Genomic DNA, 57671 nt, shown 5'->3' on the forward strand with positions numbered 1-57671 from the left:
CGGCTAATGAGAGTACTTAAAAGGATATACCCGGTAGATGCTAAGATATAGCGCGGCTAACAAAGTTGCACTTGAAAGACAAAGGGGATTAAGCGCTGTCATTAGTCGTGAGGGTGTAGCAATGAAGAGAATATCCATTGTTGCTGATAGTTAAAAGGCAGCAACACTAACGAAGGAATATTATTTTGCTGAATCCGATTGTTCGTAAATTCCAGTATGGTCAGCACACGGTGACCATTGAAACAGGCATGATGGCTCGTCAAGCGACAGCGGCTGTTATGGTAAATATGGATGACACTGCGGTATTTGTTACCGTTGTTGGTCAGAAAAAAGTGAAACCAGGTCAGGATTTTTTCCCACTGACTGTTAACTATCAAGAACGTACATATGCTGCTGGCCGTATTCCTGGCAGTTTTTTCCGTCGTGAAGGCCGTCCGGGTGAAGGTGAAACCCTTGTTGCCCGTCTTATCGACCGTCCATTGCGCCCACTGTTTCCGGAAGGTTTCCTGAACGAAGTTCAAATCATTGCAACCGTTGTTTCCGTAAACCCACAGGTTCACCCGGACATCGTTGCTATGATCGGTTCTTCTGCGGCGTTGGCATTGTCTGGCATTCCATTCAATGGCCCAATTGGTGCAGCGCGCGTTGGTTATATCAATGATCAGTATGTATTGAACCCAACCAGCGATGAGCTGAAAAACAGTCGCTTGGATTTGGTTGTTGCAGGTACTGAAAGCGCTGTACTGATGGTTGAATCCGAAGCGGATCTGCTGACAGAAGAGCAGATGTTGGGTGCGGTGGTGTTCGGCCATGAACAACAGCAGATTGTGATTGATAATATCAATGCACTGGCTGCTGAAGCGGGTAAAGAGAAGTGGGATTGGACACCAGAGACTGTCAACCAATCTCTGCATGATCGCGTTGCTGAGTTGGCAGAAAGCCGTTTGGGTGATGCTTACCGCATTACTGAAAAACAGGAGCGTTACGCTCAGGTTGATACTATCAAAGAAGAAGTTTCTGCTATCATTTTGGCAGAAGCAGCAGAAAAAGGTGTTGAACTGGAAGAGACAGAAGTGCTTGAAGTATTGTCTGTTCTGGAGAAAAACGTCGTTCGTGGCCGTGTCCTGCGTGGCGAGCCTCGCATTGATGGTCGTGAAAAAGATATGGTTCGTGCACTGGACGTTCGTACTGGCGTATTGCCACGTACTCACGGTTCATCTCTGTTTACCCGTGGTGAAACTCAGGCACTGGTTACAGCAACATTGGGTACTGAACGTGATGCTCAGGTGATCGACGAACTGATGGGAGAATACACAGATCGCTTCCTGTTCCATTACAACTTCCCTCCATACTCTGTTGGTGAAACGGGTATGGTTGGTTCGCCAAAACGTCGTGAAATTGGTCACGGTCGTTTGGCGAAACGTGGTGTTCTGGCGGTAATGCCTAGCATCAACGAGTTTCCATATACCGTTCGTGTGGTTTCTGAAATTACTGAATCCAATGGTTCCTCTTCTATGGCTTCCGTCTGTGGTGCTTCATTGGCACTGATGGATGCAGGTGTACCGATTAAGGCCGCAGTTGCAGGTATCGCCATGGGACTGGTGAAAGAAGGCGATAACTTTGTGGTTCTTTCTGACATTCTGGGTGATGAAGATCATCTGGGTGATATGGACTTTAAAGTTGCGGGTAGCCGTGATGGTGTCAGCGCATTGCAGATGGACATCAAAATTGAAGGTATCACCCGTGAAATCATGCAAATTGCTTTGAATCAGGCCAAAGGTGCTCGTTTACATATACTGAACGTAATGGAGCAGGCAATCCAGAGTCCACGTAATGATATCTCTGAATTTGCGCCACGTATTCACACCATCAAGATAAATCCAGATAAGATCAAAGACGTGATTGGTAAAGGTGGTTCCGTGATCCGTGCTCTGACTGAAGAAACAGGCACAACTATTGAAATCGAAGATGACGGTACAGTGAAGATAGCAGCGACTGATGGTGAAAAAGCGCGTCATGCTATCAGCCGTATTGAAGAGATTACTGCTGAAGTTGAAGTTGGCCGTATTTATACTGGTAAAGTTACTCGTATTGTTGACTTTGGCGCATTTGTTGCGATTGGCGGTGGTAAAGAAGGATTAGTACACATTTCTCAGATCGCAGACAAACGTGTAGAGAAAGTCACTGACTATTTGCAGATTGGTCAGGAAGTTCCTGTCAAGGTGCTGGAAATTGACCGTCAGGGTCGTATCCGCCTGAGCATGAAAGAAGCAGTAGCTAATACTATGCTGAATATTATCGATGAAACATCACAATCACCGGAATCATCAGTAGAATAAATTTGACGTAAAGAACGGTGTCCTGTAAAAAGGGCGCCGTTTATCTCCAATAGATTTCGCATTGTCGCCAACAAAGGACAATTTGAAAGATAAAGGAAGGCAGTTAATTTCTGGCGGGATGCCTGAAATATACAATGTGGGTGGAACAACCGTGGGTGGAGTAACAGGGCATTCTGATTAATGTCTGACTTCGGGAGTGGGAAATGAATTCTTTTCTGCGCTGGTATTACGTTGCAGCTATTTTTCTCCTTATAGGATGTGGCAGCACTGAGTGGCGTAAAAATGAAGTTTTTGCTATTCCACTTCAACCAACATTGCAACAAGAGGTTATTTTGGCGCGCATGGAACAAATACTTGCGAGCCGCTCTCTTAAGGAAGATGAGTATGCACAGCTTTTATATGAAAGAGGTGTGCTGTATGATAGCCTCGGGCTGAGGGCATTGGCACAGAATGATTTTTCAGTTGCTTTGTCTATCCGTCCTGATATTCCTGAGATTTTTAATTACTTGGGGATTTATTTTACGCAGGCAGGCAATTTTGATGCTGCCTATGAAGCGTTTGATTCTGTTTTAGAGCTTGATCCAACTTACAACTACGCGCGAATGAATCGCGGAATTGCACTGTATTACGGTGGCCGTTATCGTTTAGCGCAGGATGATCTGCAGGCGTTTTATCAAGACGATCCAAATGATCCCTTCCGTTCGTTGTGGTTGTACCTTGTGGAAGAGAAAATCGATCCGAAGGTTGCAATGACTAATTTGTCGCATCGCTTTGACAAAACGAACCGGGGGCTATGGGGCTGGAATATTGTTGAATTCTATTTAGGTAAGATCAGTGAGAAGACACTGATGAAACGCCTGAAACAAGGTTCGACAGATAACACTTCGCTCGCTGAGCATCTCAGTGAAACTGACTTCTATTTAGGTAAGCATTACCTAAGTCTGGGGGATGAGGATAGCGCGGTTGCGTTATTCAAGCTGACGGTAGCTAATAATGTCCATAACTTTGTTGAGCACCGCTATGCATTGTTGGAATTGGCGCTGCTAGGCCAAAGACAAGATGACCTATCAGAATCGAACCAACAATAGCTGACGAACATTTTCACGACAGATTTTTAAGTCCACATCTATAAGAGGTGGGGATTTGTTTGTTCGTTTTATAACATAATTTGAGCCAGTTCACATTTTAAATGAAAATGACAGAAATTCTTTTCACTGTGTTATGTAGACTGGCCGCCACGATCAATGAGGCACCATTACATGACCACTGAGACTGAAATCTCTTTTGCTGATTTAGGATTATCAGCACCTATTCTTTCTGCACTGCAAGACATGGGCTATGAGAAGCCCTCACCAATTCAACAGCAATGTATTCCTCACCTGTTAAATGGTCGTGACGTGTTGGGTATGGCGCAGACTGGTAGTGGTAAAACTGCGGCTTTCAGCTTGCCTTTACTGCATAATATTGATGCTGAGCTTAGAGCTCCACAGATCCTTGTGTTAGCACCGACCCGTGAACTGGCGGTACAGGTTGCTGAAGCATGTTCAGATTTTTCCAAACATATGCGTAGTGTGAATGTTGTCGCGCTCTATGGTGGACAGCGTTATGACGTTCAATTGCGTGCTTTGCGCCAGGGGCCACAAGTTGTAGTGGGAACACCGGGTCGTCTGCTGGATCACCTGAAGCGTGGTACGTTGGATCTGTCCAACCTGAGAGGTCTGGTGCTGGACGAAGCTGACGAAATGCTGCGTATGGGCTTTATTGAAGATGTTGAAAACATCATGAGTCAGATCCCGGCAGAACATCAGACTGCATTGTTCTCAGCGACTATGCCTGAAGCGATTCGTCGTATCACTCGTCGTTTCATGAACGAGCCACAGGAAGTTCGCATTCAGACCAGTGTAACCAACCGTCCGGATATCAGCCAGAGCTATTGGTCTGTTTACGGTATGCGTAAAAATGAAGCACTGGTACGTTTCCTTGAAGCAGAAGATTTTGATGCGGCGATTATTTTCGTCCGTACCAAGAATGCGACTCTGGAAGTGGCAGAAGCGCTTGAGCGTAACGGTTATAACTCTGCGGCACTGAATGGTGATATGAATCAGGCTCTGCGTGAACAGACTCTGGAGCGTTTAAAAGATGGCCGTTTGGATATTCTGATCGCAACAGATGTTGCTGCCCGTGGTTTGGATGTTGACCGTATCAGTCTGGTTGTTAACTATGATATTCCGATGGATGCTGAGTCATATGTACACCGTATCGGCCGTACCGGTCGTGCTGGTCGTGCCGGTCGTGCGCTGCTGTTTGTTGAAAACCGTGAACGCCGCTTGCTGCGTAACATTGAACGCACTATGAAGTTGACAATCCCGGAAGTAGAGCTGCCGAATGCTGAACTTCTGAGCCAGCGCCGTCTGGAAAAATTTGCTGCTAACGTTCAGCAGCAGTTGGAAAGCAGCGATCTGGATCAATATCGTGCTCTGTTGTCTAAATTGGGCACCAGTGACGAGTTGGATATGGAAACATTAGCTGCGGCATTGCTGAAAATGGCACAAGGTGAACGTTCATTGATCCTGCCACCAGATCCGGTTCGTCGTCCTCGCCGTGAATTCAATGATCGTGATGACCGTCGCCGTAATGGTAATGGCTTTGGTGAGCGTGACAGAGGTGATAAAGGCGACAGGGGTGACCGTCCTCGTCGTGAGCGCCGTGATGTTGGCGATATGGAACTGTACCGCATTGAAGTGGGTCGTGATGATGGTGTTGAAGTACGCCACATTGTGGGTGCTATTGCTAACGAAGGTGATATCAGCAGCCGTTACATCGGTAATATCAAACTGTTCGCAACGCACTCCACAATTGAGTTGCCAAAAGGGATGCCAGGGGAGTTACTGACTCACTTTACCCGTACACGTATCCTGAACAAACCAATGAACATGCAGTTGTTAGGCGATGCACAGCCATTTGAACGTCGTGAGCGTCGTGGTGGTGGTCGCAACAGTAATGGTAATGGTGGCAATGGTCCACGTCGTGATCGTGACGGTTTTGGTAACGGCGGTGGTCGTCGTTTTAACAATGAACGTCGTGGTGGCGGTGAGCGTGGTTCTTTCCGTGGTCGCAATAATGACGATTTCAACGGTGGTGCACAACGTCGTCGTCAGCAACAAAGCAATGGTAACGTTTAATACACCATTGATTATTGTTTCGTGTTAGCAATAACACGCTGAAATATTGAATTGAAATAAGCCCTTTCTCTTTATAAAAGAAAGGGCTTTTTTATGTTTTCAATATTCTCATTTTCGTAGCCAATTTTCTGGCTGTATGAAGTACTTTCTGAACGTGAACCGAAACCACTCGTTATAGACTGCTTTTTATTGCTGTTTTTTAAATCAAAAATCAGATGATTTCTTAACTCACAGCTTGTGTATTAAGTCTCAGTATTTCTTTGATTTCTAAATCTGAAAGCAAGTGCTCACCTTGATGAATAACCATTTTTTTCATTCTGGATCGAGAGCCACTATAGGCCACTTCTAATAGCACACGTTCTTCGACGGAACAAAGACCGCCTTCGGATTGCTCTAATGGATGGATAAGTACCCGATGTTTGCGTCCGAAGAATCTGTCAATGAATCGGATGAGGCCATGTTGCTTAAGCAGCAAATGCAATTGCTGCTCTGCATTATAAAAATCACCAACCAATAAGCGGGAAGTACTGAAATTTCCTGTAATACTCAGTTCTTTTTGATTACTGAGATTTTTCAGGATCATTTGGTTGGTTTTGATCCTTAGATAGAGATCGGCCATACATTTCCTTATTTTATTTTTGGCTTAATGATAGAGAGTACAGAATTATTTCTAAAAAATGATTAAATTAACCCCAGTTCTTCTTTGAGAGGCTTTAAATAACGGCGGCTGACAGGAATACGTTCATCATTGCGCAATACCAATTCCGCCTGGCTGTTTTCCCCAAAAACAATCTCCCGTAAATGGGCCATATTGACAAGATACTGCCGATGGCAGCGAGTCAGAGGCGTACGGGTTTCCAAAGTGCGCAAGGTCAATTCAGTAAAACCTTCCTGTCCGTTGGCACTCATTACATATACACCACTCAAACGTGAGGTGATATACAGCACATCATCCAGTTGCATCAGCCATATCCGGCTGTGTCCTGTGCAGGGAATATATTTCAGTTGCTCATTTTCGGAGTGTAAATCTGCCAGACTCTGTTTTTGATAACCCGACCGAAGTCGTTGTAATGTCTTGCTCAGTCGCTCTTTTTCCAGCGGCTTTAGCAGATAATCAAACGCATGTTCTTCAAATGCCTGTATGGCATATTCATCAAAAGCGGTAAGAAAAACGATATAAGGGCGATGCTCAGGGTCAAGCATACCCACCATTTCAAGCCCAGTGATGCGAGGCATTTGAATATCAAGGAAAATCACATCCGGTTTCAGACGATGAATGGTGCCAATGGCTTCTACTGCATTGGCACATTCACCGATGATCTGAATATCTGTTTCCTCTTCTAACAGGCAACGTAAATTTTCACGGGCCAGTGGTTCATCATCAATAATTAATACATTCATACCTACGCTGCCTTATCAGCCTCTTTTTCCAGTGGTAAGCATAAGATGACACGAGTAAATTCTTCTGGTTGGTAATCAACACGCACACCATAATGTTCACCATAGCGAAGCCGCAGGCGCTTATCTACCAGGCTCATTCCAAGTCCATCCCCCATTTTTTTCGGGCAATAAAGCCCCGCATTATCTTCAATTTCTACCAATAGCAGATTCGTTTGTTGATGGGCTCTAATCGTAATTCTTCCGGTATCCAGTAACTGTGATGTGCCATGTTTAATTGCATTTTCGACCATGGGTTGCAGGGAAAATGCAGGTAATTGGGCATAACGCAGAGACTCCGGTATATCTATCGTTATCTGGAGACGTTCGCAGAATCGCGCTTTTTCAATTTGTAAGTAAGCATTCACATGCTCTATTTCATTTTGTAGTGTGGCGATTTCTTCTGGTCGCTTCAGATTCTTGCGAAAGAATGTTGAAAGGTACTGCACAAGCTGACCCGCTTGCTGGCTATCGCGTCGGATCACCGCCTGTAATGTATTCAGGGCATTAAATAAAAAGTGAGGATTCACTTGCGCGTGAAGTAGTTTTACTTCTGATTGTAACAGAGACTGCTTATTTCGTTCATATTGTCCCGCAAGGATTTGGGCAGAAAGCAAGCTGGCAATTCCTTCACCTAATGTTCGATTGATCGAACTAAATAAACGGTTTTTGGCTTCATACAATTTTATCGTACCGATCACTTGCTGATTTTCTCCCCGTAGAGGAATAACCAGTGCTGAACCCAACTTGCAAATAGGACTAAGGGAGCAGCAATAGGGAGTTTCATTACCATCAGCGTAGACCACCTCATTATTTGCTATCGCACGATGTGATTGCTCGGAAGCAATAGGCGTTCCCGGTAAATGATGGTCGGAACCAATGCCGATAAATGCCAATAATTTTTCCCGATCAGTAATTGCGACAGCCCCAATTTCCAATTCCTGATAGATAACTTTTGCGACACGCATGCTGTTAGCTTCATTAAATCCCTTAAGTAATATCCCTTCGGTGCATACCGCGATTTTCAGGGCTTGGGCAGAAAAAGCACTGGTATATTTTTCGAATATGGCGCGTCTGTCCAGTAAGATACGGATAAACATAGCTGCCCCGATACTATTAGCGATGATCATAGGAGCGGCGATATTTTTCACTAAATTAAATGCTTCACTGAAAGGGTTAGTAAACAGCAGAATAATCCCCATCTGAGCACATTCGGCAAGGAATGTCACAATCGCCGCAGTCCATAGGTTAAGTAACTTATTGATCTTGCCTTGCTTCATTAAATAACTGTGTACAAGACCGCCAATAACGCCTTCTATAATGGTGGATACCATACAACTGAATGCGGTCATTCCGCCAAGGGAATAGCGATGCAATCCTCCCGTGAATCCTACCATCGCTCCGACTGTTGGCCCGCCAAGGAAACCACCTAATACAGCACCAATAGCACGGGTATTAGCAATAGAATCATTAACATGCAGACCAAAATATGTTCCCATGATGCAGAAGATGGAGAAAATGACATAACACATGAGCTTATGAGGTAAGCGAACACTCACTTGCAGTAAAGGAATGAACAGAGGCGTTTTACTCAGTAGCCAGGCAATCACCAGATAGATACACATCTGCTGGAGCAGTAGTAACACGAGGTTAAATTCATACATATTTTTTCACGGCGTGTTTGATAACAATAAATAAATTTATGCGGTCATTATCAAAGCTTGAATTTAACGCCGTCAATGGGTATATCCGCCCTCTTCGGCAAGGACGGATTTTCTTAAAGATTTTTTGACGAAATAAACAGGAATAGGATTATTCAGTGCAGATAACGTAATCGGTGACTATCTCATTAATAACATGAACTGTACCATCATCTATATTCACGGCGAAATGAGCATTTTTCCCGTGTTCATCTATTCCGGGTGTTGAAGAACGGTAAGAACGGAATTGTGGCCAGCCATACAGCTCATGCATCGCATTTTGTTGATGTGCTTGGTACAGGCTGGCTAAGTCTTCTGCTGTCGGTAATTTTTTATGTATTTTTTTACAATACCATACAGCGCCTTTATAGACTCGACGTGGCCAAATCTCACCATTTTCAGTATAAGTAGTCATTCCTTTCATACCCATTGCTAACTCGGCTTGTAGCAGAGGTCGGTCAAAAATGACTCCGTTTGTATTTGTCACCGTTTCAGCCATATGTCCCCAAAAATTTGCGTACTTAGAATCAGGGCTGGTCACGACAGTAAAAATGACATCTTCAGTTTTCGGGTTTGAGACACCATAGGCTTTTATTTGCAAGGTCGTTTTTACGCCCAGTCCATTTGGGTCGGTGATGGGGAGCGATAAACTACCCTCATCTCCCGTTGCTCCTTGGTAGTGACCTGATTCATTGTCTATCAGCGCAGTAACTGTCTGAGGGACTTCCTGACGGTTTAGTGCTTTGGTTGCTTTCATTTCTATGGGGACATTTTTTACAGGCTGTCCGTGATTGAATGCTTTAATATTCAAGGTAATTGTTTCGCCTTTTTTAACTTTCCCTGTATTGAGGGTGACTACCAGATGATCAGCAATCCCTTTGACTTTTCCGCCTTCAGTACCATCATAGGTATGGTTACCGTGCTCTTGATCCATACGGGTATCAATCGCTTTGGTATTCCCGGTAATGTGGAGCCCATTTTGTGCCTGAACAACAAGTGCTTTTACTTTACCTGCATCTGACAGTGTCAATGTATAACCGGGGATCTTACCCGATTCGACGATAGTACTGCTTTTGGTAATATCAACATTCCCTTTATCCCCCCACACATAGCGTGATTTGTCCACATTTTCGCCGTTATTAGCATGGAAGGTATAGGTTGCATTGAGGATATGTCCTATTTCTAATCTGCCTGACATACTGAGATCTTTAATAATTGGTTTGTCAGGGTGAAAAAAGGTGATCTCTATTGGCTTTATATCAAGGCTTTTCACTTCAGGTGTAATAGTCAGCACACCTATTTTTTCACCAGCGGTAAGTAACGCTTCATAGATCCCTGGTTGAGTTTCTTTTATTTGCCCAATCTGAGGATCTTTACCGGCCCCGCCTAATTTACTACCCATGAGTTTGATATCCTCGCCAGCACCAGGAATTGGATTGCCGTTCCCATCTTTTAGTGTCAATTTAAGGATGGTGGTGGAGTGACCATCTGCTGACAGTTCGCTGTCTTTTGCGGTGAACGTAGATTTATCGGCACTTGCCTGTGCTTGTAGTACCTGAATCTGAGTTTCTGCTCGTTTGGAAGCATTGCCATGCTCATCGTAGGCAATAGCACCTATGGTATAAGTGTTATTGCCTTGACGATGATATTTCGGCAGGGTCAGCAGATAGGTATTACTGTTTTGTTGTTTGATCTTGCCTCCATTGGCAAGCAGGCTTCCAACCTCCCATTGGATCGTTTTCAGGCCATATTTGCTGTTTACTCTAAGATGAATAGGTTTGATTTCACCTGCATGGCCGGAAATCAGTCTGTCTAATGTCAGACTAATGACTTCACGTTTACGAAATTGCAAAACAATTTGATTGTTACGATCAACGAGATCAAAACGACCGCTTTGTAGCGTATGTTTGAATATCACGGCATCGGGATCAATCTGTGTTGACCATGGTGTACCGATGTCATAGTTCAGTTCTATATTGAATTGAGTGTCTTTATTGCCAGACATCTCTTGTTTGCGGTCAATACCGAAAGTCAGCAATGGGATAGGCGTATAGTTAATGCCGGCAGTAAAGGCCGCGGGGTTCTTTTGGCGGTGATCTTTATTGATTAACCCAACTTCATCGCCAAAATATTGTTCATATACCAACTTACCGCCAAGTTGTGACAAAGCGGGAAGATAGCCTTGTACTCTCAGATCGAATCCATTGGCAGGACGTTCATCGTAATCTTTCAGAAAATGCGATTTTTTCCAGTTACTTAAGCGAAAATAGCCGTTCATGCCTAGCCTCAGATAATCGCGAGCATACTCTGTGCCGAGGCCAAGCCGGGTATTATCTCCGGTAAAATCGTGATCCAGAAAAGCGTTGTATCCTAGCATCCAGCTATCAAAAAACTGACGATGTCCGATACCGATATTGATGGTGTTGCGTTTATCAATGCGGCGTAGGCCAAATTGAGTGAAGTCCATTTTACTTTTGCTGTCATACAGAGGTAACAACATATCAAGTTGACTGCCATCCAGACGACCTCGTTTATCAATATGAGTTTGTACACGCGCTGTACCGTAAAATCCTAGCCAGCTCTGGAGTTGTTGATTGGCTTCTGACACCGCTAAGTTGCTTATCTGATTTATTGCGCTGTCGCTTGCTTTATTGCTGTTCAGTATCTCACCGACGCGGATAGCCGCATGAGCCAGCTTGCGTTCTGTATCATCGGTTTTGGAAAATGGCTCTGATGAAAAGTCATTGAATGGTAAATATTTATTAGGGCGAGATTTGGGGACATCAATTTCATCACCAACCCCAAGTACTGGAAACGGTTTGCTGAAAGTACGGAATTTATTTATTTCCTTAAGTTGATTAATGGTGAAACCGTAACGTTTAGCTATTGTATGGATAGTTTCTCCCGGTTTCAGAATATAAGGCTCAGTTGGTATTGCCAGAGGGGAATGTTGAGAAATCGTATGCGTTTCGGCCGTGGCAATAATAGGAGTAAATGTGCCAGCGAGTGGGAACGCGAATTGGGCGATAATATTCACCCAGGCTACTCGTTTCAGCCAGTGTTGCTGATTTTGTGCCTGAGGCTTATCAAATTTTTTGTGCATAAAAATAAACCTGTAGTAGTAACAGCGTCAGGTGATGATGAAATAAAAGAGGGGCAAAATGGTATTGCCTTATTTGAGACATCATAAATTGGTTAACAAAAAAATTGTTAACGTGTTAACGCAAGGATTATTGATCTGACATATCTTGTATATGTATTTTTTATTCCAGCATAAAACTATTTAGTGGTCAACATGACTTTCTATATCAGGTATTGAAAATAAAAAACAAGACTGAGAATAAAAAAATAACAGGTGATTTATACGTATTTTCTCATTAGGTTAAAACATGGTTTTTTAGATTTATGTAAATTAAAACATAATGTTGCAATTTATATGTCTTATGTGAACAGGGATTGTCTGAGGAAGGGAAAAAATAACTTTAAATATAATAGGATTTTTCATAGTTAAATATTCTATGCTAATTATTATTGGTTTTTATTTGTATTTTCATTTTATTAATCTTTGATTTTTTATTGGCGAATATTCTACAATGTGGTTTCAGAAAGCACTTTCTTTCTAATTCATAATTAAATATTAATTGATGAATTGATTTTAAGAAATAAAAATAATCAGATAACAAGTTGAATTGAGGGAAAGGGAATGTGTTAATTTCCCGTCTTACTGCTACTTGAAATTGATTGGGTATATAATGTGATAGGTAGTTACATAAAGCATTTCATTTTTGTCAATGATCAGGCGCACGAATTTCTAAAAAGAATTTATGAAGATAGTGTCACACTAGATCGGTACAGCTACACTAATTTGGTCATCGCTGACGAATTTTGATCTGGTAGTATGCTTGGAGCTTACAAAACATAATGAAGAAAAGAACACTTTTCACGATATTGCTGATTATCTTTCTGACCGCAATGGCCGTGCTTTTTCGCTCACATCATCAGGACTTATTGTTGCAGGGAGAGGTTGAAGCACCTGAAGTCATCATTGCATCTAAAGCCTCTGGAAGAGTGATTGCGCTTCACGTTAGGAGAGGAGACGACGTAAAAGCCGACCAACTATTAGTAAGCCTTGATGGCCCTGAGCTGACTGCAAAAGTTGCCGCAGCTCAAGCCGCCCGTGATCAGGCTAAAGCAAAACTCAATTTATCTTTGCATGGAACACGAGAAGAAAATATTCGCAGTTTGGAAGCGGCATACTTACAGGCTGAATTTGGATATAAAAACGCTCAACGTGAATTTGAGCGACTCAGTAATATTTCAGGCAAAGGTTATTCATCTGCCAGTGAATTGGATAACGCACGAAACGCGCGTGATATTGCTTACCAGAAAATGCTGTCAGCAAAAGCGGAGCTGGATGCAGGGAAAAATGGAGATCGTATAGAATTACGGCAACAATATCAGGCAGCACTGAATGAAGCTGAAGAGAAATTACGGGAATTAAAAATTCAGAGTAATGATCTACAGGTAAAAGCTCCCGTTGATGGTGAAATTGGGCCACTTCCGGCGGAGGTCGGGCAACTTTTCAATGCCAATAGCCCATTGGCAACACTAATACGTATCCCTGAAGCTTATTTTGTTTATAATTTGCGCGAAGATATTCTGGCTAAAGTCCGTAAAGGTGACAAAGTGACATTGTGTGTACCGGCTTTGGATAATAAAAATATTGAGGCAGAAGTCCGTTATATCGCGCCAATGGGAGATTACGCAACAAAACGGGCCACTCGTGCAACAGGGGACTTTGATCTGAGAACATTTGAAGTCCGTTTATATCCACTACAACCTGTTGATGGGCTGCGTCCGGGAATGAGTGCATTATGGCACTGGGATAAGTAAGGCGGCAGCTTGATGAACAGAAAAGCTGTGTGGCGTGGTCTTAAATGGCATAGTCTTGAATGGCATAGTTTTAAGCATGCGTTTATCCGCGAGCTGGTGGTTGCAGTCCGTAGCCCGATTTTTCACTGGCTAAGTTGGCTGTTTCCTCTGTTGCTGTTTATCTTAATTAGTGCCAATTTTTCGGAAGGAACGCTGCTAAACCTGCCTGTTTCAGTCGTGGATAATGATCACAGTACCTTATCACGCACATTAATCCGTAACTTAAATGCGGCACCTCACGCTGATATCAAAACCTATGATAATGGTCTGACAGAATCATTAGAGAGATTGGGCAGTGCAAAGGATTACTCTTTACTCTATATCCCTCCCGATCTAGAAAAAGATGCGTTGAGTGGTAAACAGCCGACAGTGAGCATCTATTATAATGCCTTGTTTTATGGTGCAGGGCGTTATTCCGTTCAGGACTTCGGCGGATTGATGGCAGAAACAAATGCCAAATATCGTAAGATCATTGCGTCTGAAATGGGTCGTCAGCTTCCACCACTAGCTAAAGCGACGATGTCTTATGACAGCTTGTTCAATGCCAGTGGCAGTTATATCTATTTCCAGCAATTTGCTGCAACCATCCATTTATTACAGCTTTTCGTCGTGACTTGCACTATTTATACAATGGCAAGGGGAAAACAGCTCTTAAGCGCAAAATCTTTTATATCGGCTTTATTAGGAAAACTTGCGCCTTATACCCTGATTTTTACGTTGTTGTTGATGATAGAAATTGCAGCATTGGTTGCATTTTCTGATGCCAAAGTTGCAGGTAATCCCATATATATGCCAGTTGTTGGATTCTTTTATGTGATTGCGGCTCAAAGTATCGGTTTACTACTATTTACTTTCACCGGTAATGCATTGACGGCTTATTCACTAATCGGAATGCTGGTCAGTATTGCGATGTCATTTTCTGGCATGGTGGTGCCTGAATTATCAATGGTATGGCCGGCAAGAGTTATTTCGAATCTGGAGCCATTAACCCATGCTTTAAATGCCATGTTCGATATCTTTCTGCGGGAAGTATCATTAAAAATCATCCTGCATGTTTGCATGCTATTGGTGATTTATCCTTTAGTTTGTGCCTTGTTGATCCGCAATCGTTTGTGGAAACGGCTTAACCAGTCAGGAGAAGCCATATAATGCAGGGGAAGCAGGTAAATGAATAATTGGAAAATGTATTGGCAAACTTTCCGCAATGTATTGTTGGGAATGCTGGAAAAACCTTTGTGGTTAATGCTGATTGTTTCTCTGTGTGTGATGAGTCTGGTTTATGTCCGCCCTACATTATGGGATCTGCCCGTTGCGATTATTGATCAGGACAACAGTCATATGAGTCGTGCGCTGATCCGCCATATTGATGCGACGGCGAAAATTGAAACCAAAAGTTACGCTAGTCTTGCTAACGCCCGTAATGACATATTACGACGGAAAATCTTCGCCATTATCATTGTGCCACCGGATTTTGAAAAACGTCTTTTAAGTGGGAGAAATGTGACAGTGCCAGTTTATGGTGACGCGACGAACCGCCTTGCCAATGGGCAGATTCAGCAGGATTTGGCGTTGGCGTATCAACAGTTATTATCTGAATATAATACACAGTTACTACTGAAATCAGGTTTCAGTACGGAACAGGTGAACGTGTTGCTACAACCGATTAAAGGAGAAACCATTGGATTATTCAATCCGGGGATCAGTTATGCTGCCATTGTTTTTCCCGGATTACTGGTGATGCTTTTGCAGCACTCCTTTTTGATTGCTTGTGTACGTGTGAGTATCACCATACGTAGTACCCCTAAAGGTAAGCCACCACTTCCTGTCTATCTGGGAGCTTTGTCTGCGTTGTTGCCTATTTGGCTGTTTTTGTCTGTGATCTTTTTTGTTCTGTGGCCATGGGTATTGGGATACCGGCAGGACGCACCAATTTATCAATTATTGCTGATGACTTTCCCATTCCTGCTGGCAGTATTGGGGTTAGGTAAACTGGTAACAGAGTGTTTGCGCAGTGTGGAAATGATTTATCTGACATTGGCGTTTATCACTACGCCTGTTTTCTACATTTCGGGGACTATCTGGCCGGTTCAGGCGATGCCTGATTGGGTAAGAGCGATTTCATCGGCTTTGCCATCCACATGGGCAACCAAAATTATCGCAGGAATAAACCAAATGAATATGCCCTTGCAAAATATGTTAGGGGATATTGCAATGATCCTGTTCCTTGGTGTTGTATACATGATCCTGGGAATTTTTGTTGGGATATTGCGTAATGGTGAACTGCGGGAATTGAAGATTTTTATGAAACGGCAGCGAAAGCATTAACAGCAATCAAGAATTATCGCCAGACCGATAGTGAAAATATATTGATTTGGGACGGGTTCCGTGCAAATGTCACGGATACTGATTTACCTGGATCTCAGTGATAGAATTTTATTATCAATTCTTGAGGTAGTATCAGGAAATATCACAGTATTTTGGCAAAATAACATGTTCCTTTTCACGAAAAGGGATCTGACTTGTGTTAGGTTAAATCCACTTTCCGTTTTGGTTTATTATCGTTAACTCAATTTATCAAAGCGGAACAAAAAGAGGGCGCAGATCAGAACGATCGCGCGTTATCGTCATGTTAATCAGGGTCGAAATTCCGGTTGATGCCATGGGTATTGATCGCTTGCTGCGAGAATCCTTTGAGACATCGACAGAAGCTGAGTTAGTTCATAGATTAAGAGAAAATGGCTTGTTGACGCTAGGGATTGTTGCGACTGACGATGAAGGTCACGTTATTGGCTATGTTGGTTTCACACCTGTTGACATCAATGGTCAGGATCATAATTGGGTTGGATTAGCACCATTGGTAGTGTCTGAACCGTATCGTCGTCAGGGCATTGGTGAAAAGTTAGTGTATGAAGGATTGGATAGCCTGAATGAGTTTGGTTATGGTGCAGTAGTCGTGCTTGGTAAACCTGAATATTATCATCGTTTTGGTTTCAGGCTTGCTAAAGAGTACCAATTACATTGCCAATGGCCTGATAGTGAGGAGTTCTTTCAGGTTTACACACTGGCTGATGTCTCGCTGGATGATTGTCATGGTTTAGTCACATATCCCAGTCATTTTGACTATGTGTAACTATGAAATGTAATTACAAGATGTAAATACAAAAAGTAGTAAATACACGTTGAAGTCATGCTGGAAATACGCTGGCAACAATGTCTATTCTCATGAAGTCTCTGACAAATAGGTTGCTATACAGAGAGGTTGGGTTGTAACCAGCCTCTCTTTTTGTTGCTTGTTTAGTTGCTTTATTCGGTATTCCAGCTTTAATGCTGTGCTCTTGTCCCGTACTAAACGGTGATAGACCAGAGTTAATGAGCCTTTTCCCCTCAAAGCCTTCGCTCCTTTTCCTGTACTGTGTTGTATCAGACGACGGGAAATATCTGTAGTAATTCCGGTATATAAAGAACCATTCTCGGTTTTTATCAAGTAAAGATACCAATCAGATTTTTTAATATTCATAATTTATATTAAATAGTTACAAATGTATAAATACCGCATGAGATTAAATCATAATGAGACCATAGACTGCATTGTGGTTTTTGTAACAATGTAACATGATGAATGATATTAAATGACATGTTTATTAACAGTCAGTGACAATATTTTTATTCAAAATAACTGAAAAATTATAGCAAGAATTGCTAATTATCATTTTTTGAAGAAGCGTATAACTTGATCCAAATCACAGAGAGATACCCTTTATATTGAAAAGTAGACAAAGGATCTAAAAATGAGAAATGCAAAATTTATTGCTGCTGTTTTAACACTATGTACTGTTTCGTTTGGTTCTTTTGCCGCTATTGAAGTAAGAAATGCTACAGGGGAGAAAATTGGTGTTGTTTCTGTGACGGGAGCAGAAACACTGGATAACCTGACAGAAGAATTGTCCAAAAAAGCTGACAAAGCTGGAGCAGCTTATTTCCGCATTATTTCTGCTACTGGTCACGATAAACTGCATGGTGTTGCAGAAATCTATAAATAACGTATAGTTAGATCAGGTTAAATATCATACTGCTGTATAAATATCAGAACACATCGCTGGATCAATATCCACATGTGTTCTGATTGAGATAAGTAAATATAACAATATGGAATTAGATGGAATTGAATAAAGATATCTTAACAATCTGCCAGTATCTTGCCGAGCAACATGTCTTCACAATTTGTACTTCTTCAAATCAGGATCTATGGTGCGCAAATTGTTTCTATGCTTTTGATATCGATAAAATGACACTCTGGTTTATGACTGAACCTGATACCCGCCACGGTAAAATGATGCAGGAAAACGCCGTAGTTGCAGGTACTATTGCCGGGCAAACCCATAATATTTCCCAGATCAGAGGCATTCAGTTTCGTGGGGAAGTTGCCCTATTGACAGGTAAGGATGAAACAGTTGCCAGAGCAAGCTACTGCCACCGCTTTCCTGTTGCGATAACAGCAAAATCGCCTATTTGGCAATTGAACCTGAATGAAATAAAAATGGTGGATAACACACTTGGCTTTGGTAAGAAATTACATTGGCGGCGTTAATATCAGAGCTGCAAATTTTATACCCTAAAATTATCGGAATTCATTATCGTAAATAGTGAATAACCTGATTACTACTGCCTCGCCAGATTAGCGCTGGATCGTGCAAAGTCTGTTCGAATTTTCCGTCAACTAACACATTAATATAACTGACAATTTCTTGTTGGAGACCGCTTAACTCGTGGAGGACATAACCTGTCCATAGCCAAATATCTTTATCCGGGCACTCTCTCTTTATCCGTTTGATCAATTTGAGAATATCAGGCGTATTGGAGGGATGAAGAGGGTCGCCGCCAGATAATGATATCCCTTGCCGTTTAATGCGGAGATCTTTCAAATCAGTAATGATCTGATCTTCAACAGCTTGCGTGAAGGGGCGACCTGAGTCAGTCCGCCATGTACTTTGGTTATAACAACCACGACATTGATGGGAACAGCCAGCCACAAACAGGGTACAGCGGGTTCCGGGGCCATTAACCACATCAACCGGATAATATTGATGGTAATTCATGATATTAGCCAATTGACCCATTGTTGAGATGCTTGATGCGACGTTTTACCTCTTCCTGTTTACCTGCATTAAATGGACGGGCATCAGGGCTGCCAAGATATCCACAAACCCGTCGGATCACAGAAACATGCGCTGAATCATGATTACCACAACGGGGACAAGTGAACCCTTTGCTGGTACAGGAAAATTCTCCGGTAAAACCGCATTGATAACATTCATCAATTGGAGTATTGGTTCCATAGTAAGGGACACGGGAATAACTGTAGTCCCATACATCTTCCAATGCCTTCAAATTATGTTGCAGATTGGGATATTCGCCGTAGCAGATAAAACCACCATTCGCTAATGGGGGATAAGGTGCTTCAAAATCCAGCTTATCGTAGGGATTAACTTTTTTCTCTACATCCAGATGAAAGCTGTTGGTGTAATAACCCTTATCCGTGACTCCTTGGATCACGCCAAATTCAGCGGCATCGAGGCGACAGAAACGGTCACATAAACTTTCACTTGGCGTACTGTATAAACTGAATCCATAGCCGGTTTCCTGTTTCCAGGTATCAACTGCTTTGCGTAAGCGTTTAACGATAGAGATTGCTTTTTGACGACGTTGTTCATCGTCAAATAGATGAATGTGATCACCGTATAGCGCATTAATCGTTTCATTGATACCAATATACCCTAACGAAATAGAAGCCCGCCCATGTTTGAAGATTTCGCCAATATTGTCATCCTCTTTCAACCTTACTCCGCAAGCGCCTTCCATATAGAGGATAGGGGCAACCCGTGCTTTGGTGTTTTCAAGGCGTTCAATTCGGGTCATTAATGCTTTTTTGGCAACCAACAGGCGTTGTTCCAGTAGCTGCCAAAAACGCATTTCATTGCCTTTGGCTTCAATCGCGATACGGGGAAGATTCAGGCTTATTACCCCCAGATTATTGCGCCCTGCATGAATTTGTTGACCATTCTCTTCGTAAACACTGAGAAAGCTACGGCAGCCCATTGGAGCTTTAAATGATCCGGTGACTTTAACCACTTGATCATAATTAAGAATATCGGGATACATGCGCTTGCTGGCACATTCCAGAGCCAATAATTTGATGTCATAGTTAGGATCGCCAAACTGATGATTTAGCCCGTCACGAATGGCAAAAACCAGTTTTGGGAATACGGCAGTTTTGTGATTCTTGCCTAAGCCAGCAATACGGTTACGTAAAATAGCCGTTTGAATCAAACGGGATTCTTTTGATGTTCCCAGTCCAAAACCGAATGTCACAAACGGTGTTTGTCCGTTGGCGGTGTGCAGTGTGTTCACTTCATATTCCAAAGACTGGAAAGCATCGTAACACTCTTTTTCGGTGCGGGCTTTAGCATAGGCGGTGTGATCCGTAATATGCCACTCTTTTGCGATGGTCAAATGTTTGTTATAGCTGGCTTCAACAAACGGAGCGAGCACTTCATCAATACGGTCGATGGTTGTACCGCCATAAATATGGCTGGCGACCTGTGCAATAATTTGGGCTGTAATGGCAGTTGCTGTGGAGATTGATTTTGGCGGTTCAATCTCGGCATTACCCATCTTAAAACCTTTGGTCAGCATGCCCTGTAAGTCAACTAACATACAGTTAAACATCGGGAAAAATGGGGCATAATCCAGATCATGGTAGTGAATTTCTCCCTTTTCATGTGCCAGAACAACATCACTCGGCAGCATATGTTGTTTGGCATACTGTCTGGCGACGATCCCTGCCAGTAAGTCACGCTGAGTGGGGATCACTTTAGCATCTTTATTGGCATTTTCATTGAGTAAAGGTAGATCGCTTTGTTCGATCAGGCCGCGAATTTCCTGATCCAGTCGATCATGCCATTCATGGAGCGCTTTTTTCTCAACATTAACTGGATGATCACTGCGCTGCATCACAACCGTTTTCACAATAGGGTTCCTCAATATGTTATCCATAAACTAAAACAAAACTACATGATGACCAGTTTTTAATTTGGTGTGGATAATCTTGTGCATAAACACCATATATAGTTATATATTTATATTTAAGCACAATATGTGGGTTTTTGTAGTCAATATACCATGCAATAAGTTGATCTAAGACAAAGAAAAGAGAAGTTATTCTGGGAAGAAGTGGGGAGACAAAAAGAGAGAAGACCAACCCTGATATTGAGCTATCAGGGTTGATAAAACGATGAATTAGCTACGAACAGCGATAGCTTCGATTTCGATTTTTACATCTTTTGGCAAACGAGCAACTTCAACACATGAGCGAGCAGGGAAAGGCGCATTATGTTCAGTAAAGAATGCTTCATAGGCGGCATTCACTGTAGCAAAGTCATTCAGATCTTTAACAAACACTGTAGTTTTTACGATATTCGCTACTTTCAGGCCAGATTGTTCAATAATAGCCTTAACGTTTTCCAGTGACTGGCGGGTTTGTGCCGTAATATCTTCAGAAACGTCACCTGTTTTTGGATCAACAGGGATCTGACCGGAAGTGATAACCATGCTACCCAGATCAACGCCCTGAACATAAGGGCCGATTGCGGCTGGTGCATTGTCGGTGTGAATAGAATGTGACATTAGAAACTCCTGTTTAACGTCAGAATGGAAAATTTTTGCGAGGTCAACATCATAGTGCCCCTCTGGTCAGCATCAACTGCGGGACTTTAATCGTTGCTGATGACAGCCTGACGATCAAACTCTTTTTCGCAGTATTTGCAACAGACGACGACGTCGTTAGCGGCTTCCATAACGCGGAAACAGCTTTCTACGGGTTCATTATGACTGATACAGTTACCGTTCGGGCATACAAGGATACCATCAATCTTCTCTGGCAGGTTGATTGGCATCTTCTTCACGACAACGTAATTTTCAATATTATTCACAGTTGCATGTGGCGCATACATAGCAAGTTGATTTGCCTGCTGTTCTGTCAGGAACGTATTTTCAATTTTGATCAGATCTTTCTTACCCAATTGATTGGAAGGTAAATTCAGACCAATAGTAATGCGTTGGTCGGTTTCTGTGAGTTTGAATAGTGACAATAACTTAAAACCGACATGGGCCGGAATGTGGTCGATAACTGTGCCACATTTAATGGCTTCTACTTGTAGTTGATGATCTTGTAGTGAATGGTCTTGGGTCATGTTGTGCTGTGAATACCGTTTAGGGTATTTCTCCTCCAGATATTAGGGAATCAGGGACATGCTCCTATTTTGTCATATAAGGTTTGGCATTTCATCTTGCGTAATGAACATATCATAGTCGCTTGTGAAATCATTTCTTCTTATGGTATTTCAACCAAATCATTTTGGTTCAATATCTGATGATAAATTTTTGTAATATCATTGAGAAATATATACTGTATCTCCATCAGTGTAATTCCAAATAATGATTTAATTTTCCCGACAGGAAGAAAATAAAATTTGATAGCCTGTATCTTTGTTGCTAGTCTGTAAATGTACTGTTTCTTTTAAAGAAAAAAACTAATGATTCAGTTTTTATTTCTTAAAATAATCAGCAAAATCTATTTAATGTAACATTTTGAAAATCAAGATAAATATAAAGGTGAATATGTTGCACTCTCTGAATGTGGAAAAAATTGTTACGGAAAGAATTTTTGAATGGAGCAACATTAATAAAATACACATCAATGAATGTCATGAATCTTTAGAGATAATTCCTGAGACAGATAAAATAAAATCGCAACCCGTCTATTTTCTTGCAGGTATAAAAGGTTCTGTTGAATATTGTGCAGTAAGAAAAAGTGTGGTTGAAAAATTAGTTGAAGCCTCACAATTGTTACCATCTCATTTAGGGATTTTGGTTTTGGATGGATGGCGTTCACGGGAAACTCAGCAGGCATTACAGGAAAAAACTCAGGCTAAAATAGCTGAGCAATACAGCCAATTATCCATTGAAGAACAAAAAAAATTACTGGAACGATTTGTGGCACCGGCTCCGACGGCACTAAATCCGATTAGCCCTCATCTGACGGGGGGATCAGTGGATGTGACGCTGTTTGACATGACATCTGGAAAGGCATTGTTTATGGGGACTGAGTTTGATGAAGTGGTAGAGCTATCTTATACCGCCGCGTTAGAAAATACACCGGAAAACAACATGCCTGCTACTTTATACCGGAGGATACTGTATCACACCATGATTCAGGTTGGTTTTACTAATTTGCCGACTGAATGGTGGCATTATGATTATGGTAATTCCTCGTGGGCTTTTTATAAAAACAGTAACGCCATTTATGGCGCGGTGGATGCAGATATAAACAAAGCTACAACTTGAAATACGGCGGATGTATTAGCTTTAACTAAACAAAGTTTATTACAGGGGCGAATAATGAAAAGTACCTTAATTAGCGCTGATAATTCATTAATGCTTTGGGCTTTTATTATGATTGCAGTAGCTTGTGCAATTATGTTTGAGCAGAAGTATAAATGGGCGACTAAAATACCGGGTGCGGTTATTGCTCTGGTAATAGCGATATTGGCCTCCAATTTACATATTATTCCGACTGAAGCCCCTGTTTATGATGCTGTCTGGGGATATATTGTCCCTTTAGCTATTCCACTATTATTATTCAAAACCAATTTACAAAACCTTATTAAAGGCAGTTGGCGGTTATTGATATTATTTTTAATTTCTTCTATTGCCACCATGTTTGGAACAATCATCGCTTTCCATCTGCTCAGGAGATATATTCCCGAACTGGATAAAATCAGTGGCATGATTTCCGCATCTTATACGGGAGGAGGTGTCAACTTTGCAGCGATGGCAGCTAAATTAGAACCTTCTCAGAGTATGGTTGCATCCACCATTGTGGCTGATCATGTGATGATGGCAGGTTATTTTATTATCCTGATCGTTATATCGGGCTGGACAGTGGCAAGGAGGTTCTGGGGAAGTCCTTATTCAGATGCGATAGATAATGATCCCAATCTGGATAACGCCCAGACCTTCGCCGCAGCTTATTGGAAACCGAAAAATATCGCCCTGAAAGACATTGCATTATCGCTGGCATGGTCAATCTTTATCGTCGCTTTATCATTCCGCCTCTCATCATGGTTAAAGGCATTGTTTGGGCAACCCGGCACTATTTATCAAGAGCTGGTTTTTAGCCTGATATCTGATAAATATCTGCTCCTTACAACGGTGACATTTATCCTTGTATCGATTTTCAAAAAAACATTCAGCAATCTAAATGGTACGCAGGAGCTTGGTACTTATGCTATTTATATGTTTTTTGTCGTTATCGGTATACCCGCATCAATCCACGCCATTATCAGCAACGCGCCGTTATTGTTTGTCTTTGTTTTCATCATTGCCATGATTAACTTGCTGCTCACCTTCATGGCGGGGAAAGTGTTTAAATTCAGTCTGGAGGAGAACATTCTTGCTTGTAACGCCAATATTGGTGGACCAACCACAGCAGCAGCAATGGCAATCAGCCGGGGTTGGAATACTCTGGTCGGGCCGATTATGGTCATTGGCACAGTGGGTTATGTGATTGGTAATTACGTTGGCACATTTGTTTATTTTGTCGTGGGGAAAATGTCATAGCCGAAGGAGTGCTGTGTTGATAACATTTTCCAAAAAATTATGGGTAATGATAGATGCTGTTACCTTTTACCCGTAAGCATCCGGTGATCTATACCCTGAGTTCGAGGTTGCGTTCCGGCATGGCTTTGTTATTGAGCAGCATTCAATTTAGATTATTAAGTTGCTTCGAAATTGATAGGTAAAATCTTCTTTTTAGTGAATGTAATGAGTGATACTGTATGTATATATAGTATTTGTGCTATTCATTGTATATGAATAATTTTTATGTAGATAGAAACTTATCGTAGGCACATTAACTAAATAGAATATCAATAATAGTGTTTTGTTTGATGTATTACAGAACCTGTATCGGATTGATACAAGCACTACTTGCAAGTAGACTTAGTATAGGAACTGTGCATTTGTTAGTCATTATGTTTAAATCATGTGTGAATAATAAAGAGAGTAAGGAGAGGGAGTTATGTCATTTACAAAACTCATAGATAAGGCATATGTTTCTCCTGATAAGATTATTAGGAAAACAGCTAAATGGTTAAAGACTGAAAGTACTACCACTGAAGATTGTTCACATAGGTTATTGATAAGGAATGATGGTACTGTCATGATTAATAGGAAGAATAGTGAAGTGATAGCGGCTTTTGAGCATAATATAAAAGCACTATCAAAGGATAAATAATTATTATGTGGCCTGTTTTTATTACCTTTGTTTTGATCTGTGGCTACAAATATATTGATAGTGACATACCATCAAAAATTGAGTTACAAAAAGCGCAGGGGTGGAATGCTTACTTTCAAGTGGCTTTAAAAGGCGGGTAATTTTTGATCGCCGGTTTTATCATGGCTGTATTTATTGATGCGCTATTGTATTTAGCAATGTACCTTATGAATGTACCTGCATATTTAGGGGTAAAATATACTCAATTTACATTTGCTACAGATTTGAATGGATTTAGATACGCCACAGCAAGCTTTTTTTCATGGATTGTGGTTATATCTACAGTACTTATGAGCATAGCTCAAGCTTCAATTGCTAAAAATAGATCAGAAAACTATGAATATAGAATTAAGGCTATTAGGAGTAATGCGAAAAAAGATTCTGTAAATGAATTGTTGCTAGAATCCTTAGAGCGTGGTCTTCTCGTTATGGTCACTCTTAAATCTCGAAAGGTATATGTTGGAATGGTTGATGAAGCGAAGTTTTATAATTTTCACACTCATTCAGATGTAATGGTGTCAATTATACCGTTTATAAGTGGGTATCGAGAGAAAGACAGCTTATCTTTCAAAGTCGAGCATAGTTATGTGACTATTTATAACCAGAAAAATATAACGTTAAATTCTGATCCATTATCAGTGTATCAATTTCGACATATATTACCGATAGACCAAATAGAATCATTTTCTCTATTTGATGTAGATACTTATGTATCGTTTGGCGAGAAAGAGTTAACTACCCCGTCTAAAGAAACCAGTAATTAATTATTATAAGGCCGCTGAATGTGGTCTTTTCTATACTCGCCACCGTAATCACTACACCCCCGACCCGTAATCTTCGCTGACCAATATTATTTTGTATGATTATCAGGATAATATTGACTAGGTGTAGCTTATCGGATGGTTACTTTTATGTAGTAAATTTTTCTGTTTGTTGAATACAAGCTCAGAACCACTTTCACCGTGAGAAGATCACTTGTGTATAGAAAAATTACACTTGTACCTTCCGCTCGAAGCATAAAAAACACTCAGTTATGAATTAAAAATAAGCAATACCTTGTTTTGATAACGTCTTATTATTTATTGTGTTTATTTTCACCAATCTGCTTGCTCTATTGGAGGTTGTGATCTCTAACAAATTTCAGTCAGTACTACCAATAGGAAGACAATTCGGTTTTCTCGTTGTATAAGAACGGAATAAATATCACAATAAATCAGTTCGTCGTTTCTGATTCATCTGCCAATCCGTGGCCAATTTTTTGACCACCATGTTAAAAAATCGAGATTGTTATGAAATTCAAAACAAAAATAGAACCTTATCGTGCTGCTGCGGGAGGTTGGGATTCATTGGAGGCAACAACACGCTTTGTTTTTGATAGTAAACAAGCATTAAAAAACATGGTTAACCTGATGCGCATGAACAAACCCAAAGGCTTTGATTGTCCGGGGTGTGCATGGGGAGATGATAACAAAAGCCTTTTCAGCTTCTGTGAAAACGGGGCCAAAGCAGTTACCTGGGAAGCGACCCGTCGCCATGTAGACAACCAATTTTTCGCCAAATACAGCGTTAGTAAACTCTACCAACAAAGTGATTATTTTCTGGAATATCAGGGACGGGTTGTTGAACCGATGCGTTATAACCGTAAAACGGATCACTATGAACCAATTAGTTGGGAGCAGGCCTTTTCTCTTATTGCCAAACACATTAAGGCAATGGATAATCCCAATCAGTTAGAGCTGTATACTTCTGGTCGGGCCAGTAATGAAGCTTCGTGGTTGTATCAGTTATTTGGCCGGGTATTGGGGACCAATAATTTCCCGGATTGTTCGAACATGTGCCATGAAGCAAGCGGTTATGGGTTGCTGGAAAGTTTGGGTGTTGGTAAAGGAACCATTCGCCTGAATGATTTTGATCACGCTGATGCCATCTTTGTATTTGGTCAAAACCCCGGTACAAACCATCCACGAATGTTGCATAGCTTACGTCATGCCGCTGAGCACGGCACCAGAATTGTCACCTTCAATACATTGCGCGAACGCGGCTTAGAACGTTTTGCTGATCCACAAAAACCACTCGAAGTGATCACGCCAATAGCGGGTAATATTAGCCATCGTTACTATCAGCCTAAACTGGGTGGAGATATGGCGGCTGTGCGGGGTATGGTCAAAGCACTTTTAGAAACCCATACCGCACTGACGGATGTCGGAAAAGCAGGTATTTTTGATCAAGATTTTATTGCGGCCTACACCGAAGGTGTGGATGCTTATTTGCAGGAAGTTGCTGCTACTGAGTGGTCGTTTATTGAAGAACAATCAGGCTTAACGCAGGTACAATTACGCGAGGCTGCTGATATTTATCAGAACGCCGAACGGGTTATTTGTACCTGGGCGATGGGGATTACACAGCATAAACATTCTCTGGATACCGTTCGTGAAATTACAAACCTGCAATTGCTGTTTGGTCAATTAGGTAAACCCGGTGCGGGCGTATGTCCGGTTCGTGGTCACAGCAACGTACAGGGAAACCGGACAATGGGGATAAATGAACAACCTTCCCAATATTTCCTTGATAGCCTGGCAAACCATTTTGGTTTTGAACCGCCTCGTGCCCACGGGCATAATGTCGTCGAAGCGCTGGAAGCTATGTTGCGTGATCAAGTGAAAGTGCTGATCGCTTTAGGAGGGAACCTCGCCGCTGCTGCGCCTGATAGTCCACGTACAGAAGAAGCGCTTCGGCATTGCGACTTAACTGTTCATATCAGTACAAAATTAAATCGGAGTCATCTTGTTACCGGTAAAAAAGATGCTCTGATCCTGCCTGCATTGGGGCGTACTGAACAGGATATCCAGCTCAGTGGTGCACAGTTTGTGACGGTAGAAGACTCTTTCAGCATGGTGCATGCTTCCGAGGGAGTGAATAAACCCCTATTTGATACCCAACGTTCTGAAACGGCTATTATTGCAGGTATTGCCGATGCGGTTTTGGGCAATACCCCAACAATTAACTGGCTGGAATTAGCCGGAGATTACAACAAAATCCGTGATCATATTGCGGCAACTATTCCGGGATTTGCTGACTTTAATAAAAAATGTGAACAGCCGGGCGGTTTCTATCTTGGCAATGCCGCGGCAGAACTGCGTTTTCTGACACCGAGTAAAAAAGCCCAGTTTAGCCACGCACCATTACCAAAAACACTGTTTCCACAAATCGACGGAGCTGAAATCCCCTTTGCTTTGCAGACATTACGTTCGCATGATCAATACAACACGACCATTTATGGTTTGGATGATCGTTATCGTGGTGTTTATGGCCAGCGGGAAGTGTTGTTTATGAACCCAGAAGATATTGCTCAATTGGGATATCAGGCAGGGGATCTGGTTGATATCGAGACAATATGGCATGACGGTATTGAGCGTAAAGTGCATGGCTTTAAACTCGTTCCTTATATTATTCCTCGCGGGAACCTTGCGGCTTATTACCCGGAAGCTAACCCGTTAGTGCCGATGGATAGTATTGGTAATGGTACGGGTACACCAACATCTAAATCTGTTCCGGTGAAATTATCCTTGACTGAACTGAATGAATCAGAACCTCAGCGCCTTGTATAGCTTGTTTGTCATTTTATTTATGCAGATCTGCTTAATGAACTGTTATCTCAATAATAGTTCTTTGAGCAGATATCAATTCAGGCCCGGTTTTTGAAATCATATCTGCATTTTCCATTTCATATAGCCTCTTTCCTAATAACCCTAATAGCAGCTTTTCATTTAACTCTATTTTCATTATTAATATCTTATATTTTATTTATTGAATTATTTTTAACATATATTAAACATTGTAAGGTAACAATTAACAAAAATATTTTTATCACAGGAATTAAATTGCATAAAAAGCAAATTGCATTATTAGCAATGTACTCATTATAGATTTTTCGGCACGATGATTATTGATATAGATATCGATTTAAGTATCGATTGAAAATATCAATGTAAGCATGATATGGCCACGAAAATTTCCAGAATGATATTCACTGTCATTTTGTGGCGGTAGCTTTCTCCAAATATATAGTCTTACATCCTATTTCAAAGAAATTAACCCTAACCATTTTTTTAAAAGAGGCTATTATGTCTATAAGCACATCTCAAATTGCAGTTGAATATCCAATTCCCTCTTATCGTTTCATTGTTTCTGTTGGCGATGAGAAAATCCCATTTAACAGTGTCTCAGGGCTGGATATTAATTATGAAACCATTGAATACCGTGATGGCGTGGGGAATTGGTTCAAAATGCCGGGGCAGCGTCAACCTATTCATATTACTCTGCGTAAGGGCGTTTTTCCGGGCAAAACGGAATTATTTGACTGGATTAATTCTATCCAACTTAATCAGGTAGAGAAAAAAGATATTACTATTAGCTTAACCAATGATGCAGGCACTGAGTTATTAATGACCTGGAATGTTGCTAATGCTTTTCCTACCTCGCTGACTTCTCCTTCCTTTGATGCCACCAGCAATGACATCGCTGTTCAAGAAATTACCCTGACAGCCGATCGCGTAACTATGCAGGCTGTTTGAAGCATTGATAGAGTTAATCATTTCGTATAAGGGTATTTCTTATGACAACCAATACCAGTTATCCTGGCGTTTATATTGAAGAATTAAATAGTCTGGCGCTGTCTGTATCTCATAGTGCCACCGCTGTTCCTGTTTTTGCAGTGAATGAAAAAAATAATATTATTGCCGAAAACACCGCATTCCGAATTAGTTCTTGGATGGAATATCTTAATAAGGTATCAAACAATTTTAATGCAGCAGATAAATTGTCAGTTTCTCTGCGGGCGTATTTCACCAATGGCGGAGGTTATTGTTACCTCGTTAAGACCAGTAGCTTAGAAAAAGTGATTCCAACCTTAGATGATGTCACCTTACTGGTTGCAGCGGGTGAAGATATTAAAACAGCAGCGGCAACTTTATGTCAGCCGGGAAAAGGATTATTCACCATTTTTGATGGTCCTGAAGAAGCGTTGACTATCGCGAATGCGGAGACAGTTAAGAACAAATATGACGCCACAGCGTTTGCCGCAGTGTACTACCCGTGGCTGAAAGCTGATTGGGCCAAGACTGACATTCCACCAAGTGCGGCTATAGCCGGAGTTTATGCTTCCGTCGATCTCTCTCGTGGAGTCTGGAAAGCGCCTGCCAATATCGCATTGAAAGGGGGTCTGGAGCCTGCATTTCTGATCACGGATGAAGTTCAGGGTGCATATAACTCCGGTCGTGCCATCAATATGATTCGACATTTCAGCAATACCGGCGCTACCGTCTGGGGAGCAAGAACACTGCAAGACGATGACAACTGGCGCTATGTCCCTGTACGTCGCCTGTTTAATACCGTTGAGCGAGATGTTAAGCGTGCCATGAGCTTCGCCATGTTTGAACCTAACAACCAGCCGACTTGGGAACGTGTCAGAGCGGCAATCAGCAACTATCTTCATGGCTTATGGCAACAAGGGGGATTGGCTGGCAGTAAGGAAGAAGAAGCTTACTTCGTGCAGATTGGCAAGGGGATCACGATGACACCAGAACAGATTCAGCAAGGACAAATGATTGTAAAAATCGGCCTGGCGGCTGTTCGGCCTGCGGAATTTATCATCCTCCAGTTTACGCAAGATGTAGAACAGCATTAATCATACTGATTGATAAGGAATTATTATGCCAGCTAATTTAAAAGGGCCCGGTGTTTATATTGAAGAGGATGCATCCCTTGCATTGTCTGTTAGCAACAGCCCAACTGCCGTGCCTGTTTTTATCGGCAAATTTACCCCAAAAACGGCGGCGCCAACCCAAGCCTGTATGCGTATCAACAATTGGCTTGAATTTACTTCCTCTTTTTCTTTGACGCCAGTGACAGAAATTGTCATCCGCTCTAGTCTTGAAGCCTCTTCTTCTTCTGATGGCGTAAAAAAAGGCGCAACAGAAAAAGAACAGGATAAGAAAGAAAAAATCGAAAATAAAGAGACTGAAACCCAGGAGACTCCCAACGTTCAGACTCTCTCGGCAGAGGAAGAAGAACCCCAAAAATGGATTCACAATATTGAGGACGTCAATCTATCTCAAGCCGTAGAAGCCTTGAGGCTCTATTTTCAAAATGGGGGTGGGGCTTGTTATATCTACCCACTAAACAATGTCAGTGACGATTTGGCTCTGGCCTCCATTCCTAATGTGATAGAACAAAAAGGGGATATCACGCTGTTGGTTTGTCTAGAAGCAGATTGGAATTATAAAAATAAAGTCTATGGTGCAGTCAGCCCACTGTTAGATGATGATAAAGTAGGCTATTTTCTGATTGCAGATAGCCACAATGGTGAACCGACACCTGGTGTAGGCAATGGTGCTAAGGTTGCCACTTATTATCCTCTGTTGGAAACAAACCTGAAATTATCTGCTTTGCCTGACGATAAGGACGTTATTATCAGTGGGTATCAGGATGAATCAGGCAAAGATAAACTGAAAAATCTGGATGAACTCAGGAAAAAAGATAAGACGCTGGCGCAGAACATTAATGACAAATTGCAGCAGAAACAGCAATGTGAACTCATTTTTCCTCCAAGTTCCGCCATTGCAGGAATTTATTGCAAAACAGATAACCAGCGTGGTGTCTGGAAAGCGCCAGCCAACGTTGCACTTACCGGCATCAAAAGATTGACGGATATAGTCGATGACGAACGACAAGGCAGCATGAATAACAAAGGCATTAATGTCATTCGTTCATTTACTGATCGAGGCATAATGGTTTGGGGAGCCCGTACTTGTACCGACACTAACGATACCCATTGGCGCTATATTCCTGTCCGCCGTCTGTTCAATTCTGTTGAACGCGATATCCGTCAGGCACTGCGAGCTGTATTATTTGAAACCAATAACCAACCGACCTGGATGCGTGCCAAAGCTGCCGTTGATCAATACCTTTATACCCTCTGGCAAAAAAATGCCTTGATGGGGGATAAACCGGAAGAGGCTTATTTTGTCCATATTGGTCAGGGTATCACCATGTCTGATACCGATATTAAAAACGGCAAAATGATCATGAAAGTTGGTCTGGCCGCCGTGCGACCGGCTGAATTTATCGTTCTGCAATTTACGCAGGATGTTGCTCAGTAATCTCCGAGATTAAAACCAGGCACTGAATTAGCAGTGCCTATCTCACCCAATGAAAGGAGATGATGATGGAAAGAATTCAACCGGGCGTAACTTTAACAGAAAGTATCATTGCTACAGGTCAGCAAGAAATACCTAGCGCAGTGCCGGTATTTATCGGCTATACAGCCCACAATTCACAACAAGCAAAAACCGCAGTTCGTATCGACAATCTGGCGGAATATAGTCGGCTCTTTGGTGACAATCATCTGATGGCATGGGCGGTCAGACACTATTTCGATAATGGAGGGAAACAGGCTTTTGTTTTGCCGCTGCAAGGCAATATGCCCTCAGCAAACATGACCCAGGCAGAAGCCGAAGCACTGATAACAGCATTAAGGTCTGATGCGGTGTCAGAAGTCATCGGTGGGGAATCACAGATTACCCTGATTTTGGCACCGGATATTGCCCGACTGAATGACAGTGACATTGATGATCAACACACTTTGATCAAGTTGTGGTCTGAAAGCTGGATGGCACTACTGAAATTGAGCCAGATCCGCGCCAATCTCTTTGTGCTGCTGGATGCGCCGGATGAGGTTGAACAGGCCCGGCAATGTCTGGAAGGTCTCTCATCAGAGCTTCGCCAATGGGGAGCCGCTTATTGGCCTCGTCTGGAAACCACTTATCAGGATATATCCAGCCTGCAAAATATCGTGCTCTCTCCCACCGCCGCGATTGCGGCAGTTATCCAGCACACAGATAGTGCAATTGGCGTGTGGAAAGCACCAGCCAATATAGCCCTCTCTCAGGTTATTCGGCCGGGTAAGTCTTATCTGCAAGGGAGTGTGCTGTTTAACGCCAATGGCGCTTCACTCAATGTGATCCGCACTTTCCCCGGCAAAGGCATACGTGTGTGGGGGTGCCGGACACTGGAAAACAGAGATAGCTCGCCGTGGCGTTACCTGCAAACACGACGTCTGGTTTCTTATGTCACTGTTCATTTGGCGCAATTAGCCCGTATGTACCTCTTTGAGCCTAATAACGAGCTGACGTGGATGAAATGTAAGGGGCAAAGTTACAACTGGTTACGGCAACTGTGGTTACAGGGCGGCTTGTATGGCTCGCGGGAAGATGAGGCATTTACTGTGTTGTTAGGCGTAAATGAAACGATGACTGAAGAGGATATCTGTGCCGGGAAAATGATCATGAAAGTTGCTTTGGCCGTCTTGTCTCCTGCTGAATTTATCGAAATCAGTTTGGTATTTGATACCCAAACGGGAGCGCTTTTGTCTTAAGAAGGAAAGAGCACAATGAACGATTATTACACCCCTGTGGTATCCCACCGCTTTATGGCGAGTTTTATTTTTAATGGTATTCCTGATCCGCTGGATATCCGTTTTCAACGTATTTCTGGTCTGAGTCGTGAACTTCAAGTCACTCAACACAGTCAAGGCGGCGAGAACGCCCGCAATAACTATCTGGCCGAGAAGATCCAACACGGCACATTAACGCTGGAGCGTGGTGTGATGACGGTTTCTCCTTTGACCTGGATGTTTGATCGGGTATTGCGCGGTGAAAAAATCGCCTATGCAGATGTGGTGATTATGCTGTTAAACGAAAATTCACTGCCTTTGTCCAGTTGGACGTTAAGTAACGCTTTACCGGTACGCTGGCAAACCAGTGACTTTGATGCGAACAGTAACGCCATCTTGGTGAATACCCTTGAACTGCGCTATCAGGATATGTGCTGGTTGGGAGTCAAAGTATGACAGTAGAAATCAGAGAATTAATTATTCAGGCAAAAGTGGTTTCATCCGCACCAACACTACCAACACAAACGAATGAATCCGCTCAACAAGGCCATTCTTTGATTCAGGAAAGTCTGGATGAAGCCATTTGGGTTGAAAAAATTAAACGCGAAGTGTTAGCGGCATTACGCGATGAGGAAGGGTGGCGTCCATGAGTTTAATAGAACGTGGTTTAGCGAAGCTGACCATTAACGCTTATAAAGACCGGGAAGGAAAAATACGGGCAGGCACCCTTCAGGCCCTATATAACCCCGATTCCTTGCAACTGGATTATCAAACGGATTATCAACAATCCCAGGCGATTAATAGCGAAAAACAGAGCAGCATTTACGTACAGGCCAAGCCCGCAGGGTTATCCCTTGAACTGATCTTTGACGCCACGATGCCGGGCAACAAAACTCCTGTTGAAGCTCAGCTAATGCAGCTTAAGCAATTGTGCAGCGTGGATGCCACCAGTAATGAAACGCGATTCCTGCAAATTAAATGGGGAAAAATGCGTTGGGAAAACCGCGGCTATTTTGCCGGCAGAGCGAAAGGCTTATCGGTCAATTACACCTTGTTTGATCGTGATGCTACCCCTTTGCGGGCGCGGGTCATCCTGACATTGGTGGCGGATGAAAGTCTGGTCTTACAGGAGACAGAACAAAACCTGAAATCACCGGCGAAAATCGCCTTACGGGTACAGGATGGTGTTTCGCTGTCTCTGATGGCGGCCAGCACAGCCTCAACGCTGTCTGGCGGTGTCGATTACCTGACGCTGGCCTGGCAAAACGGTCTGGATAATCTTAACGGATTTGTACCGGGGGAAATATTGCAGGCCACCAGAGGAGACGCCTGATGAGCCATCAACTGAAAATCATTGCAGATGGCAAGGTGCTGTCACTGTTGGCTGCCGTTGATGCAGATACCTACTACCGCGTTAACAGCATCCCTTGTGCAACGCTGAAACTCAGCTTACCGGACAGACCGCTTTCCGCTTTCAGTCAGGCAGATGTACAAGCAGAACTGGCGCATTGTCAGGTGGGGAAAACTCTGCGGCTGGAAATGATTGAGGGTGGCAGGAAATCGGTACTGTTCAATGGCCTGATTACCCGTAACACGTTGAAGATAAAAAATAAACAATTATTGCTTACTTTGGTCGTCAGACATCGGTTGCAACTGATGGTTGATACTCAGCACTCACAACTGTTTAAGGCCAGTAACGAAAAAACCATTCTGAACACCTTATTGAATCAGGCAGGTATCAAAGCGCATTTTGGACGGATTGCTGCATTAGATCAAAAACATGAGCAAATGGTGCAATTTCGTTGTTCAGACTGGCGTTTTCTGTTGTGTCGTCTATCGGCAACCGGTGTGTGGTTGTTGCCAACGACAGAAGGCGTTCAGCTTGTCGAACCTGACTCCCTGAAATCCAACCCAATCCATACTCTGAAAAGCCGCGGGGATGAGAAAAAAGATATCATCGTCAAAGATGCCAGTTGGCAGTTTGATAACCATCTTAATCCTGCTTCGCTGGAAGTCAGTGGTTGGGATATCAGCAAACAACAGGAATTATCGGGTGGTCGCCACGGCAGTGTTGCCGTGGGTAAAGCCGCCCTTTCCCCTGACAGGCTGGCCTCTTTAAATAAAACAAGTTGGGACATTCGTTACAGCAGCCCGTTAACCACTCAGGAAAGTGGCTATTTGGCACAGGGGCTATTGTTGAATCAGCGTATCTCTGGTGTTACAGGTGAATTCTTGCTCAAAGGTCATGGACGTTATCAGTTAGGGGACAACATTCAATTAACCGGATTCGGTGCACAATTGGATGGAACGGCAAGCATTACTGCGGTTCGCCATCGTTTTAACCGACGAATTGATTGGGAAACGACGTTGAGCATTGGCTTACAACAGGAACACCTGCCGATGTTGCCCGATGCCACTGAACTCCATATTGCGACAGTCGCAAAGTATCAGCAAGACAAAGCCGCCCTGAACCGCATTCCGATTATTCTGCCGGTATTGAATCGTCCGAATGACTTCTTATGGGCCCGATTGGGGAAACCTTACGCCAGCCACGAAAGCGGTTTTTGTTTCTACCCGGAACCAGGGGATGAAGTGATTGTCGGCTTTTTTGAAAATGATCCACGTTATCCGGTCATTCTGGGGGCAATGCACAACCCGAAAAATAAAGCACCTTTAGAGCCTACCCAAGATAATCAAGAAAAAATGCTGGTGGTGAAAAAAGGAGAAATTCAACAACAAATCAGGATTAATAGCAAAAAGAAAATAATCCAAATGAATGCGGGAGAAAATCAAATAGCCCTCCAGCAGGATAAAGATATTTCTCTGTCAACGAAAAAAGAATTAACACTGAAAGCACAAACCATGAATGCCCAAATGGATGAATCGCTCAATCTGTCTGGCAAAAACAGTGTTGAGATCAAGGGTGGCAAAATTAATCTTACCCAGTGAAAGGTGAACAATGGAAAACCAAATACTGACACAACTCTATGGTCGTGGTTGGGCTTTTCCTCCCGCTTTTTCCCTTGAAAAGGGGGTGGAAATGGCGGAAGGAGCAGCAGATGTGCGCCAAAGTTTGCACATTCTGTTCAAAACTGATCCGGGGGAACGTCTGATGCGTGAAAATTATGGCTGCGGATTAAATGATTTTGCATTTGAAAATATCCGTAACGAACTGTTTGCTGAAATTGAGTCCCATATTCATGACAGCGTATTACGTTATGAATCACGGGCAAATATTACCGATATTCAGGTTCGCCAGTCACCAAAGAATAAGAATACCTTGCAAATTCAGGTCATGTATCGCCTGCGGGGCAGCGATATCAATCAGCAAATTCAAGGGACACTGGCGTTGAGTGAAGGCCGGGGAATGGAGGTGGTATGAGTGAAGCTATTGTAACAGATGGTGACATACTCCAGTTTGAACCCAACTTTGGGAATCGACAGGTAAAAATTCCCAACCCAGGCAGAATCAGTGGAACAGGTCATGCACAGGTAAACAGCAAAAAAGTTTGCATTTTGGGAGACGAGAAACGGGTTACTGTTTCTGCAACTTATACCACAACAACCCATATGACACCGGGAACTGGCACCATTACTATCACGGCGTTAGACAGCAGTCAGCAAGCTCTTCACTGTACCAGTGGGGCCGCCTTAATTATCAAAGGACAAAAATTTACGGCCATATTTACGCCTCAATCACCCGCCATAAATAATAATGTAAATCCACCTCAACCGGATGTTACCACGCCCTCATCAGGCAAAGGCAGTTTTATCACGCAACAAAACTTTGCCACCGTCAATTAAGGCATTAGCTGAATTAAATAGAAATTAAATGGTGTGAATAAGCATTTATTCACAGAGAAATCGCTGTGCCATACAGGTGATATTATGGAATTAACTGAGTTAAATAAAAAATTGTCAGACTGGGTGCCGATGAGCGATTTTAAATTAGATAATCGAACCAGTCTGCAATTACTCGAATATATTGAAAAGTACACGAAAAAAATTCCCTTCAATCAGGGCAATAACCATTGGAATGACTTTTTCTTTATGGCAAATAATACGCCGGAGAAACTTGCCGAATTATATCAGGGGAAAATCGAAGCCAATGGGGAGTTATTACCTCATCAAGCGTTTCTGTTAGCGGTATTACGATTACTGGAAACGCCAATATCCTTATTGAATACCTTACCGGCGGCGCATCGCAATCTCTATTACCGGGAACTTTTAGGGTTATCTCCTCGTCCGGCCCAACCGGATCAAGTTGCCTTATCTGTAGAGTTGAATACCACAGTCACAGAACAATCGCTCACAAAAGGCACTTTATTTGAAGCAGGACAGGATGAACAAGGCAATGCCCTGCAATATGCGCTGGATGCCAGTTTGCTGGCAAACCGTGGCTATATCAGTGACCTGTACTGGTTACGCAATAAAGATAAACAGCATTGGGTGACTGCGACACCCTGGGATTCACAAGCACAGTTATCATTGCCATCTGATGGAATTCGGTTATTCAGTGAAACGGATACGGATAAATCTGTGTTGGGTGGCGTATTAGTGACTTCTGCACAACTGGTGATGGAAGAAGGAACGAGAAAGATAGCGGTTACTTTTGATAAAGATATTAATAGCCAAAATCTGGTGGCTCAAATCAGTAGTGGAAACCAGTGGCTAATCTTGACTGCTGAGGGAAAGGGAAAAGAGGTTACACTAACGCTTTCAGATAAAGAGCCAGCAATCAGTGCGCCAGAGGATCTGGATGATTTTGTTTTCAGTGAGCCAGTGCTCAGGCTACAGGGAAAAAATAGCCAACCACTGCCTACAGTAACCGCACTAAAGGTGCAAGAAACAACTATAGATAAAGCGTCATTCAAGACATTTCACTTAACTCCCTTTGGTTATAGCCCTGAAATTGAACCATTGGAAGAGAACCCCACGTTATACCTTGGTATCACTGACGTCAAACCGGGACAAACCTTATCGCTGTATTGGAAATTAAAATCGCCACAGCAACCCGAAAACATTTCCTGGTATTACCTGAATAGTAAGAATCAATGGGTTGCATTAGATGCGTGGGTTAAAGATGAAACCAAGTCCCTGTATCAAGATGGCATCTGGCAAGTTGTATTGCCTGTGGATGCTTCTGCTAAAGAAATTACCCAGATGCCAACCGGACGCTACTGGTTAAAGGCCGTCATGGTTATCCCCACACACAAAGGTTCATGGGGAAAGACGCCCTGGTTATGCGGCCTGATCTATAACGCCATGACGGCGACATTGACGAATGCCGATAGCATCAGCAACAGCCATTTCTTAACACCATTACCGGCAGGTACTATTCAGCGTCCCGTTGAACCCATCATGGTGGTGGCGTCGATTAACCAGCCCTGGGCATCATGGAACGGACGTGTGCCAGAATCCAACAGTGCCTTTTTTGCACGGGGAGCCCAACACCTGTCCCACCGTAACCGGGCCTTAACCTGGGGCAATATGGCGACACTGTTAAAAGAGCGTTATGTCAGCATTTTTGATGTTAAGTATCCCGGCCATGATGAACTCACGCGAGTTCCTGCTCTGGAAAAACAGCAACTGACGATTATTCCGGCTAACCGATACAACGACAGTGATGACCCTTTGCGTCCGGTGCTAAACCCGGCACGCCTGCAAGGAATGGCAGAGTGGTTACAGCAAAAAGGCTCTCCCTGGGCTGAGATTGAGATCAGCAATCCTCAATACATTGATGTGAACATCAATTATCAGGTGATTTTTAAGCCAGACGTTAACGAAGATTTTGGTTATCGCCAGCTACGACAGCAACTCCGTGAGATATATATGCCCTGGAGCGTCGATGAGCAACGTCCTGTTATGTTGAATAACAGCATTAATTATTACCAGTTACTGGCGACCATTCAGCAACAACCGCTGGTTGAGCGAGTTACTTGTCTGACGCTGTGTCGGTCAGAGGCGGCCAAAGACAGTGATATCGCCGCATCCGTGGAAGCCAAAGACAATGAAGTGCTGATTTTAGTCTGGGAAGCCGAAGACAAGCGGCAATGCCGAGGAAATTAACTATGAGTGATAAAGATGTACTGTTTCACAAAGTGAAAGACGCTATTCACTTTGATACCTTGCTGGAACAGGCTCATCAGGTGGTTGAGCAACAGGCCGGAAAACTGTGGAGTGACACAGAAGAACACGATCCCGGCATCACTTTTTTGGAAGGACTCAGCTACGGTGTGTCAGATTTGTCTTACCGTCATACTCTTCCTTTAACAGACTTATTGACCCCGCTCCTCAATGAGCAGAAACAGCAAGACGGGATTTTTCCCGCTGAATTTGGCCCGCACAATACACTGACTTGCGGACCCATCACCACTGATGATTACCGCAAGGCATTGCTGGATCTGCATAGCCGTGACTGGACAAAATCAGAACAGAAGCAGGATTTTCTGTTCCGTAACGTGCACTTAGTCCGTGAACCGACAACGCAACGTTATACCTATTGGTATGATGCCAGCAAAAGGGAATATAGCTTTGTCGAGCGTAAAGAGGCGAAAAAATTTACGTTGCGGGGAAATTACTGGCTCTATCTGGAACCGACTCGCTATAGTCAGGAGAATTTGGCGACTGCCACCCAACAATTAACCGATTTTTTGACCAAGAACCGCAATATTGGTGAATGGGTTAGTCAGATTATCTGGACAAATCCGGTTGATTTTCCGCTATTACTGGAGATTGAACTGGATGACGATGTGCAGAATGTCGCGGGTATTTTTGCTGCCGTCTATACTACAGCAGAACAGTATCTGATGCCTGAGGCGCAGCGTTTCCGTACCGAAACACGACAAGATAAGGGAATATGTAATGATGAAATCTTTGAAGGGCCACGATTAGAACACGGCTGGATACCTGAATTGCCGGCAGCCCGTGATTATACCAAGCGGCTCACGCTCAATCTTAGCCGGCTGGTGAATAATCTGCTTAAGATTAAGGGGATTCAGAATGTAATTCGCCTTCGGCTGGATGACAGTTTCAATAAAACCCTGATTGAACCGATTAAAGGGGATAGCTGGTCATGGTCAATAAAAGAAGGCTACTACCCTCGTTTGTGGGGTGAAGATCCGATTCGTCAATTGGCGCAACATAATGGCCCACTGAGGGTGATTGCCAAAGGTGGGATCAGCGTCACGGTGAATGAACAACAAATTCGGGGCAGTTTACCCAAGCTCCCCTTGATTCAGAATAAACCCGTGGTATTACCTTATGGGCAGCATCGCGATGTGGGGCGCTATTATCCTGTCAGCGATACGTTGCCCGCTTGCTACGAATTACAGCAGCCTTTATCTGAAAGTGAACATGCGCAACGCTTGTTGTCACTTCATCAATTTATGCTGCCATTTGAACAATTGCTGGCTTGTGGCTGTCAACAAATTGCCATGTTGCCAAAATTATTAGCTTTTAAGCGTGAAGGATACGAAGTTTGGGGCGATCAATGGCCGTTTAAGCCAGGCTCTGTCAATGATGATGCCCACCAAAATTACGCTCACGAATTAAAGGAAGTACTAAAAGAGCTTGCACACAATAACGATCACGAATTGGATATTGTCAATTATCTGCTCGGATACTTTGGCACTCAGCGGGCACCACGTACCTTTACCACCAACATCAATGAATTTCGCGCCGTGCAACAAGGTTATCTGGCTCAACAACCGACATTAACTTATCACCGAGCCAATATTCGGATTGATCAAGTTTCGTCACTACAAAAGCGCATTGCTGCCCGTATGGGGTTAGGGGGTGAATTATTTAAACCAAAGCCTGACCTGAGCAAACTGCCTTTTTATCTGATAGAACATCGGGCATTGCTGCCAGTCAAACCCAACAGCCAGTTTGATGAAGAGCAGCAGCCAGATTCGGTGACAGAAGAAAGGGACAATCAAACTGATCAATATTACTTGGTGATTAAACAAGCCGGTATTGATGGAAAACTGATACAGGGTCAGGTGATTGATTTAATTCTCTATGAAGGCGCACAGAACGAAAACCGATTTACCGTGCGTGGTCAAATGATCACTAAAATCGCAGGGGATCAGTTTTGGCTGGACGTGAGCAACAGTACTCAACTGGAATACAATCTGGAACGAGTCATGACCGCCGCCAAAGGGAAAAAACTCGTCTGGCAAAATAGCCCGGTATGGATGGAAGATATGAACTACCGGCTGGCCTATGATCGTGATCAATCCTCATTGCCTGAAAACCAGCGGCGCCTGACCCGCACAGCACAAACCCCTTTCCCGGCCCTGATTGCTGTAGGTAATGAAATTACCCTGAGCAAACAGTTGGGGGGAGTGGGTTTGGAGCAAGAATCTTCTGACGAATCAGAAAAATTGTATGCAAAAGTTATCAGCTTTGATCGTATCAAGGGAACTTTGGTTATTGAGCGTCAGAAACATTCTACATTGGCATTCCCTGCCGCAGAAGAAGCCTGGCGGTACAGTTGGCATTTTTCGGGTAAAGAATATGAAAGTACGGATCGTTTCTCATTTGTGATTAGTGTTGTGGTAAATAGTGATTTAATTAAATCACGTGAGCTCAAAGTTGATCCATATCAATTGGAAGAGTGGGTTAAGGAAACCATTCTCACCGAATTCCCTGCTCATATTTCCATGATTATTCACTGGATGGATCGGGAGCCATTTTTAAACTTCGGCAATACGTATCAACGTTGGCAAAATAATGGCGCACCATTAGGGGATGCCGCTTATTCGATTCTGGAAAGTTTGACACTGGGTAAATTACCTTCCCCTTTCAAAGGAATAGGATCAATGCGCATTGCCACACCACATCAGAGAGAGGAAGTTGTTGGTAAGAGTGGTGAACAATGGAATACCAATAGAATAAAACAAAACGAATTATTCTATATTCCGAAAGAGAAAGAACAAAAAAACAATTAGCGATTAATCAAAATTTTAAATTAAAAATATTTTATGGAGTTAACCATGAAAGAAATTCGTTATTCTGCAAAAATACAAGAACAACAAACATTGTCTGACGCAAAAGGTGTTGGACCTGATATTGATAAATTAAAAGATAAGTTTAAAGAAGGCAGTATTCCCTTACAAACCGATTTCAATCAATTAATTGATATTGCTGATATTGGGCGTAAAGCGACTGGACAGGCTCCCAATCAAAAGGGCCCGGCAAAAGGAATGCGTTTGGGCGAAGATGGGCTTTTACAGTTAAAATTAAGTGAGAATGATGAAAGTTATGTCGATGGACGTCATAGCCCTTTAATATTGCATGAAGATGTATTGGTTGTAGGTGTAGGCAAGGGTTTAATGACTTATCAAGGGGCACATGAAATAGGTGTTGTTCCAGGAGATGGTCTTAAGATAGATGGTGATAAGGTTGCAGTGAAACTGGCTGATAATAAAGGTTTGGTTGTTGATAGCAATGGTATTGCCATAAAACCTGGTAATGGGATGAAGTTTAGTTCAGATGGTGCATTATCAGTGGGTTCGGCTGATTCGACTATTAAAGTTGATGGTTCAGGAATAAAAGTTTCTACTGGTTGGGGAGTTAAAGTTGGTGGTGAAGGTTTGGATGTAAACATCCGTACGGATGGAGGTATTGGTAATGGTTCGTCAGGAATTTATGTTAAACCTGGTAACGGTATTAAGATAGATGCTGATCGCGTTGCTATCGATCCTAACACGGTATTGCCAAAAGGCATGATTATGATGTTTTCTGGAAAAGATATTCCAGTAGGGTGGGCATTGTGTGATGGTTCTAAGGGAACACCTGATCTTATCAATAGATTTATTATGGGAGGTACAATACAAAATATACATGGTAAATCTTCGAATACATTTTCCGGCGATAAGAACAGTAAAAGATTTACGTTCACATCGGAAAGCCAAAGCGTTCGTATATCAGGAAGAACAGATGGGCATAGATTAACCGCTGAGCAAAATGGTAGTCATTACCATGTGCAAGGAGAAACTTACATACATTCTGAATTTTGTCATGATGGAAGCCTTAAAAAAGGTGAAACCGTTTATGTCTCTGGTGGAAATACTGGTACTTCATCTATTACTTATGCTCCATATACATATAATTCTGGGAAAGGCGATCCACATTCTCATGGTATCGACTTGACCAGCGGTGAACATAGTCATAATAACAGTGTCACTGTACCATATTATATTCTGGCTTTTATTATGAAGCTCTAATGATTTTTTAATTTATATTAGTAGCAATGGGTTTTAGTAAATACTCATTGCTAATTTATATAGCTTATTATATTTGTGGAGTGGAGTTAAGTTAGCTGATGTCTTTATTAGAAAAAGAAAAGAATAGCATTATCCACAAAACTATCATCTCCATTGAGTCAGCAGATTATTATGGTGAAAAGGTAATGGATAAATGCTCGTCATTATTTAATGATAATCTATCCTTCATTATAAAAGAAAATATCAAAGCATTAGAATTAAACAGAAATAAGAAATTATCTTTAGAAAAGATATCCGTGGATTTAGGTAATATTGATATTAATGCATTTGAAACAGAAATCCCCATAAGGTTAAATTCTGAGTTAAGAAAAATTCTGCAAAAATATTATCATTCTTATGAGTATACTCCGTGGAAGGAGAAAGGGGCTTACCCGTTATCAATGTATAAACTCGTGGATAAATATATAGATAGATCAGTAAATGATATTTCCTACCCAATGTCTACTGACATTCTATTGATAGAAAAAGTAGACCATTACTTACGTAAGGGAAACTGGTTATCTGATAACGACAATCATCACGTCACAAATATTGTGAATATTGATAATAAATTATGGCAACAAGTTAACCACCAGCCACAACAATGGCTACCTATGTTAGCCAAACACTGCTTACAACCTGCGGGGCTAAGTCGCTTAATGCAACTGTGCCAGCCAGATATTCTTGCTATGCTTTGTCAGTTATTTACTGAAACAGCAACCTCTGAATTTATTCATTCGCAAGCGCAGGTAATTACAGATAAAAAAGTGACACCAGAAAAATTGAGTTTAGCGGCGGAATATTATCTGCAACATCAAGTGAAATATACACATGCCACACAAAAAACACTTGTACAACAAACTCAAAATAAGCAAATACCCACGGTCAATATGACTCAGAATGAGAGCAATCTATTAAAACAAACTCACAATAAAGCCGATATACAGGCAGATGCAATCTCCCCACTTGCACTCCAGCACAGGCAAACACACCATCAGCCAGCAGCCACACAACAGCATTATGGTCTGATAAAGGCGACAGTAAAACAAAGTCATCTAACCTTACAAAATAGAGAGCGACACAGGGAATCACTAAAATCGGTTTTATCAGCGCAAATACCTTCCACGCAACCGAGTAATAGAATTCAAACGTCATCGGCACAATCCGTTTTACCTATCAGCAACGCCGGTTGCATAATTTTGTGGCCGTTATTGCCCGCATTTTTCCGTGCCTTTGGTTTACTGGAAAAGAATCAATTTATCAGCCTTGAAGCACAAAGAGAGGCCGTTTGTTTACTTGACTGGCTGATTTGGGCGGAAGAGGAAATACCCACATGGCGGCTGACGCTCAATAAGGTGCTTTGTGGATTACCCATTCGTGATAACGCGCTATGGCATACCCCAAAACCAGAACAACAAATTGCCATCAACCAATGGCTGGAAAAAACCATCGTGCAACTTCCGGCCTGGAAAAAAATGGGTGCAAATGATGTGCGGCACTTATTTCTGCAACGTTGTGGGGAATTAAGTGAATTAAACGGTATGACGAATATCCATATTAAACCCGAAGTGTATGATGCGCTGATAAGCGAATGGCCGTGGCCAATGAATATAGCGAACTTTAGCTGGTTGCAGCACCCTGTCACTATAACGTGGTTATCACCATCAAATACCGTCAATTAGTCTGAGCAAAAATTTATGAATACAGCGCCTGTTTTCCCTGATTTATTTCAACAACATAATGACCCTCATTTAGCATTCTTATATAGCCAATTGGAACGTATCGATCTCATTCTTCAATACCATTTTCATTGCATATCAGGCCAGAAAGGTGACCTCCTTGATGAGTTTTTGTTAAGCGAAGAAGATGTGATAAACAGGCTGGATAACCCACTGGGTAAACCGCATTGGCTCACCGATGATTGCCTGACAATACCGCACACCATCACTCCTGTCGCTTCCCGATTAACTGACCTGATGACACATTTTGAACTGACTGATTTTGAAAGGGATGTTTTGTTGTTAGGTTTACTGCCCCATTTTGATAACCGCTATTATCACCTGTTTGCGCTGGTTCAGGGAGAATCACAATCCCGGCTGCCCACTTTTGCGTTGGCTTTGGAACTGTTTTGCCAATCAATACTGGAAAAACAGGCACAGCAGGCCAGTTTTTTACACCAGGCTCCCCTGATTGGCTGCCAACTGTTATCTATTGATAGCCGTCAAAAAACATTGTCCTGGCTCCAGACACCCTTTATCACAGACAGCGGCGTCTATCATTTTTTACTTGGGCATCACTATATTGCACCTGCTCTGGAACATTATGTTGCGTGGATAACGCCCACAGAAATCGGCAATTATCCAGCAGGCTTAAAACAAGCATTGGCTAATGTTCTGTTATCTGATCATGATGATAGCCGGCCCGTTATTTTACTGCGGGGCATGGCTGATAGTGCCAGATCCCATGCCGTTGCTAATATGATGGCATCAGAGCAGCGGCAAACGCTGCTTGTGGATATCGCCAGATTGGCGGATAACGATGACAACGCCCTGTTTTGCCATATAAAAGCCATTTTGCGGGAAATTCGTATGCGTGGTGCCTGCTTATTGTTGCGAAACTTTTGCTTATTTGCAGAACAGAATAAACACTTGCTGGAACCCCTGTCAGCCTTATTAAGCCAGCCTAAATTAAGAGTGATCTGCCTGGTCGAACCGTATTCACCGCTAGTGTGGTTGAAAAAGATATCGACATTGCTGATTGAAATGCCCGTTTTCACTTCGGTGGAAAAAGCGAGATTATTGACGGCTCATTTACCCAATCACTGTGCCAATGATATTGACGCAATAACCTTAAGCCAACGTTACGCATTTAATCCCGTAACCCTGCCATTCATTTTACAAGAGGCGAAACTTTACCAACAACAGCGAGATCCTTCGGGTATCTTGCAGCAATGTGATATTCGCAAGGCACTCAATTTACGCGCTCAACAGAATTTCGGCCAATTAGCGCAGCGCATTATCCCTAAACGTTCATTAAAAGACTTGTTAGTCTCCGACGACATTGCTCAACAGATACAAGAAATACTGACGGCAATTAAGCATCGGGAAAAAGTTCTGGCGGGGGGGTTTAAAGATAAGGTGGGTTATGGCACCGGTATCAGTGCCCTGTTTTATGGTGATTCCGGTACAGGAAAAACGATGGCGGCAGAAGTGATTGCCAATGACATTGGTGTTGACTTAATCAAAGTGGATTTATCGACCGTCGTAAATAAATACATCGGTGAAACAGAGAAAAATCTATCTCGTATTTTCGATTTAGCAGAAAATGATACCGGTATTTTATTTTTTGATGAGGCAGATGCTTTGTTTGGCAAGCGCAGCGAAACTAAAGATGCACAAGACCGACATGCCAATATTGAAGTCTCTTATTTACTGCAACGTATGGAACATTTTCCGGGCTTAGTGATTTTATCGACGAATAACCGCAATCATTTAGATAATGCATTTAATCGACGTTTTACTTTTATTACCCGCTTTACTTACCCGGATGAAACTATCCGTAAGAAAATGTGGCAGACAATTTGGCCTGAAAATATAAAAGTCGCCCAAGATGTGGATTTCGATAAATTAGCGCAAAAAACAAGTGTAACAGGGGCGAATATTCGCAATATCGCTTTATTGTCTTCACTTTTTGCCGCAGAGAATAACCATAACGAAGTCAATAATAAAAATATTGAAATCGCATTATCACGCGAATTAGCCAAAGTGGGGCGATTGAATTTCCAAAAATCATAGAAATAAAAATAGCTAAAAATGAAATACATTGATGGATGAATAGTTATCACAATAATAAATTGAGGAAAAATTTTTATGTTAAAAACGCAAACCATTATCGATGTCAATAAGGCAATGAAGGCAATTCTGAAAAAATATCTGGATAAAGAAGTTGCGATCCGTTTTGATCTGCCTGAACTGGATACCGTGCAGTCTGATGCGATGGTGAGTGTTTTTCTTTATGATATCCATGAAGATCTACAACTTCGCTCAGCAGAATCCAGGGTGTTTAATGCTGCTTCGGGGAAATTATTACCGGGTTGGGTCAATATTAAATGTAATTACCTGATTACCTATTGGGAATCGACCCAACCTGCAACGGATCCCAACCATTCTGAGAGCCAACCTGATAATCAGGCAACACAAGTTATGTCACAAGTTTTAAAGGCATTAATTAATAACCGCCAATTGACGGGCATTCCCGGCGCTTACACTCAGGTTGTACCGCCGAAAGAAAGTTTAAACAGTTTAGGCAATTTTTGGCAGTCACTGGGGAATCGCCCGCGGCTTTCCCTGAATTATTCAGTGACAATACCGATTAGCCTCACCGATGGGCAAGATAATGTGACTCCAGTGAAGGATATTTCTTCTACAGTGGAACAAGTGATAAAAACTCAAATATGACCCAACAGAATGATCTGAAAGATATTAATGAAGTTTCGAAATTTATTTTTATTTTGATGAATCTTTAAATAACCGTTTATTTAAATCGGAGTATTATTATGTATAGTTTAAAACAGAAAGAAGAAAAGAAAAATCAATCCCCCCGTCCTGACCAAGATACTGTCAATGGTGAACATGTCATAACATCAAAAATAGCGGAGCTGAGGAAAAACTTTCAGCAGACTGACGCGCAAGCTGTGCGTCCACGTATTGCCTCACGTCCTTTGAGAGCAGTCCCCTTTCAACAGGCAACAAAAACACCTGTAGCCTCTGAGGTGAACATCCCCGCCAGCACGACGACCAAAACATCTGTCAGTAATACACAAACGCCAAAAGCGATACCAACATCAACCCCGGTGCCCGCAAACGGTGTAAAAAAACCATTTACACTATATCGCGCTGATAACCGGAGTTTTGCAGAGTTACAAAAAAGTAGTCCAGAGGGATTTAAGGCTTGGGTACATCTTGATAGTGAAAAAGCGAGAAAATTTGCCAGCGTATTCTTGGGTAGTGACAATGTAGAAAGTTTGCCTAAACATATTATCGATGAAATTAATAAATGGAAGAAAGCGGGAACACCTAAGTTGAGTGATCTTTCCACCTTTATAAAATATACCAAAGATCGCTCGACGGTTTGGGTTTCTACCGCAGTCAATACTGAGGCTGGTGGACAAAGTTCAGGGGCGCCACTTTATGAAATATCAATGGAACTCTATGAGTTTGGGGTAGATAAAGGAAAATTGATTCCATTGCCAAATGGAAGAACGGGCAATATGAAACCCTCCATTCTTCTTGATACGCAAAATTTGGAAGATGCAACAGTCATTGCTCTGAATCATGGGCCAGTAAATGATGCTGAAATGTCATTTTTAACGACTATTCCAATGAGTAGTTTAAAACCTTATAAAAAATAATTAGTTAATCAATTAATAATTCACCTGATTTTAACATAATAATATCGTCTATAAGTCACACTTTGTGATAAAGATATTTAAATAAAACTTATGAATAATAAGGTTGATCTATTATGTATAATAAACATTCTATTGATCTTAAATAAGAAATTTTTAATTAAGATTTATATTGATAAATACAATAAATTGTATAGCAAATTATTGACAAATATTAATGTATATATATGATTATTACATAATTAATGATTTTTATTTTGATGAGTTACTACATCAGATTATTTAATTAAAATAACAATGTAACAATTCACTAATATTTTATAATGCCAGGAATAAACCCTATTGCATTTAAAAAGGAGTTCAGGTGTTTCTTTCAAAAGAATTAGCAAACTTTATTGTTGTAGCCAAAAATAAATCAATAAATAAGGCAACAAAGGAGCTTTTTATCACCCAGTCGCCAATTAGCCGAAGCTTAAAAAAACTGGAGTTCTCATTAGGTGTAAAACTTTTTGTCAGAAAAGGCCAGGGATTAGTGTTAACGGAAGAAGGAGAGTGCCTATACAATAAAGTGTTATCAATTTATGAACAACTTAAAAATATCGAAAATGATTATAAGGAACATAAATCTTTTTATTATCCTGTTTATAGGAACCAACATAATGATTTAATGTAATCATTAGATATATAAGCAATCTCTTCTAATTAACTTTAGATAAAATGGTGAAAAAATAAAATAGAAATGAATAATTAATTCATAGTGGTTTTTATTTATTTTAAATATCAACAAACTTTAATTAAGAATCGGAGGGAACAATGACATACAGTTATGACAACAAAATGATTTATAAAAAGAAATCAGAATTAAATAGAACTTTGGAAGCTTTGCATCTGGATATACCCGATACAGCGGGAGTCTCTGCTGCCTATCAGCGCGACCTGTCTTCTGTCATGATAAAATTCCAGAATAAAACAGATTCAATTCTTGAAGAATCCAAACAACCTTCGCCGCCCAAGCAAAAACCATCAGAGAAAAAGAAATATACCAAAAAGGCATTACAAAACTTTGCTGCCCATGCTGGCTATTTACATAACAACACTTATCAAGATAGTTTTGTTAATTTTAAAGACAATAATCATAACTTAGCCCCCGGAAAATTGTTTCAGGGAGTGGAACTCATTCCCCAAAAAGCGATTGAAATAAACAGACCGATAGGACCACGGAGAAATAAACTTGCCTATGATATCGAAGATATATTTAGAAATAATATGGCAAATGAATATCGGGTAACAAAGACTTCTGACTTTATTACAGGATTGAAGGATATGTATAAAAAAAATGGGCAAACGCTACACCCGATGACTCAACGTCTGGTTGAAGAACATATCGCACATAACGGGGGCATCTTGCCAACAATGGCAGGTATTGCCGGCCTGCATGCTGAAGTACAAGCGTTGAACCAGATATTTATTGCCGCAGATCAGAATGAACCTCTCAATCCAGCCCGTTATGACAAGGCCATGCTTCAATCATCAATTTTCACCAAACGGTTAACCACTGCAAATGCTGGACAAGACTTCCCGGCCTGTCATAACTGTTCGGGGATTATCCAATCACCGGCTAATGTGATTACGGGGGTGGTTAGCAGTGCGGGCAGCAATTTTTCTAATCAGGTCGCAAAACGCCATCGTTCCCAGTCATTAAGTCATTAAATGATTTCTTTTGTGAATCTGGAAAATGTTTATTACCGAAAAGTGACCATTTTTCATCAAATTTTTTTTTCTTCTACCGCCTTTCCTGAAAGTATGGTTTTGTGATTTCGCCATACTGTTTTCGTCATAAGCCAGCAACTGAGTTGATGAAATCACCAGAGAATAAACTACTCATCATAAAATATAAAAATTAGTTAGTATCTACACTTGCATAATGAATTAAAGAGAGGAAGTTATTATGCCATTTCATGAATCTATTATTTTAAATCCGGGGAAAAAATATCAATCAGTTAATCAGAAGAATATCTCTGGTAAAGGTAAAAATAATGTTTCGCGTTCGATTATATGGTGGACGGAAAATAAATGGAAGAATTGTGAAATTATACAGCCTGGTGAAGGAAAGTTACCTCCTATAACCCCTCCAGGTTTAAGTTTCACCTCTGAAAAAATGGATAATGGCAGGAAAATACATTATTTTATTTTAGTGAATGGACTTTATTGGCGTTTTAAGCCAATTAATGAAAATCTGACCAGTGGTTATATTTCAAATTCCAGAGGTGACAAACTACGTATTTCATATTTAAGCAGTAAATCAAAAAGGGGAGAGAAGTCTTGGAAGTTAAAAAATAGAATCGATATTAATAATTATATTGTAGAGTCGATGTTCAAATATACTCAATACCCAGATAATATAGGGAAGTTATTGAAGAAAGAATTACAGAATATTTTTGCTGTAAGAACAAAGTTAAAATTTATTGATCTTATGAATAGACTTGATCATGCACTTACAATAAAATTTTTCCAGGCACATGAAGGTAATGATCTGGAAAAAGCGCTTTATATATTACTGGCAAAGCAAGAAATATATAATAAGCGTAAACATAAACGTACAGATGAGCAAAAAATTTTAGATATTGTTCAACAACCGCTTAGTGAATCTCTTTTAGATACTTATCTTGTGGCATTTTCTTCTGGAGAAATACAACAAGATCTGTATAAAAGCCTTCTCCAAACTGAGATCTCAGGAGATGACAATGATATAAGAGCGGAAAGAACCAGGTTAAATAGAAGTTTTGAAAATGCTAAAGAAGTTTTATCGAAAACTAAAAAGACAAAAGAGAAATATTGTGAAAAAATTAAACATCTTAATTTTTTACTTGATGAGTATGATTTTTCTGTTATAGGGAAGAGTAAATCTGAGATTGAAAATATCCGTAATAATTTGGCTAATGATATTGAAAAGCTGAATATTAAACTTGATGGATTAAGAGAAAAAGAGAGAGTAGAGAACAATGATTTAAAAACTATTGAGGAAAAACAGAAGGAATTTGAAAAAATATTAGATATATATAAAGCAGGCATTGATAAAACAAAAAAGATATTATCTTCCGTTGGCGTAAAAGATGAAAGAAATCATAAAAAATTTCATGACCAGAGTAAATCAGAATTTGAATATCAAAAAGCTTTCCTGACTCTGGTACAGGAAGAAATAAAAATAAAAGACAGAGTACGTGAAAGTTATAGTGATGAAGAATGCCGTAACTTGCAGATATTAAACATTGCTAAATACCATCTTTCTACATTGCGATATTTAAAAGGTGAATATGGCTATGAATCAAACTGGTATCATAAATCTGTTTCTCATAATCAAGAATTAAATGATTTTATACTCATTGATTATTTTGAAGGATGGCGCCATAAAAATAATCTTATTTCAAAAATTGACATAGAAACTCCGTTGGCAGTGGAAGGTAGTAATATTCAAATTCCAATTATGGGGTTGTTAAAAGGAAATATATCAGAAAGTATTAAACAAAAGATTATTTTTCCTGATGGAATTACAGATGAAATGAAACAGGATTTATTAGTTGATGATCTAAATAATAAAATAAATAAGTTTAATCATGCTGTTATTGAAAAAATTAAAAGGCTGTTTACCGCAGAGGAAACGGTTAAAAAGATTTTAGCACCTTATGAGTATATTCAATCTAGAGTTAACGCATTATCTGGCGGTCGGGTTAATTTAGAACAACAAGTTGAGCTTAAAATTGAACCCGTTATACCTGATAAGTGTAAGCTAAAAATAAATAGACACTTTGTATCATGCCAGAATATTTCTGATACTATAATTAAAAAATTCTCGGTTTATGAATTAATTCTTAAAATAGATCAAAAAGAATTTAATAAGACAGAGTATAGAAATAAAGATATAAAATATCTAATGAATAGTGATGTTGAATATGTTGTAAAGGGATTGGATGATATTTCAGTGGATTATGAAAGATATATTAGCGGATTTAGAAATAATGAAGATGTAAAATATTACATCAATGAGGGTATTAATAAACTGCCAGGTTCATCTGGAACAACATTAGAAGAATTTCTTGATAAATATACCAAACACATGGATGAAATAAGTTATTCAAGTAGTGAAATTATTTCTGATTATTTTCTTGTTGCCTTGAGGGAGATTTTTGATGCTAGTTCCATGGTACTTCCTCTGAGTCCGATGGCGGGCTATGTAACTTCTATAACGGCTAATACGGTCATTCCTCTTATACAGTCTGCAATAGCAAATACCAGTGAGGAGAGTCAGGCATTACAAAAAGAAGCTTTGATTAATTTTGCTGTTTCAACAGTCATGGATTCTGTTTTCAATAACAAGGAGATTTGTCGAAAGATAGTTCAAGGTGGAAAGATAATCAGAGAGAACAGAGGGTATATCACTAATAAGTTTAAATTTAAGAGTATTAATTTAAACTATAGGGGGCACCCTCAAATAATCAAAACGAATATAAAAAATATTCCTGGTTCAGGGACTAAACCGTGGTTATTAGAAAATCTCATAAGAAGAGATAGATGGTTCTTAGATAGAAAGTACAGATCAAAATATAATGAAAAGAAAAAAATAAATATTGTTCAATCCTATTTTCTGGATGATAAACTCACAAAAAGCACGTCTGGTCTTAAGAGGGAATGGCGGCAAATAGATGTATCATTGGATAACATATCACCTGAAAATGGCATATATAAAATAAGGCCAGATAATGCACAAACAATGCAGGAGTTTAATTATTATATTAAACAGAACGACGATGTTTATCGGGTAAAATGGGATAATTGGGATAACACATGGCGAGTGATTGATCCTAAACATCCCGGTCAGTTTAGTTATGCAACGCCAGTCAGATTGAATAGTAATAATTTATGGGAAACACATGCAGATGTGGGGTTAAAAGGGGGGAGTCTCAGATATCCATCTAAAAAAATAAATCATTTTTCCCATCTCACTGAGGAACAGGCACGAAAAATACGTTCACTTGTTTGGACAGCAAAAGATAAAGCAATTAATACATTAAGAAAAGCGAGTCATCGTGTTAAAAGTACTAAGCCCGATGATGTACAAAAGGTGAATAAGGCTTTTGAGATTTTTATTGGCTCCTCTTCTGATGCTTTTAAAGCCAGGTACTTGGCTAATATCAAAAAGCAAAGTGAAGTTCTGGATAAGTTTAAAGCTTCCGCAGATATGGTCTATCAGGGAGGCTATAAAATGGAAAATCCTTTTGTCCTTTTTGAGACCCAATATGTTAATCATGTTGCGAGTAGCAGCCATACACAGACACCTATTACTGCGTTTATCGATGGTATCGTAGATGCTAATAATCGGCTGAAATATCCAAAAGAAAAGTTTGAAGATTTTGTTTCTACGGCATTGATTCATGAAAGCTACCATATCATTAATAAGGATTCTCCTGATTTTAATTACCCAAGAATGCAAGGGGATTCTCTGGATATTTCCACTTTGGTTTCTCTAACTGATCCATTACTTAGGAATTCCCAAATTAGTGATATGGATATGATGCATAAAGTATTTGCACATGGTTGGGGGGCGGATGTTTTTAACAAATTACTAAATGCACCTGAGCTGAATAAAACCGCCATAAAACAGTTGGCTAAAGACAGGCTGGCGATTTCCAATGAGCGGGTATGGAAAAATCCTGATAATTCTTCTTATATGACAGTATTAATCAGTTTAATTGATACTAGTCCTGCCCTTTATCATGCATTTGTTAAGAAATACGATACCTGGAAACGTGAACCCAATAAGCCATTATTATGGGACTTTAACGGCGGAAATGCTGGTAAAGCGATGGAACTTGAAAATACCGATATTGGGAAGTTAAGACATGGTGATATTAGCCCTTTAGAAGGAAGGGGACTCGCAACCGGAAGCCGCACTGATAATATCAATCTTAAGTTTGACTATATCAGGAATGATAAAATCATTTCTATGCCAGCCAGTAAACTTTTCAGCATGGACGACATGATGAATGACAATGGCCAGTTACGTGGTGTAATGAATACTTGGAAAGGCAGTGCCATAACGTCGAAAGCTACCGATGGTACGAGGCCTGGAATATGGGGAGATAAATTTACACTGAGTGATAACGTTAACTTTATCAATGTGGTTAATGGTCACTCTGGTACAGTGGCCATTAAAATGCCACTAAGTGAGATAAAAGAAGGTAAGCCGTTGATTATTACTACGGGTAGATTATGTGGATGTACAGTGGCTTATGCCGTTGAGGGTGGCTACTTCTATGTTTATCATGCTGGGCAGCGTGTCGGGGATAAAGGCTGGTTAACGAGTCGTGATGGCGTATCAAATTTATATGAAAATCATCTTAAATTAACTAATAAACCGTTACCTGACAATATGGGAAGAGAAGATATGTCTAATGACGATCTTGTTGATATATTTTCTCAATATGAAAAAAGTGTTATTACCTATTTTGGTAAGAGTATTTCAGCAGGTAAGACAACACGAATTATGAAACAAAATCCTCATGTCAGTATATTTGATTATAATCAGGCATTAGCTGATGCTGACAACCCAAGGATTGGCCTTTCCTATGCTTTATTAACTAAGGATGGCGGTAAAATAAAAATTAAGGTCTACAGTGAGGACTTATTAATCAATATAGGTGGAGGTGCGAGTAAAAATGTGAAGTTTAAGAAACTATCCGGTGAAGAATTTATTCTGAAAGAATAGTTTTTTGATAAACTTATTTGCTTTTTTGTTCATTTACATGATTTATTTTTTTGTTATCCGCTTATCCAATTCCAGCAAGATAGGTTCAAATTGCTCATTAAAGTTACGGGGGGTTAATAATTATTGTTATATGAGTTTTATATTATAAATATTAATTTTTTTAATTTGCTAATATATTATTTCATGATTTAAATTATACTTGGTGAAGTATAAATTTAAAATAAATAGAGTAACTAACACATAAACTTGTAATTGAACATAAGAGACATTGAGAATGCTTTTAGAAATTATAGATGGCTATCGCCAGTCAGCAGGGTTATATGCTTTTGTTTCAAGTCAAGTACCACAATACCTAACTAATAAAGAAGGGAAGACATTAAAGCAACTTTCTGAGTTATGTAATATATCAATTGATAGGCTCCAGATTCTGTTAGATTATATGTTGTCACTGAATGTATTATTTAAGGATAATGAGCAATATTATCTCACTGAAATGTGTTTATCACTCAGTGATCCTAATAGTTATGAAACATTGAAGATAAAATTTGAATTAAATCCTGTTATATGGGAAATATGGCCAAAATATATTTCTTGCCTCAACTCACAACATGATGAATCTGTTTTTCAATCAATTCATAAAGAAAGCTTTTATAATTATATAAATAAGAATGAAAATAAGGAATTAAAGTCATTGTTTTATAATTTTATGGCAGTCATCACAGATGAAATTTTTGATAATATAATAAAGTATATTCCGATGGAGAATGTCTCATCGATTATTGATGTAGGTGGTGGTGAAGGAAACCTAACCAGAAAAATAAAAGAATATTATCCTCATCTTAAATGTACTGTTATGGATCGCTATGATTTTATTGAAAAGGAATTAGAGGATATTACGTTTATTAATGGTGATTTTTTCTCAGCTATACCCGCAGGATATGATATTTATTTCCTGAAACAGGTTTTACGTAATTGGCCAAACGATAAATCCACCGATATTCTAAAGAATATCCATCAAGCTATGCGTGATGATTCAATACTCTACGTTATTGACACAATTAAAGAAGAAAATAATGCGAAGGATATTTCCTTTCATTTATTTATGGATCTTATTTTCAGGGGTAATATATGTTATCAATCTGAATTTGAAGAACTTGCAAATAATGCAGGGTTTTATATCAATAATATATATAAAATCACTTCTTCTAAGCATATTATTGAAATGAAAAAGAAAACATGAATCACATTTAAAATGTTATGATAAGTGGGATAAGACCCCAGAGTATTCATGCAACCACTGTGAATTGTTGTTTTAAACATGAAATAGTCTGGCTTTAATGAATTAGCAGGGTGGCAATAATCATCTAATTAATCTGGTATAAATTATTATGATGTATACCAGATTTTTTAGATGTATCTCGTTGCTTAAGGGGAATTAATTCAGTCTTGCAAGCTCGCCCTGATTATGTACGACTTCGGGAACATGATCGCGAAATGAATGTAACTGGGATCTGTCTCTATGGCGAACATGGTGGAAATGACGGTCCGGTATGTGGTGGTGGTAACGGCAGTGTAGCGGCATTTATACGCCATCACGCTGTCACCTTACCTGAAGATGGTTTGATCTGCTCCTCTCAAGGGCAAGTACTCGGTCGTGATGGAAAACTTCAACTGACTGTCACTGACGAGAAAATTCTGGTCGGTGGTAATGCCGTCACATGCATCAGTGGCGCTATCCGTTTTTGACGGACAGTAATTTTTGATGAACAGCCGTTTTTCGTAAAAAACCTGAACAA

Annotated in this window: 45 protein-coding genes; 36 read left to right on the plus strand and 9 right to left on the minus strand. The window is 40.9% G+C overall.

What is annotated here, in order from left to right; genetic code table 11:
* Window positions 1–185 precede the first annotated feature (185 nt).
* The 3 genes from pnp (at window position 186) to AAC147_RS00455 (ending at window position 5521) form a co-directional block, all read left to right on the plus strand.
* Window positions 186–2339: a polyribonucleotide nucleotidyltransferase gene (gene pnp / locus AAC147_RS00445; protein ID WP_047684431.1), complete on the plus strand. Its 2154-nt coding sequence runs from the start codon at window positions 186–188 to the stop codon at window positions 2337–2339.
* Window positions 2340–2542: 203 nt separating this feature from the next.
* Window positions 2543–3427: a lipoprotein NlpI gene (gene nlpI / locus AAC147_RS00450; RefSeq protein ID WP_047684435.1), complete on the plus strand. Its 885-nt coding sequence runs from the start codon at window positions 2543–2545 to the stop codon at window positions 3425–3427.
* A 171-nt stretch (window positions 3428–3598) separates the two neighbouring features.
* The gene (locus AAC147_RS00455; RefSeq protein ID WP_047684438.1) at window positions 3599–5521 is read left to right on the plus strand and encodes a DEAD/DEAH family ATP-dependent RNA helicase; all 1923 of its coding nucleotides are present in this window, start codon (window positions 3599–3601) and stop codon (window positions 5519–5521) included.
* A gap of 223 nt (window positions 5522–5744) precedes the next feature.
* Here the strand turns inward: AAC147_RS00455 and AAC147_RS00460 are convergent, their stop codons facing one another.
* The 4 genes from AAC147_RS00460 to AAC147_RS00475 form a co-directional block, all read right to left on the minus strand.
* Window positions 5745–6140 carry a hypothetical protein gene (locus AAC147_RS00460; protein ID WP_052189690.1) on the minus strand — a complete coding sequence of 132 codons (396 nt, stop codon included), beginning with the start codon at window positions 6138–6140 and terminating at the stop codon, window positions 5745–5747.
* Between the two features lie 62 nt (window positions 6141–6202).
* Window positions 6203–6922, minus strand: coding sequence for a two-component system response regulator BtsR (gene btsR / locus AAC147_RS00465; protein ID WP_047684440.1), 720 nt, complete (start codon window positions 6920–6922; stop codon window positions 6203–6205).
* A gap of 2 nt (window positions 6923–6924) precedes the next feature.
* Entirely contained in the window at window positions 6925–8622 is a 1698-nt protein-coding gene (locus tag AAC147_RS00470) for a sensor histidine kinase (protein WP_047684443.1), read from the minus strand.
* Window positions 8623–8770: 148 nt separating this feature from the next.
* Complete coding sequence (locus tag AAC147_RS00475; protein ID WP_047684448.1) at window positions 8771–11761, minus strand: inverse autotransporter beta domain-containing protein; 2991 nt, start codon at window positions 11759–11761, stop codon at window positions 8771–8773.
* A gap of 818 nt (window positions 11762–12579) precedes the next feature.
* Here AAC147_RS00475 and AAC147_RS00480 point away from each other — a divergent pair.
* From AAC147_RS00480 to AAC147_RS00495, 4 genes are all read left to right on the plus strand, one after another.
* A complete protein-coding gene (locus AAC147_RS00480) occupies window positions 12580–13551 on the plus strand; it encodes an HlyD family secretion protein (RefSeq protein ID WP_047684451.1) in 972 nt (323 codons plus the stop codon).
* 12 nt (window positions 13552–13563) lie between these two features.
* On the plus strand, window positions 13564–14739 hold the full coding sequence (locus tag AAC147_RS00485) for an ABC transporter permease (protein WP_052189691.1): 1176 nt from the start codon (window positions 13564–13566) through the stop codon (window positions 14737–14739).
* An 18-nt stretch (window positions 14740–14757) separates the two neighbouring features.
* Complete coding sequence (locus AAC147_RS00490; protein WP_047684453.1) at window positions 14758–15915, plus strand: ABC transporter permease; 1158 nt, start codon at window positions 14758–14760, stop codon at window positions 15913–15915.
* Window positions 15916–16216: 301 nt separating this feature from the next.
* Complete coding sequence (locus AAC147_RS00495; RefSeq protein WP_047684455.1) at window positions 16217–16720, plus strand: GNAT family N-acetyltransferase; 504 nt, start codon at window positions 16217–16219, stop codon at window positions 16718–16720.
* Between the two features lie 90 nt (window positions 16721–16810).
* Here AAC147_RS00495 and AAC147_RS00500 read toward each other — a convergent pair whose 3' ends face one another.
* A complete protein-coding gene (locus tag AAC147_RS00500) occupies window positions 16811–17101 on the minus strand; it encodes a GIY-YIG nuclease family protein (RefSeq protein WP_304413521.1) in 291 nt (96 codons plus the stop codon).
* 277 nt (window positions 17102–17378) lie between these two features.
* Between AAC147_RS00500 and bhsA the strand changes: the two genes are divergently transcribed.
* Window positions 17379–17630 (plus strand): multiple stress resistance protein BhsA, encoded by a 252-nt coding sequence (gene bhsA, locus AAC147_RS00505; protein WP_047684458.1) that lies wholly within the window; start codon window positions 17379–17381, stop codon window positions 17628–17630.
* 116 nt (window positions 17631–17746) lie between these two features.
* On the plus strand, window positions 17747–18178 hold the full coding sequence (locus AAC147_RS00510) for a YhbP family protein (RefSeq protein WP_047684461.1): 432 nt from the start codon (window positions 17747–17749) through the stop codon (window positions 18176–18178).
* Window positions 18179–18221: 43 nt separating this feature from the next.
* Here AAC147_RS00510 and nrdG read toward each other — a convergent pair whose 3' ends face one another.
* The 4 genes from nrdG to pyrI all read right to left on the minus strand — a co-directional run bounded on the left by nrdG (window position 18222) and on the right by pyrI (window position 21839).
* Complete coding sequence (gene nrdG, locus AAC147_RS00515; protein ID WP_047684556.1) at window positions 18222–18686, minus strand: anaerobic ribonucleoside-triphosphate reductase-activating protein; 465 nt, start codon at window positions 18684–18686, stop codon at window positions 18222–18224.
* Window positions 18687–18690: 4 nt separating this feature from the next.
* Window positions 18691–20601 (minus strand): anaerobic ribonucleoside-triphosphate reductase, encoded by a 1911-nt coding sequence (gene nrdD / locus AAC147_RS00520; RefSeq protein ID WP_052189696.1) that lies wholly within the window; start codon window positions 20599–20601, stop codon window positions 18691–18693.
* Between the two features lie 285 nt (window positions 20602–20886).
* Window positions 20887–21273, minus strand: coding sequence for a 2-iminobutanoate/2-iminopropanoate deaminase (gene ridA / locus AAC147_RS00525; protein WP_038261552.1), 387 nt, complete (start codon window positions 21271–21273; stop codon window positions 20887–20889).
* An 86-nt stretch (window positions 21274–21359) separates the two neighbouring features.
* Entirely contained in the window at window positions 21360–21839 is a 480-nt protein-coding gene (gene pyrI / locus AAC147_RS00530) for an aspartate carbamoyltransferase regulatory subunit (RefSeq protein ID WP_047684464.1), read from the minus strand.
* Between the two features lie 427 nt (window positions 21840–22266).
* Here pyrI and AAC147_RS00535 point away from each other — a divergent pair, with 427 nt between their 5' ends.
* The 27 genes from AAC147_RS00535 to AAC147_RS00665 all read left to right on the plus strand — a co-directional run bounded on the left by AAC147_RS00535 (window position 22267) and on the right by AAC147_RS00665 (window position 57621).
* Window positions 22267–22992, plus strand: a complete 726-nt coding sequence (locus AAC147_RS00535; protein WP_052189693.1) for a M15 family metallopeptidase — start codon at window positions 22267–22269, stop codon at window positions 22990–22992.
* Between the two features lie 54 nt (window positions 22993–23046).
* Window positions 23047–24267 carry a DUF819 family protein gene (locus tag AAC147_RS00540; protein ID WP_047684467.1) on the plus strand — a complete coding sequence of 407 codons (1221 nt, stop codon included), beginning with the start codon at window positions 23047–23049 and terminating at the stop codon, window positions 24265–24267.
* Between the two features lie 460 nt (window positions 24268–24727).
* Window positions 24728–24943, plus strand: coding sequence for a hypothetical protein (locus AAC147_RS00545; RefSeq protein WP_047684471.1), 216 nt, complete (start codon window positions 24728–24730; stop codon window positions 24941–24943).
* A 161-nt stretch (window positions 24944–25104) separates the two neighbouring features.
* Window positions 25105–25746: a hypothetical protein gene (locus AAC147_RS00550; RefSeq protein ID WP_262947174.1), complete on the plus strand. Its 642-nt coding sequence runs from the start codon at window positions 25105–25107 to the stop codon at window positions 25744–25746.
* 525 nt (window positions 25747–26271) lie between these two features.
* Window positions 26272–28590, plus strand: a complete 2319-nt coding sequence (locus tag AAC147_RS00555) for an FdhF/YdeP family oxidoreductase (protein ID WP_047684474.1) — start codon at window positions 26272–26274, stop codon at window positions 28588–28590.
* A 516-nt stretch (window positions 28591–29106) separates the two neighbouring features.
* Window positions 29107–29556: a phage tail protein gene (locus tag AAC147_RS00560; protein WP_047684479.1), complete on the plus strand. Its 450-nt coding sequence runs from the start codon at window positions 29107–29109 to the stop codon at window positions 29554–29556.
* 41 nt (window positions 29557–29597) lie between these two features.
* Window positions 29598–30668 carry a phage tail sheath family protein gene (locus tag AAC147_RS00565; protein ID WP_047684482.1) on the plus strand — a complete coding sequence of 357 codons (1071 nt, stop codon included), beginning with the start codon at window positions 29598–29600 and terminating at the stop codon, window positions 30666–30668.
* A gap of 25 nt (window positions 30669–30693) precedes the next feature.
* On the plus strand, window positions 30694–32142 hold the full coding sequence (locus AAC147_RS00570; RefSeq protein WP_047684485.1) for a phage tail sheath family protein: 1449 nt from the start codon (window positions 30694–30696) through the stop codon (window positions 32140–32142).
* A 65-nt stretch (window positions 32143–32207) separates the two neighbouring features.
* On the plus strand, window positions 32208–33416 hold the full coding sequence (locus tag AAC147_RS00575; protein ID WP_047684488.1) for a phage tail sheath family protein: 1209 nt from the start codon (window positions 32208–32210) through the stop codon (window positions 33414–33416).
* A gap of 15 nt (window positions 33417–33431) precedes the next feature.
* Window positions 33432–33890 (plus strand): phage tail protein, encoded by a 459-nt coding sequence (locus AAC147_RS00580; RefSeq protein ID WP_047684491.1) that lies wholly within the window; start codon window positions 33432–33434, stop codon window positions 33888–33890.
* Window positions 33887–34084, plus strand: a complete 198-nt coding sequence (locus AAC147_RS00585) for a DUF5908 family protein (RefSeq protein WP_047684494.1) — start codon at window positions 33887–33889, stop codon at window positions 34082–34084. The genes AAC147_RS00580 and AAC147_RS00585 overlap by 4 nt, the downstream gene beginning before the upstream one ends.
* The gene (locus AAC147_RS00590) at window positions 34081–34767 is read left to right on the plus strand and encodes a CIS tube protein (RefSeq protein WP_047684497.1); all 687 of its coding nucleotides are present in this window, start codon (window positions 34081–34083) and stop codon (window positions 34765–34767) included. Before AAC147_RS00585 ends, AAC147_RS00590 begins: the two co-directional genes overlap by 4 nt.
* The gene (locus tag AAC147_RS00595; RefSeq protein WP_047684500.1) at window positions 34767–36383 is read left to right on the plus strand and encodes a phage baseplate assembly protein V; all 1617 of its coding nucleotides are present in this window, start codon (window positions 34767–34769) and stop codon (window positions 36381–36383) included. Before AAC147_RS00590 ends, AAC147_RS00595 begins: the two co-directional genes overlap by 1 nt.
* Window positions 36384–36393: 10 nt before the next feature.
* Window positions 36394–36816, plus strand: a complete 423-nt coding sequence (locus AAC147_RS00600) for a GPW/gp25 family protein (protein ID WP_047684503.1) — start codon at window positions 36394–36396, stop codon at window positions 36814–36816.
* Window positions 36813–37238, plus strand: a complete 426-nt coding sequence (locus tag AAC147_RS00605; protein WP_047684506.1) for a hypothetical protein — start codon at window positions 36813–36815, stop codon at window positions 37236–37238. Before AAC147_RS00600 ends, AAC147_RS00605 begins: the two co-directional genes overlap by 4 nt.
* Before the next feature lie 84 nt (window positions 37239–37322).
* On the plus strand, window positions 37323–39503 hold the full coding sequence (locus AAC147_RS00610) for a hypothetical protein (RefSeq protein ID WP_047684509.1): 2181 nt from the start codon (window positions 37323–37325) through the stop codon (window positions 39501–39503).
* A gap of 2 nt (window positions 39504–39505) precedes the next feature.
* Window positions 39506–42388, plus strand: coding sequence for a hypothetical protein (locus AAC147_RS00615; RefSeq protein ID WP_047684512.1), 2883 nt, complete (start codon window positions 39506–39508; stop codon window positions 42386–42388).
* 45 nt (window positions 42389–42433) lie between these two features.
* Window positions 42434–43666 (plus strand): tail fiber protein, encoded by a 1233-nt coding sequence (locus tag AAC147_RS00620; protein WP_047684515.1) that lies wholly within the window; start codon window positions 42434–42436, stop codon window positions 43664–43666.
* Window positions 43667–43764: 98 nt separating this feature from the next.
* Window positions 43765–45387: a contractile injection system tape measure protein gene (locus AAC147_RS00625; RefSeq protein ID WP_047684519.1), complete on the plus strand. Its 1623-nt coding sequence runs from the start codon at window positions 43765–43767 to the stop codon at window positions 45385–45387.
* 15 nt (window positions 45388–45402) lie between these two features.
* On the plus strand, window positions 45403–47499 hold the full coding sequence (locus AAC147_RS00630) for an ATP-binding protein (RefSeq protein ID WP_047684522.1): 2097 nt from the start codon (window positions 45403–45405) through the stop codon (window positions 47497–47499).
* A gap of 75 nt (window positions 47500–47574) precedes the next feature.
* Window positions 47575–48162 carry a DUF4255 domain-containing protein gene (locus tag AAC147_RS00635; RefSeq protein WP_231571536.1) on the plus strand — a complete coding sequence of 196 codons (588 nt, stop codon included), beginning with the start codon at window positions 47575–47577 and terminating at the stop codon, window positions 48160–48162.
* 98 nt (window positions 48163–48260) lie between these two features.
* On the plus strand, window positions 48261–49115 hold the full coding sequence (locus AAC147_RS00640; protein WP_047684525.1) for a hypothetical protein: 855 nt from the start codon (window positions 48261–48263) through the stop codon (window positions 49113–49115).
* A 361-nt stretch (window positions 49116–49476) separates the two neighbouring features.
* Window positions 49477–49785 carry a LysR family transcriptional regulator gene (locus tag AAC147_RS00645; protein ID WP_047684528.1) on the plus strand — a complete coding sequence of 103 codons (309 nt, stop codon included), beginning with the start codon at window positions 49477–49479 and terminating at the stop codon, window positions 49783–49785.
* A gap of 140 nt (window positions 49786–49925) precedes the next feature.
* The gene (locus tag AAC147_RS00650) at window positions 49926–50822 is read left to right on the plus strand and encodes a YwqJ-related putative deaminase (protein WP_047684531.1); all 897 of its coding nucleotides are present in this window, start codon (window positions 49926–49928) and stop codon (window positions 50820–50822) included.
* 238 nt (window positions 50823–51060) lie between these two features.
* Window positions 51061–55875, plus strand: a complete 4815-nt coding sequence (locus tag AAC147_RS00655) for a cytotoxic necrotizing factor Rho-activating domain-containing protein (RefSeq protein ID WP_047684534.1) — start codon at window positions 51061–51063, stop codon at window positions 55873–55875.
* Between the two features lie 274 nt (window positions 55876–56149).
* Window positions 56150–57115, plus strand: a complete 966-nt coding sequence (locus AAC147_RS00660; RefSeq protein ID WP_047684536.1) for a methyltransferase — start codon at window positions 56150–56152, stop codon at window positions 57113–57115.
* 206 nt (window positions 57116–57321) lie between these two features.
* Window positions 57322–57621, plus strand: coding sequence for a PhzF family phenazine biosynthesis protein (locus AAC147_RS00665; RefSeq protein ID WP_052189694.1), 300 nt, complete (start codon window positions 57322–57324; stop codon window positions 57619–57621).
* Window positions 57622–57671: the final 50 nt, after the last annotated feature.

This window comes from Xenorhabdus sp. NBAII XenSa04 (assembly GCF_963866145.1).
Classification (GTDB): domain Bacteria; phylum Pseudomonadota; class Gammaproteobacteria; order Enterobacterales; family Enterobacteriaceae; genus Xenorhabdus; species Xenorhabdus indica.

What these genes read in the sequence shown, in the direction of transcription:
- AAC147_RS00540 (WP_047684467.1), top strand. Translation starts at nt 23,047, where the DNA reads ATGAAAAGTACCTTAATTAGCGCTGATAATTCATTAATGCTTTGGGCT.
- AAC147_RS00535 (WP_052189693.1), top strand. Translation starts at nt 22,267, where the DNA reads ATGTTGCACTCTCTGAATGTGGAAAAAATTGTTACGGAAAGAATTTTT.
- AAC147_RS00650 (WP_047684531.1), top strand. Translation starts at nt 49,926, where the DNA reads ATGACATACAGTTATGACAACAAAATGATTTATAAAAAGAAATCAGAA.
- AAC147_RS00660 (WP_047684536.1), top strand. Translation starts at nt 56,150, where the DNA reads ATGCTTTTAGAAATTATAGATGGCTATCGCCAGTCAGCAGGGTTATAT.
- AAC147_RS00480 (WP_047684451.1), top strand. Translation starts at nt 12,580, where the DNA reads ATGAAGAAAAGAACACTTTTCACGATATTGCTGATTATCTTTCTGACC.
- ridA (WP_038261552.1), bottom strand. Translation starts at nt 21,273, where the DNA reads ATGTCACATTCTATTCACACCGACAATGCACCAGCCGCAATCGGCCCT.
- AAC147_RS00510 (WP_047684461.1), top strand. Translation starts at nt 17,747, where the DNA reads ATGGAATTGAATAAAGATATCTTAACAATCTGCCAGTATCTTGCCGAG.
- bhsA (WP_047684458.1), top strand. Translation starts at nt 17,379, where the DNA reads ATGAGAAATGCAAAATTTATTGCTGCTGTTTTAACACTATGTACTGTT.
- AAC147_RS00620 (WP_047684515.1), top strand. Translation starts at nt 42,434, where the DNA reads ATGAAAGAAATTCGTTATTCTGCAAAAATACAAGAACAACAAACATTG.
- AAC147_RS00455 (WP_047684438.1), top strand. Translation starts at nt 3,599, where the DNA reads ATGACCACTGAGACTGAAATCTCTTTTGCTGATTTAGGATTATCAGCA.
- AAC147_RS00585 (WP_047684494.1), top strand. Translation starts at nt 33,887, where the DNA reads ATGACAGTAGAAATCAGAGAATTAATTATTCAGGCAAAAGTGGTTTCA.
- AAC147_RS00545 (WP_047684471.1), top strand. Translation starts at nt 24,728, where the DNA reads ATGTCATTTACAAAACTCATAGATAAGGCATATGTTTCTCCTGATAAG.
- AAC147_RS00610 (WP_047684509.1), top strand. Translation starts at nt 37,323, where the DNA reads ATGGAATTAACTGAGTTAAATAAAAAATTGTCAGACTGGGTGCCGATG.
- AAC147_RS00490 (WP_047684453.1), top strand. Translation starts at nt 14,758, where the DNA reads ATGAATAATTGGAAAATGTATTGGCAAACTTTCCGCAATGTATTGTTG.
- AAC147_RS00640 (WP_047684525.1), top strand. Translation starts at nt 48,261, where the DNA reads ATGTATAGTTTAAAACAGAAAGAAGAAAAGAAAAATCAATCCCCCCGT.
- AAC147_RS00485 (WP_052189691.1), top strand. Translation starts at nt 13,564, where the DNA reads ATGAACAGAAAAGCTGTGTGGCGTGGTCTTAAATGGCATAGTCTTGAA.
- AAC147_RS00550 (WP_262947174.1), top strand. Translation starts at nt 25,105, where the DNA reads ATGGCTGTATTTATTGATGCGCTATTGTATTTAGCAATGTACCTTATG.
- AAC147_RS00560 (WP_047684479.1), top strand. Translation starts at nt 29,107, where the DNA reads ATGTCTATAAGCACATCTCAAATTGCAGTTGAATATCCAATTCCCTCT.
- AAC147_RS00590 (WP_047684497.1), top strand. Translation starts at nt 34,081, where the DNA reads ATGAGTTTAATAGAACGTGGTTTAGCGAAGCTGACCATTAACGCTTAT.
- AAC147_RS00470 (WP_047684443.1), bottom strand. Translation starts at nt 8,622, where the DNA reads ATGTATGAATTTAACCTCGTGTTACTACTGCTCCAGCAGATGTGTATC.
- AAC147_RS00605 (WP_047684506.1), top strand. Translation starts at nt 36,813, where the DNA reads ATGAGTGAAGCTATTGTAACAGATGGTGACATACTCCAGTTTGAACCC.
- AAC147_RS00595 (WP_047684500.1), top strand. Translation starts at nt 34,767, where the DNA reads ATGAGCCATCAACTGAAAATCATTGCAGATGGCAAGGTGCTGTCACTG.
- pyrI (WP_047684464.1), bottom strand. Translation starts at nt 21,839, where the DNA reads ATGACCCAAGACCATTCACTACAAGATCATCAACTACAAGTAGAAGCC.
- nlpI (WP_047684435.1), top strand. Translation starts at nt 2,543, where the DNA reads ATGAATTCTTTTCTGCGCTGGTATTACGTTGCAGCTATTTTTCTCCTT.
- AAC147_RS00630 (WP_047684522.1), top strand. Translation starts at nt 45,403, where the DNA reads ATGAATACAGCGCCTGTTTTCCCTGATTTATTTCAACAACATAATGAC.
- AAC147_RS00570 (WP_047684485.1), top strand. Translation starts at nt 30,694, where the DNA reads ATGCCAGCTAATTTAAAAGGGCCCGGTGTTTATATTGAAGAGGATGCA.
- AAC147_RS00625 (WP_047684519.1), top strand. Translation starts at nt 43,765, where the DNA reads ATGTCTTTATTAGAAAAAGAAAAGAATAGCATTATCCACAAAACTATC.
- AAC147_RS00615 (WP_047684512.1), top strand. Translation starts at nt 39,506, where the DNA reads ATGAGTGATAAAGATGTACTGTTTCACAAAGTGAAAGACGCTATTCAC.
- AAC147_RS00600 (WP_047684503.1), top strand. Translation starts at nt 36,394, where the DNA reads ATGGAAAACCAAATACTGACACAACTCTATGGTCGTGGTTGGGCTTTT.
- AAC147_RS00475 (WP_047684448.1), bottom strand. Translation starts at nt 11,761, where the DNA reads ATGCACAAAAAATTTGATAAGCCTCAGGCACAAAATCAGCAACACTGG.
- AAC147_RS00655 (WP_047684534.1), top strand. Translation starts at nt 51,061, where the DNA reads ATGCCATTTCATGAATCTATTATTTTAAATCCGGGGAAAAAATATCAA.
- AAC147_RS00575 (WP_047684488.1), top strand. Translation starts at nt 32,208, where the DNA reads ATGGAAAGAATTCAACCGGGCGTAACTTTAACAGAAAGTATCATTGCT.
- btsR (WP_047684440.1), bottom strand. Translation starts at nt 6,922, where the DNA reads ATGAATGTATTAATTATTGATGATGAACCACTGGCCCGTGAAAATTTA.
- AAC147_RS00555 (WP_047684474.1), top strand. Translation starts at nt 26,272, where the DNA reads ATGAAATTCAAAACAAAAATAGAACCTTATCGTGCTGCTGCGGGAGGT.
- nrdD (WP_052189696.1), bottom strand. Translation starts at nt 20,601, where the DNA reads ATGCAGCGCAGTGATCATCCAGTTAATGTTGAGAAAAAAGCGCTCCAT.
- AAC147_RS00495 (WP_047684455.1), top strand. Translation starts at nt 16,217, where the DNA reads ATGTTAATCAGGGTCGAAATTCCGGTTGATGCCATGGGTATTGATCGC.
- AAC147_RS00635 (WP_231571536.1), top strand. Translation starts at nt 47,575, where the DNA reads ATGTTAAAAACGCAAACCATTATCGATGTCAATAAGGCAATGAAGGCA.
- AAC147_RS00565 (WP_047684482.1), top strand. Translation starts at nt 29,598, where the DNA reads ATGACAACCAATACCAGTTATCCTGGCGTTTATATTGAAGAATTAAAT.
- AAC147_RS00460 (WP_052189690.1), bottom strand. Translation starts at nt 6,140, where the DNA reads ATGGCCGATCTCTATCTAAGGATCAAAACCAACCAAATGATCCTGAAA.
- AAC147_RS00580 (WP_047684491.1), top strand. Translation starts at nt 33,432, where the DNA reads ATGAACGATTATTACACCCCTGTGGTATCCCACCGCTTTATGGCGAGT.
- nrdG (WP_047684556.1), bottom strand. Translation starts at nt 18,686, where the DNA reads ATGAATTACCATCAATATTATCCGGTTGATGTGGTTAATGGCCCCGGA.